Raw genomic sequence first — 57671 nt, 5'->3', positions numbered from 1 at the left:
GCCGTGCAACTGGTGCGTGAAGCGCTGCTGCAAAGTTGTGCCCCGGGCGTGGCCACGGAAGATGTCTTGAACAAGGTCGGTATCGACTCGGCCGTGCTGCAAAGCGCAGAAGGCCGGGTACCCGCTGCGCAATACGCAAAACTCTGGCGCTTGCTGGCCCGGCGTGGCGATGACGAGTTCTTCGGCATGGACCCGCGCCCGCTCAAGTCCGGCAGCCTCGAGTTCCTCTGTCGCAGCGCCATGGCCCAACCGACCCTGGCCGCCGGCCTGGGCATGGGCCTGAGTTTTCTCTCGTTGATGCTGGAAAAAATGCCGGCGCAACTTGTGCATCAGCAAAGCCTGGCGGAAGTGGTGCTGCTCGAAGACGACCCCGAACCGCGCCGCGCCTTCACCTATTTCACCTACTGGATGATCGTCCACGGCGTGGCCTGCTGGCTGGCCGGGCGGCGGATTCCGATTCTGGCGATCGAACTGCGTTGCGCCGAACCGGACTTTTGCGATGACTACCGGGTGATGTTCTCGGAAAACCTGCGGTTCGAGCGTCCGCGCACGCGGATGATCTTCGCCGCCGATTGCCTCGACCTGCCGATCAAGCGTACAGCCGAGGAACTGAAACGCTTTCTGGCCCATGCGCCAGCAAACATCCTGGTGAAGTATCGCGACCCGGAGAGCCTTGCCAGCCGGATCAAGCACAATCTGCGGCAGTTGCCCGCCGAACACTGGCCGGAAACCGAGGCCCTGGCGCAGCAACTGTGCATGTCCGCCTCGACCCTGCGCCGACGCTTGTCGGAAGAAGGCCAGACTTATCAGGGCCTGAAGGACAGCGTGCGCAAGGAACTGGCGATCACCTGGCTGGCGGAGCCGTCGATCAGTTTTGTCGAGATCGCCACGCGGCTGGGGTTTGCCGATGCGAGTTCGTTCTACAAGGCGTTTCGCAAGTGGTCGGGGTCGAATCCGGGGCATTACCGCACCTTGATCCTGAACGAAGCGCTCTGATCCTGCACAGGCATTGATCGCTCTGACCTCATCGCTGGCAAGCCAGCTCCCACAGGTTTTGCGCTAACCCTGTGGGAGCTGGCTTGCCAGCCATAGGGCCGGTCAAGGCAACACATACTTTGATCCTTGGCCAAACCAGTCAGCCAACTTGATGGCTTTGACCATTGCCGCCTCCGCGCCGCAGCGCGACTATCCCTGTGTTGTTTACGGTTCCCAACCTAATAAAAACACCGAGGGATTCTGGCAATGCGCGATTACTTGTCTGCCACCGAACAGTTCAACTATCAGCACACCGTGGACGCTGCGCTCAGCGGTTCGCTGGAGGCGCTCAACGCCTGCGTCGAATGTTGCGACCGTCACGCCTTGCCGGGGCGCATCGCGTTGTTCTGGGAGGGCCGCGACGGCGCCAGTGCGACCTACACCTTCAGTGACCTGCAGGACAAAGCCGCACGGTTCGCCAATTTCCTTCTGGCCCAGGGCGTGCAGAAGGGCGACAAGGTTGCCGGCCTGCTGCCGCGCAATATCGAACTGCTGATCACCGTGTTCGCCACCTGGCGTATCGGTGCGGTGTATCAGCCGCTGTTCACCGCGTTCGGCCCCAAGGCCATCGAACATCGCCTGAACAGCTCCGGCGCCAAAGTGGTGGTCACCGATGCGACCAACCGGCCGAAACTCGCCGAAGTCGGCGATTGCCCGACTGTGGTCACCGTTGGCGGCGCCAAGGGCCAGGGCATTGTCCGTGGCGACTTCAGTTTCTGGGCCGAACTGGCCAACTATTCCAACGTCTGTGAGCCGGTATTGCTGACGGGCGAGGAGCCGTTCCTGCTGATGTTCACCTCGGGCACTACCGGCCCGTCGAAAGCGCTATCAGTGCCGCTCAAGGCGATCGTCGCGTTCCAGAGCTACACCCGCGACGCGGTGGATTTGCGTCCTGAAGACTCATTCTGGAATGTCGCCGATCCGGGCTGGGCCTATGGCATCTATTTCGGCGTCACCGGCCCGATGGCCATGGGGCATCCGATCACCTTCTATGATGGCCCGTTCACTCTCGAAAGCACCTGCCGGGTGATCAACAAGTACAACATCACCAACCTCACCGGTTCGCCGACGGCCTATCGTCTGCTGATCGCCGGCGGCAACGAATTCGCCAAGTCGATCAAGGGCAAGCTGCGCATCGTCAGCAGCGCCGGCGAGCCGCTGAACCCGGAAGTGATCCGCTGGTTCGCCGACAACCTCGGCGTAGTCATTCACGACCATTACGGCCAGACCGAACTGGGCATGGTCCTGTGCAACCACCACGGCCTGGAGCACCCGATCCACCTCGGTGCCGCCGGTTTCGCCTCGCCGGGCCATCGCATCGTGGTGCTCGACGAGCACTGCAACGAACTTGGCGTCGGCCAGCCGGGGATTCTTGCCATCGACCGTCCGCAATCGCCGATGTGCTGGTTCGCCGGCTATGAAGGCGTGCCGACCAAGGCCTTCGTCGGCAACTACTACCTCAGCGGCGACACTGTGGAGTGGAACCCGGACGGCAGCATCAGCTTCGTCGGCCGCAGCGATGACGTAATCACCACATCCGGTTATCGCGTCGGTCCGTTCGATGTCGAAAGTGCGCTGATCGAGCACCCGGCGGTGGTCGAAGCGGCGGTGGTCGGCAAGCCGGATCCGGAGCGCACCGAACTGGTCAAGGCCTTCGTCGTGCTCAACCCGCAATACCGCGCCGAACCGGCGCTGGCCGAAGAGCTGCGGCAACACGTGCGCAAGCGTCTGGCCGCGCATTCATACCCGCGTGAAATCGAATTTGTCAGCGAATTGCCGAAAACCCCAAGCGGCAAATTGCAGCGCTTTATCTTGCGCAACCAGGAAATCGCCAAGGCTCAAGAGGCCGCGGCGCACAACGTTTCAGCTTGAATCAGGAAGTCAGTCATGCAGATCGAGAACAAGGTTTTTATCGTCACCGGCGGCGCGTCCGGCCTGGGTGCCGCCACTGCTGAATTGCTGGTCAACGCCGGCGCCAAAGTGATGCTGGTGGACATGAACGCCGAAGCCGTTGCCGCCCAGGCCCAGCGCCTCGGCGCGCAAAGCGTGGTCGCCGACATCAGCAACGAGGCCGCTGCCGAAGCAGCGGTGCAGGCGACGGTCAAAGCCTTTGGCAGTCTCAATGGTCTGGTCAACTGCGCCGGCATCGTCCGGGGCGAGAAGATCCTCGGCAAGAACGGCCCGCATGCGCTGTCCAGTTTTGCCCAGGTGATCAACGTCAACCTGATCGGCAGCTTCAACATGCTGCGTCTGGCCGCGGCGGCTATCGCCGAAAGCGACGCGAATGCCGACGGCGAACGCGGGGTGATCATCAACACCGCTTCGGTGGCCGCGTTCGACGGCCAGATCGGCCAGGCCGCGTATTCCGCCTCCAAAGGCGCGATTGCCAGCCTGACCCTGCCGGCCGCCCGTGAACTGGCGCGCTTCGGCATCCGCGTGATGACCATCGCCCCGGGCATTTTCGAAACGCCGATGATGGCCGGCATGACCCCGGAAGTCCGCGACTCCCTCGCTGCCGGCGTGCCATTCCCGCCACGCCTGGGCAAACCGGCGGAGTACGCTGCGCTGGTTCGGCATATCATCGAAAACAGCATGCTCAACGGTGAGGTGATCCGTCTCGACGGCGCCTTGCGCATGGCCGCCAAGTAAGGAGGATTTGTCATGACTATTTCCAATGATCCGATTGTTATCGTCAGCGCCGTCCGCACGCCGATGGGCGGTTTCCAGGGCGAACTGAAAAGCCTCAGCGCCCCGCAACTCGGTGCTGCGGCGATCAAAGCCGCCATTGAACGCGCCGGAGTTGCCAGCGACGCGGTCGACGAGGTGCTGTTCGGTTGCGTGTTGCCGGCTGGCCTCGGCCAGGCGCCGGCACGTCAGGCAGCACTCGGTGCCGGGCTGGACAAATCCACCCGCTGCACCACAGTCAACAAGATGTGCGGCTCCGGCATGGAAACCACCATTCTGGCTCACGACATGTTGCTGGCCGGCAGCGCCGACGTGGTGATCGCCGGCGGCATGGAAAGCATGTCCAACTCGCCATACCTGCTGGACCGTGCTCGCGCCGGTTATCGCATGGGCCATGGCCGGGTGCTGGATTCGATGTTCCTCGACGGCCTCGAAGACGCCTACGACAAGGGCCGCCTGATGGGCACCTTCGCCGAAGATTGCGCCGAAACCAACGACTTCAGCCGTGAAGCGCAGGACGCCTTTGCCATTGCCTCGACTACCCGCGCCCAGCAGGCGATCAAGGACGGCAGCTTCAAGGACGAGATCGTGCCGCTGACGGTGACTGTCGGTAAAGAGCAGGTGCTGATCAGCAACGACGAGCAGCCGCCGAAAGCCAAACTGGACAAGGTTGCCTCGCTGAAACCGGCGTTCCGCGAAGGCGGCACGGTGACGGCAGCGAACTCCAGCTCGATCTCTGACGGCGCTGCGGCTCTGGTGCTGATGCGCCAGTCGCAAGCGCAGAAGCTTGGCCTCAAGCCGCTGGCGGTAATTCACGGCCATGCGGCGTTTGCCGACACCCCGGGCCTGTTCCCGGTGGCGCCGATCGGTGCGATCAAGAAGCTGGTGAAGAAGACCGATTGGGCGCTGGATCAGGTCGATCTGTTTGAAATCAACGAAGCGTTCGCCGTGGTGGCGATGGCGGCGATGACCCATCTGGAAATCCCCCACGACAAACTCAACGTGCATGGCGGCGCCTGCGCGCTGGGCCACCCGATTGGCGCCTCGGGCGCGCGGATTCTGGTGACCTTGCTCTCGGCCCTGCGCCAGAAAGGCTTGAAGCGCGGGATTGCGGCGATCTGCATCGGCGGTGGTGAAGCCACGGCCATGGCGCTGGAATGCGTCTATTGAAGTTGACACTCGTCTCTGTGGGAGCGGGCTTGCCCGCGATGGGGCCGTGTCAGTGAACGTATCGGCCACATGACACTCCGTCATCGCGGGCAAGCCCGCTCCCACAGGGTTCTGTGTTGCAACCCTGATTAAGGATTCACCATGATTCCCAACGAAGACCAAACCCAGATCCGCGACATGGCCCGGCAGTTTGCCGAGGAACGCCTGAAACCGTTCGCCGCCGAGTGGGATCGCGAGCACCGTTTCCCCAAGGAAGCCATCGGCGAAATGGCCGGGCTGGGCTTTTTCGGCATGCTCGTGCCGGAGCAGTGGGGCGGCTGTGACACCGGTTACCTGGCTTACGCCATGGCCCTGGAAGAAATCGCTGCCGGCGACGGCGCCTGCTCGACCATCATGAGCGTGCACAACTCGGTGGGGTGCGTGCCGATCCTCAAGTTCGGCAACGATGACCAGCGTGAACGTTTCCTCAAGCCTCTGGCCAGCGGCGCCATGCTCGGCGCTTTCGCCTTGACCGAGCCGCAGGCCGGCTCCGACGCCAGCAGCCTGAAAACCCGCGCACGGCTGGAGGGCGATCACTATGTGCTCAACGGCTGCAAACAGTTCATCACCTCCGGGCAGAACGCCGGGATCGTGATCGTGTTTGCGGTGACCGACCCGAGCGCCGGCAAACGCGGAATCAGCGCGTTTATCGTGCCTACCGATTCGCCGGGCTATAAAGTCGCCCGGGTCGAAGACAAGCTCGGCCAGCACGCGTCCGACACCTGCCAGATTCTTTTCGAAGACGTGAAGGTGCCGGTGGCCAACCGTTTGGGCGAAGAGGGAGAGGGCTACAAGATTGCCCTGGCCAACCTTGAAGGCGGGCGCGTTGGCATCGCTTCGCAAGCGGTGGGCATGGCCCGTGCCGCGTTCGAAGCGGCGCGCGATTACGCCCGTGAACGCGACACCTTTGGCAAGCCGATCATCGAACACCAAGCCGTTGCCTTCCGCTTGGCCGACATGGCCACGCAGATCGCCGTCGCCCGGCAAATGGTGCATTACGCCGCCGCCCTGCGTGACAGCGGCCAGCCAGCACTGGTCGAGGCCTCGATGGCGAAACTGTTCGCCTCGGAAATGGCCGAGAAGGTCTGCTCAATGGCGTTGCAGACGCTGGGCGGTTACGGTTACCTCAACGACTTCCCGCTGGAGCGCATCTACCGCGACGTGCGCGTCTGCCAGATCTACGAAGGCACCAGCGACATTCAGCGCATGGTCATCTCTCGAAACCTTTAAATCCACCCTCTGCAGGAGCTGCCGCAGGCAGTTCCTGCAGTGCAAGCATTCAGGAGTTTTATATGAGCTACGAAACGATTCTGCTGGAAGTCCACGACCGTGTTGGCCTGATCACCCTGAACCGCCCCCAGGCGCTGAATGCACTGAATGCGCAACTGGTCAGCGAAGTGAATCACGCCCTCGATGGCCTGGAAGCGGATGCGAACATCGGCTGCATCGTTATCACCGGTTCGAAAAAAGCCTTCGCCGCCGGTGCCGATATCAAAGAAATGGCCGAGCTGACTTACCCGCAGATCTACATGGATGATCTGTTCAGCGACAGCGATCGCGTCGCCAACCGTCGCAAGCCGATCATTGCGGCAGTCAACGGCTTCGCCCTCGGTGGCGGCTGCGAATTGGCGCTGATGTGCGACTTCATCCTGGCCGGTGACAACGCCAGATTCGGTCAGCCGGAAATCAACCTCGGCGTGCTTCCGGGTATGGGCGGCACCCAGCGCCTGACCCGTGCCGTGGGCAAGGCCAAGGCCATGGAAATGTGCTTGAGCGGGCGCATGATCGACGCGGTGGAAGCCGAGCGTTGCGGCATCGTCGCACGGATCGTGCCGAGTGATGAGTTGCTCGACGAAGCGCTGAAGGTCGCCGCGGTGATTGCCGGCAAGTCGCTGCCGATTGCGATGATGGTCAAGGAAAGCGTCAACCGTGCCTTTGAGGTCAACCTGACCGAAGGCGTGCGCTTCGAGCGCCGAGTGTTCCATGCGGCGTTTGCCACGCAGGATCAGAAGGAAGGGATGGCGGCGTTTGTGGCCAAGCGGGCGCCGGAGTTTCAGGGCAAATAATGCAACCTTTGAGCTGACCTCATCGCGAGCAGGCTCGCTCCTACAGTGGAATTGCGGTTGACACAGGTTCTGTGTACATCCGAAGACCCTGTAGGAGTGAGCCTGCTCGTGATGCTTTTAGAGCTGGTAGTTCTTCAGCTCCCGCGCAATCACCATCCGCTGAATCTCGCTCGAACCTTCATAAATCTGGGTAATCCGTGCATCGCGGTAGTACTTCTCCACCGGATAGTCCTCCAGATACCCATACCCGCCATGAATCTGAATCGCCGAGGAGCAGACCTTCTCGGCCATCTCCGACGCGAACAGCTTGGCCTGCGATGCCTCCGACAAGCACGGCTTGCCCGCCGTCCGCAGTCGCGCCGCATGCAAAATCATCAAGCGCGCGGCGTTGATTTGCATCTGCATGTCGGCCAGCAGGTTGGCAATGCTCTGGTGTTCGTTGATCGGTTTGCCGAACTGGATGCGATCGCGGGAATACACCAGCGCCGCTTCGAACGCGGCGCGAGCAATGCCGAGCGCCTGAGCCGCGATGCCAATGCGGCCGCCCTCAAGGTTGGACAAGGCAATCGCCAGGCCCTTGCCGCGCTCGCCGAGCAGATTGGCCTCGGGAATGCTGCAGCTGTTGAGCGTCACCGCACAGGTGTCGGAGGCACGGATGCCCATTTTGTGTTCGGTGCGATCAACAATGAAACCGGGGGTATCGGTGGGTACGAGGAACGCCGAAATGCCTTTCTTGCCCAAGTCCGGATCGGTCACCGCAAACACGATTGCCAGTTTCGCCCGTTTGCCGTTGCTGACAAATTGCTTGGCGCCGTTGATCACCCACTGGCCGTCGCGCAGTTCGGCGCGGGTGCGCAGGTTGTGCGCTTCGGAGCCGGCCTGTGGTTCGGTCAGGCAGAAACAGCCAATCACCTGACCGCTGGCGAGGTCGGCCAGCCAGGTGTTTTTCTGCGCTTCGCTGCCGTAATTCATGACCGGCCCACAGCCCACCGAGTTGTGGATGCTCATGAAGGCGCCGGTCGCGCCGTCGCCTGCGGAAATCTCTTCCACGGCCAGGGCGTAGGCCACGTAATCGACGTAAGTGCCGCCCCATTCTTCAGGTACGACCATGCCGAGCAAACCCAGCTCACCCATCTTCGCCACCAGCGCGTCATCAATCCAGCCAGCCTTTTCCCAGGCCTGCGCGTGAGGCGCGATCTCGCCACGGGCAAAGTCCCGGGCCATGTCGCGGATCATTACTTGTTCTTCAGTCAGTTCGAGATCGTGCATGGCTCAGCTCCCGCTCTCAGCAAACCCGTGGAAGAAACTCGCGACATGCGCAGCGTCCAGCGCAGCGAGGGTCGGCGGGTTCCAGCGTGGTGTCTTGTCTTTGTCGATCAGCAAGGCGCGCACGCCTTCGATCAGGTCGCCGCGCTCGAACCACTGGCGATCCAGATGCAGTTCGAGGGCGAAGCAGTGTTCCAGGCTCAAGTGCCGGCCACGACGGAGCATCTCCAGCGTCACGGCCATGGCCAGCGGCGAACGGGTTTCCAGAAGGTCCGCGGTGGCGGTTGCCCATTCGTGGCTGTCGGCAACCGTGACTGCACGCAGTTGCTCGACCATGCTCGGCACATCGGGCAAAGCGAAGAAGTGGTCGATGACCGGACGCAGTTTTTGCAGCGGTGCATCGGCCAGGGTCTGCACGCCGTTTTTTGCGAGCAGGCTTTGCAGGTCCTTGAGCGGCGTGTCATGCCATTCCAGGTGATCGAGCTGTTCATCGAGGCTCGCCAGTTTACGGCTGTCGACATACCAGTCGGCCAGCCCGCAATACAGCGCATCGGCCGCGCGGATCTGCACGCCGCTGACACCCAGATAAATTCCCAGCTCACCGGGGATGCGCGGCAGGAAGTAACTGCCGCCGACATCCGGGAAATAACCGATGGCCACTTCCGGCATCGCCAGACGGCTCTTCTCGGTGACCACGCGCAGATCCGCGCCTTGCACCAGGCCCATGCCGCCGCCGAGGACGAAACCGTCCATCAAGGCCAGCACCGGTTTGCGGTAGTGATGAATCGTCAGGTCGAGGGCGTATTCCTCGACGAAGAAATCTTCGTGCAGCGTATCGCCGCTTTTGAAACTGTCGTAAAGGGAACGAATGTCACCGCCAGCGCAGAATGCTTTTTCACCGGCGCCGCGCAGCACCACGGCGCGGACATCGCTGTCGGTTGCCCAGGCGTCGAGCTGCCGTTGCAGTTGGCGAACCATGTCGAGGGTGATGGCGTTGAGGCCGGCGGGGCGGTTGAGGGTCAGGTGACCGATGTGGTTGCGAACCTCGGCCAGCACTTCGTTTTGCGTGGCATCCATGGACGGTGTCCGCGGGGATGAAGCCTGAGCAGTCATCACTAACTCCCTGCTTTTATTGTCTTTATTCGAGAAGCTCGCGCGCGAGCGTTAGCGGATCGTAACAGTGCAAATTTGCCGTGTACAACGGGGATATGTGCAGGGGGAGTTTGCGTTTTTGCAGCAGGCGCAAGATTGTCTTTGTGGCGGGAGCTTGCTCGCGGCGGGCTGCGAAGCGGCCCCATTATTCAACACCATGGGGCTGCCTCTGCTGAGCAGCCGAGCTGGAGCAAGCTCCCTCGCCACAAGGATTCAGGTCGTTATCGAGTGAAGACTTCACCGATGCTACGACGCTTGGCGTGCAGTTCGCTGGCATGAATCAGTTGTTCGAGATCTTCAGGCGTAACGTCGATAAACGCTTCCATATCCGCCAATGCCAGTTTCAAGTCAGCGGCGGTGATGGCCTGGCTATCGACCGGCGTCATTGCCGGTGCTGGTTCGGCCGGGCGTTTCGGGTAGCGGATGCGCGTCAGGTTGTTGTAGGTCAGAGCGCTGAGCAGCATGCACGCGGCGGCGAGCATCACCGGTTCCATGGCCTTCCAGTCCATTGCGATGGTGGCTGGATCGGCCAGCACCAGCGTCAGCGCGAGCGCACCAGCCGGTGGGTGCAGGCAACGCAGCCAGCACATCAGGATCAACGCCATGCCCGCCGCCAGGCAAGCGCTGCCGAGGGTTCGGCCGAGGACGTGGGCCACCAGCAGCGCGACAACGCTGGCGCACAAGTAGCCGCCGATGATCGACCATGGCTGTGCGAGGGCGCCGGAAGACACGGCAAATAGCAACACGGCTGAAGCGCCCAGCGGCCCGATCAGGTGATACGCGACCTCGATGCCGAACACCTGACTGCACGCCCACACACTGAACAAGGTGCCCAGCGCCATGCCGATGGCGGCGCGGCTCCATTCGGTGGGGCGGGTGTTGATGGCAGCGGGCAACCAGCGAGCGAGCATTTAAATCGGGTCCTTTCAGCAAATTCGAGGCAAAAAAAAGGACTGTCCGGCAATCCGGAAAGTCCTCGAAGCGTTCCAACTATTGGGGGAGGAACGCGCACAGTGTGCCGTGCAAACTCGATGCTGACAAATTCATATAAATGCTGCTTCAGTGCATTATTTTTGAGTTAAAGCGACGCGTCTCCCGCTCATGAAGCACAGCAGTCCACCCATTGCGGTCAACGCGCTCAGCGCATAGAACATCGTTGGCGCCGGAGTGTGCATCAGCAGGAATCCGCAGATCACCGGACTCAACGCGCCGCCCAGAGCCGCCAGATTCTGTGCGCCGTAGTAGCTGCCACGCAATTCTTCCGGAGCCAGGGTGTCGACGAACAGGAACTCCGACGGGTAAATGATCATTTCACCCAGGGTGAAGATGAACATCGCGATGCACCAGGTGAGCAGGCTGTTGGCCAGACTGAAACCGATCAACCCAAGAATGAACAGGCTGGTGCCAGCAGCAATCCAGTAGCGCAACTTTTCGCGACTGAGGAAGCGACCGATCTGGTATTGCAGCAGGATCACCGTGATGGCATTGCAGGCGAGCAGGGCGGCCATGGTCTGCAGGGCACTTTTCGAGTCTTCGACCACCAGCAGGTATTGCGACAGGTACAGGGTGAAGCGCCCGTGCACCACGGTGCTGAGCAGGCAACCGCAGGTGAACATGATCAGCGTGCGGTCGTTTTTCAGGGTGAACAGGGTTTTCAGAAAGCTTTGCGGTTGGCCGATGGCGGTAACCGGGCCGGAATCCCTGGGAATCCCGCTCATCAGAAACACACTGGCGAAGGCAATCGCGGCGGCGATCAGGAACGGCGCAACAGGGTAGACCCCGGCAATCACCACGCCGAGCATCGGCCCGGTGGCGTAACCGATGTTGGTCAGCGTATAGCGCAGGGAGAACGCCTTGGCCCGTTGGCTCATAGGCAGGTTTTCACTGAGGATTGCCTTGGAGCCGATCAGGAACAACGCCGAGGCGGTTTCGGTGATGATCAGGGTAACGGTGGTCAGATAAAGGTTTTGGGCGAACGTCAGCAGGACAAAGCCCACGGCGCTGGAAAGCATGGCGAGAATCAGCAACCGGCGCTTTTCCAGGCGGTCGATGATGTAGCCGCCATACAGTGCGAGCAGGGTCGCGATGAACACCGCGATACCCAGGAGCAGACCGACGTCCTGCTGGTTTAGCCCGAGCTTGTTGCTCAGGAACAGTGTGAGCAGCGGACTGGTGATGGCGCGGCTGACCACGATGGTCAGCGAGACGATCATCAGGCGACGGATAACGAGCGAGTAGGTGGCCACGGTGGGGCGAATGTCCTTATTTCAGTTGTTTTTGTGATCGGCTGGGCACCGAGTCGGCTGCATCGCGAGGCGACACACTCATTACATCAGCCACCGATCCAGATCGCCCACAGATTCGAGGCTCTCCAGTCGCCGCACAGCGCCCAGCAACCCGTCAGCCTGCCCGCGCGGTAACACCCGCAACGCCAGGCTGAAAAACTTCTCCTCCAGTGCCGCATCACTCAGCGGATTGCCCGGCGCGCCCAACGGCACCTCGACACACAGGCTGGCCATGCGTCCATCGACGGTTCGAAGTGTCACCCACGGCTCACCATCCTCGGACAGTAGCGGATCGACTTCAAGGTGAATGCGCGCCAGCCACCAGGCGATGTGTGGGTCATGGCGTGGCCCTTCGTCGTAGGCCTCCAGCCGACAGTGGCCATGCACCAGCCGCGACGCAAGCGCATACGGCAGGCTCATTTGCGCTGCAGCCAGACTGCCGACATCGCGCCCGCCACACATGTCTTGCAGGAACGGGCACAAGCGCACCTGTACATCCTCGACCTGATCAGCGCCGACCTGCAGTTGCGCCAGCAACAACCCAAGCGCGTCGATGGCCGAATGCGTTCCGCGACAGGCCGCGTAGGGTTTGATCGAACAACGCGCGAGCTTCCACACCGCGCCCAGATCGGCGTCCAGCGCGTCAGGGCGCGCGTTGTCACCTGCGAAGGTCTTGAGAAAACCACCCCAGACTTCATCGAACAGTAGCGTGGGGCCGCTGATCCCCTCGCGGGCAAACCGCGCCGCCAGCAATCCGCCTTCGGCGGCGCGACCGCTGTGCAGTTTTTTACTCTGTGAGCCGTCGTGGATGAACGCCCACAGACCGCCACTGAAGCTGCCGGCGATGCCCAGCGCGGCCACTGTCTGCTGCACATCCAGGCGCAGAATCCGCGAGCACGCCGCCGCAGCGCCGAACACTCCGCAGGTGGCGGTCGAATGCCAGCCTGCGCCGTTATGCGCCGAATAGCTGCCACAGGCTTCCAGTACACGCCGGCCGATTTCATAGCCGATCACCACGGCCGTGATCAACTCGCGACCACTGATGGTCCTGTCGCTCAACGAAAGCGCAGCCATGATTGCCGGCAACACCACCGCACCGGAGTGATCGCAACCACCGGTGTCGTCCAGTTCCAGCGCATGGGCGGCGATACCATTGAGCAGCGCTGCCTGACCCGCGCCGACCCGAAACGAAGTGCCCCAGACGGGCACCGCACCGGACTCGCTTGCCAGCACGCGCCGCGACTGAAACGCCACGGCGCTGTCCGCCCCGGCCAGCGCTGCGCCAAAGGTGTCGAGGATGTGCCGCTTGGCTTGCTCGACGAGTGCCGGTGGCAAATCGTCGAAGTGTGTCGCGACGCAAAACTGCGCCAGACGCTGCATGCGCTGGGTCATACGAGGTAGTCCCGATAGTGCCGCTCATAGACCGATGCCGGATGATCGGCGCTCACCTGTTGCGCCGATTGCGCCCACCACTGAGCGACCTCGGCGCCGCTGGCGATCCACACGTCGTCATGCTTTTGAATGCCTTGCAGTAATTCGCGCAGCACGCCGATCCGTCCTGGCGTGGCAATGATTTCCGGGTGCAGGCGCAGCACATAGCACAGACCGAACCGGTGGAACCCGGCGAAGTCCATCTGCAGGTTATCCAGCGTATGGCTGTAGGAGGCGATACGCGATTGTGCCGGCGGTACCGCCGGGCTCAGGTTGAAGGCGAAGTACGGCTCGTCTTCCAGTTCGTAATGCAGCGGCAGTTCGATGACATCGGGGGCCGTTGGATGAGCAAACGGCAAGTCGTCGCCACGCCACGATGAGCACCAGCGTATGCCATGACCCTTGAGCGCTTCGATAAACCCTGGCGCGCCGTTGCCGGCGGGAATGCGGAAACCGTTCGGCTGTTCGCCGGTCAATGCGTGGAGCGCGGCACAACCCTTGGCGACCTCGGCACTTTGCGTCGCAAGGTCGAGAAGGTCGTAGTCCAGATGGCGATAGCCGGCGCAGGCAATCTCATGGCCGCCAGCCTTGATCGCCGCAATGTGCTGCGGGTTTTCCTCGGCGACGATACCAGGGACGAACCAACTGCTGGTCACCCCGAGTTCCTCGAACAACCGGAGCAGACGATCGACGCCGCGTTGCGTGCCATAGCGCCACACCGACAGGGTCTTGTCGCGTCCGGCCACTTCCGGGGCCTGAGTCAAAATACCGTGGATGTCGTTGTAATCGACGGTCAGGACCACTGCGCAGCGCTTGCCTTCGGGCCAGACCTGGTTGGGCAAAACAGCGAAGTCAGCCATGGTGATGCTCCTTCAGCCACCAGCGGGCGACGTCGCGGCAAGTGGCAAACCACACGTCATCGCGTTGGCGCATGTGTTCGAAAAGTTGCTCCAGCAACAGGATGCGTCCCGGTTTACCGGTGATTTTCGGGTGAAACAGGGTGGTCAGGCACAGGCCTTCATCCATGGCGCCGTCGTACTCACGCTTCCAGTTATCGAGGGTCAGTGCGTAACTGGCGGTGCGATCCAGTCCCGACGGGAAATTCGGCGCGCGGGTGTAGGCGAGGGAGGCGTAATCGTCCATCTCCCAACGACCGGGGATTTCCACCAGCGGTGTGCTGTGACCGGGGACGTTGACCAGATACGGACGATCATCGCCGCGCATGCTGCTGGAATAGATGACGCCGGCGTCAGCGAGCATCGCCGGGGTTTGTGCGCGCCAGTCGCCGGACGGTGTGCGAAAGCCTTCGGCGCGGATGTGCAGGTGTTGCCAGAACACGTCCCTTGATTTCGCCATCACGGCTTGCTGTTGTTCCAGCGTCAGGGCGTAGAAGGATTCGTGTTTGTAACCGTGGTAGGCCACTTCATGGCCACGTTCGACGATGGCCTGGCACTGCGTTGGCCAGTTCTCCACGACCCAGGCCGGGACGAAGAACGTGGTCGGAATATTAAAGGCGTCGAGCAGATCGAGCAGCCGGGGCAGGGCGCGGTAAGGGCCATAACCACCGAAACCAAAGTATTCGGGCTTGTGCCAGATCGAGCCGTTGAGCATCGCATCGCCGGTCGGGCCGTCGAGGTCGAAGGCCAGGGCGAGGCAGGCTTTGTGCTGCTCGGGCCAGGCCGGTTGAAGCAAGGAGGACATCACAGCGCTCCGTTATTCATGGGTGAACGCCAAATCCTGCAGGAGCTACCGCAGGCTGCGATTTTGATCGTGTTTTCAAGACCAAGATCAAAAGATCGCAGTCCGCGGCAGCTCCTGCAGGGAGCTGCGGCGAAGTGTTACTGGCCGGCGTTGATCGTCACTTCCTTGATCGCGCCCAGCTCCAGGTCCCACTTCTTCAGAATTGCGTTGTAGCTGCCGTCATCGACCATGCTCTGCAACGCGACTTTCACCGCTGCGCTCAGCTCGGGTTTTTTCTTGCTCACGCCAAGGCCAGTGAACTGCACCGAGATCGGCTGGCCGACGGTCTTGTACATGTCCTTTTCCTGGGTCTTGAGGTACGACAGCGTTTCGCTGCCCTGCATCGCCGCATCGATCCGGCTCTGGCGCAGTTGCGCACGGGCGTCGGCCGAGCCTTCGGTGCCGATCACGTTGATCGCCGGTTTGCCGGCCGCCTCACAGTTGGCCTTGCTCCACGCGGCGATTTCCGCCGGGAATGTGGTGCGACGGCTGGTGCCGACTTTCTTGCCGCACAGGTCGATGATCTCGTTGGTCGCGGTGTTCTTCTGCAAGGTGTAGAACTGCGGGCCGCTGGTGAAGTAGTCGACGAAGGTCACACTGGCCTGGCGCTCGGCGGTGTCGGTCATGCCCGACAACACCAGGTCGACGCGGTCGGTGGTCAGCGCATTGATCATTTGCTCGAAGCCGGTTTCCTGCCATTTGATCTTCACCCCCAGACGTTCGGCCAGCGCGTTGCCCAGGTCATAGTCGAGGCCTGTGAGGGTGTTGGTGGCCGGGTCCTTGAAGTCCATCGGCGGATAGTTCGGCATGATTGCCACGACGATCTCGCCTTTTTCCTTGATGCCGGCCGGCAGATCGGCGGCCACGGCAAAACCGCAAGACATGACAGAAGCGAGTGCAGCGGGGATTACGAAATTCTTCATGGTCGTTCTCTTATGAGTGTTGTGGCACCAATCGGTGCTTAGGTTCGAACGGCAGAAATGAAGCTTTGGGTGCGCGGGTTTTGCGGACTTATTAGTATTTCTTCGGGGCTTCCAGCCTCCACGATCTGCCCGCCGTCCATGAACACCATGCGATTGGAAACTTCGCGGGCGAAGCCCAGTTCATGGGTGACGACGATCATGGTCATGCCGGTCTGCGCCAGATCGCGCATCACCGACAGCACCTCACCGACCAGTTCCGGGTCGAGTGCCGAAGTGGGTTCATCGAACAGCATCAGTTTCGGGCGCATGGCCAGGGCCCTGGCGATGGCGACTCGTTGCTGCTGACCACCCGAAAGTTCGATCGGGTAGCTGTTGCGTTTGTCGGCCAGGCCGACGCGGGCCAGCAGTTCCAAGGCTTCTTCGTGGGCTTCCTTGGGCGAACGCTTGAGCACCTGGCACGGGCCTTCGATGATGTTCTGCAGCACAGTCATGTGCGGAAACAGGTTGAAGCGCTGGAACACCATGCCGGTCGCCAGGCGCTGGCGGGCAATCTGCGACTCATTGAGTTCGTGCAGTTTGTTGCCTGCGACCCGATAGCCGACCAGTTCGCCGTCGACCCACAAGCCGCCCTTGTCGATCTTTTCCAACTGGTTGACGCAGCGCAGCAGGGTGCTCTTGCCCGAGCCGGACGGGCCGATGATGCACAGCACTTCGCCTTGCTCGACTTCGATGTTGATGTCCTTGAGCGCGTGGTACTGGTCGTAATACTTGTTCAGGCTGACGGCCTTGACGATGCTTCTCATGTTCGATTCCTCAAGAACGCTTGCCGGCGCCGCGAGCGAAGCGACGCTCCAGACGGCTTTGACCAAAGGACAGCACGGTGACAGTGGCCAGGTACCAGATACCGGCAACGATCAGCAGCTCCATCACTCGGGCGTTGGCGTAGTAAATGTTCTGGGCGTTGTAGAGCAGTTCCGAGTACTGGATCACGCTCGCCAGTGAGGTCATCTTGACCATGCCGATGAATTCGTTGCCGACCGGCGGAATAATGATGCGCATGGCCTGCGGCAGGATGATCCGGCGCAGCGCTTGCAGACGCGGCATGCCGATCGACTTGGCCGCTTCGTACTGTCCGGTGTCCACCGACAGCAGGCCGGCGCGCACCACTTCAGCGGTGTAGGCGCCCTGGTTGATGCTCAAGCCGAGCAGCGCTGCCACGAACGGGGTCATCAGGCTCACGGTGTCGAGTTCGAACAGCCCGGGAATGCCGATGGTGGGGAAAATCAGCGCCAGGTTGAACCACAGCAGCAGTTGCAGAATCAGCGGCGTACCGCGAAACAGCCAGGTGTAGGTCAGCGCCACGTAGCGCAGGATCGGGTTGGCCGACATGCGCATGATCGCCGTGATCACCCCGAACACGATGCCCAGCGCCATCGCCAGGACGGCCATGATGATGGTGTTGAACAGGCCCCACATGATCGCCTGGGAGGTCAGGAACTGGCCGATGTACGACCATTCGATCTTGCCTTCGGCGAAGGCGCGCACCAGGCCGATGATCGCGATGACGATCAGCGTGGCGAAAAAAATCCGCCCGTAGTAGCGCCGTGGCACATGCTGGTACTGGGTGATATCGAACTGGTTTTCCGCCAGTTTACGCTCCGCCTGGAGTCGTTCTGCCTGAGTCTGGCTCATGGTGTTTCTCCGAACTGTACTTTCAAATCCAACACGATCACTGTGGGAGCGAGCTCGCTCGCGAATAGGCCGTGTCAGGCGACATCGAGGTTGAATGACACACCGCATTCGCGAGCAAGCTCGCTCCCACAAGGTTATGTGCCATGGCCGTTAGAGGCGGAAGCCCTGGTAGTTTTCTGTCCACTGCTGTTGCGCGGCGAGGGCGGTTTTCAAGCGGCCGATCTGCTCGCGCACCTGTTGCGGCGCGGTACCGCCCCAACCGCTACGGGCAGCGATGGCGGCCTCCAGCGTCAGGCTGTCGCGTACATCAGCGGTCAGGCGCGGATCGATCTCGGTCAGCAGCGCCGGCGAGGCTTCCCATAATTCGATGCCATGTTTCTCGCAGGCCTGCACCAGCGCGCCGGTGATTTCGTGCGCTTCCTTGAAAGGCACGCCGCGCATCGCCAGCCAGTCGGCGACTTCGGTGGCGAGTGTGAAACCGAGAGGTGCCTGACGCCGCAGTTCTGCCACGTTGACGGTCATGGTCGCGACCATCCCGGCCATCGCCGGGAGCACCAGCAGCAAGGTGTCGACACTGTCGAGCACGCCGTTCTTGTCTTCGCTCAGATCGCGGTTGTACGACAGTGGCAGGGATTTGAGCGTCGAGAGCAAACCGGTGAGATTGCCGATCAAGCGCCCGGCCTTGCCCCGCGCCAGTTCGGCGATGTCCGGGTTTTTCTTCTGCGGCATGATCGAACTGCCGGTGGCGTAGGCATCGTCCAGATCAACCCAGCGGAACTGGCGCGACGACCAAAGGCAAAACTCTTCGGCCAGACGTGAAATGTTGATCCCCAGCATGCTGGCGATGAACAGGAATTCGGCCACGTGATCGCGACTGGCGACGGCGTCGATGGAGTTCTCGCAGACGCCGGCATAGCCCATTTCCTTTGCCGATTGCTGCGGCTGGCGAGCAATGGCGGAACCGGCCATGGCGGCAGCACCGAGTGGCGACAACGAGGTGCGGGCGTCCCAGTCCACCAACCGTTGCACATCACGCAGCATCGACTGTGCGTGGGCCAGCAAATGGTGGGCGAAGACGATCGGCTGCGCCTGCTGCAAGTGCGTAAAACCGGGACAGATGCTTTCGACATGCTGTTCGGCCTGGTCGACCAGCGCCTGTTGCAGAGCGAGGACTTCCACGGCCAGGGTGCGCACATGGTCACGCAGGAACAGACGCAGATCGTTGGCGGTCTGGTCGTTGCGCGAGCGCCCGGCGCGCAGCTTGCCGCCCAAGGCGCCGAGGCGCTCGGTCAGCAGGCGTTCGATGAAGGTGTGAACGTCTTCGTCGTCCAGCGTCGGGGCGATGCTGCCAGCGCGGAAGTCTGCACCGATGGCGTCCAGCGCGGCGAGCATGGTCCGGGTTTCCTGCTCGGTGAGCAGACCGGCACGCTGCAGTTCACCGGCATGCGCCTTGGAACCGGCCAAGTCGTACGGGGTGAGACGGAAATAGCGCTCAGGGCAACGGGACAACGCCGCCAGGGCAGCGGACGGGCCGCTTTTGAATCGGGCGCCCCAGAGACGGTCGGTGGTTTGAGACATTGGTTGTTTTCCTCGTCGGTAACGCGAACTGAAATCGGTGTGCATGACCTGCAAATTCCGGCTGAACAATCAGCGGACGGATTCAGGCCAAAACAGTTTTCAAGAGGGCAGTTGCAATGTCGCGAGAGCTGATCGAAGTGTCAGCTTTTAATGTTTGGCGAACAGTCAGTTGGCACTGATGTTCGGGATTTTCTGGCAGTTGCCAAGCCGTGTTTTCTGTGATCATTATTATTAGTCGGCGATGTTTTTGTTGTTGGACACAGATTGTTGAACATTGCGCCAGAGGTAAATCAGCATTATGGAAACCCCACTTTCCAATTCCGGAAACCCGCCGGTCAAAACGGCTCACCGAGCACCGCTGGCCCTCAGCGGACTGGATTTCAAACTGCTCAAGGTGTTCAAGGCCGTGGTCGAAGCTGGAGGCTTCAGCGCCGCGCAGAACGAGCTGAATGTGGGCCTGGCGGCCATCAGCAAGCAGATCTCCGATCTGGAAATCCGTATTGGTATGCGTTTGTGTACCCGTGGGCGCGAGGGGTTTCACCTCACCGAAGAAGGGCGCCTGGTGTATCAGGCGTCAATTGATCTATTTGCCTCTGTCGACAACTTCCGTGACCGGCTTAGTTCTGCACAAAACGAACTTATTGGTGATCTGGGTGTGGGCGTTATCGACAATACGATCAGCGATCCTGGTTCGCCGTTAGTTGCAGCGCTGAAGAAAATCAATGAAGAGTCGCCAAAAGTAAGATTTCAACTTCAGGCGTCGCAGCTGGATGAGATTGAAAGAGGTGTCGTAGAAGGTCGATTAGTTGCTGGAATTGTTCCGGTTTATCAACGCCGTGAAGAGTTTGATTATTACTCGCTGTATGAGGAACGCTCGCAAGTTTACTGTGCGCTCGGTCATCCGCTGTTCGATATGCCCGAGACGCAAATGAGCGGCAATGTGCTGCAGGATTACGAGTGCATCAACCACCGCTATGCGATCCACCGCGATAAGCTCAACTATGCGCGCTATGACAGTTTTTCCGCCTCTGCCACTCAGGTCGAGGCCGTGGCATTGCTGATCAAGACCGGCCGTTTCGTGGGTTTTCTGCCCGAGCATTACGCTGCAACACTGGTCGCGGCCGGAGAGTTTCGTGCGGTGCTGCCACAGCGCATTCACATCGTTACGCCGTTCAATCTGATCCTGCGTCACAACACGGTGCGCAGTCCGTTGGTCAAGGCGTTTGCCCAAGCGTTGGGGGTCGATCTCAAGGCTGCGGTTTGAGTTCAAGATGCATGGCGCAACGCCGTTCAATCGGCAATCCGTGGGCTGCTTCGCTGTTTAACGCATCGAATAGATGCGCCGGTGTTTCTTGCGGGGTTAACAGGCTAAAGCCGATTTTTTGATAAAACGGTGCGTTCCACGGCAGATCGGAAAATGTTGTCAGGGTGACGGCGCGAAGTTGCTGCTCAGCGGCGTACTCAATGGCCATCAACAGCAACTTGCGACCCATTCCCTGACCCTGAAAGTGTTGGCTGACGGACAGTTCCTCAACGTGCAGTTGGTTGTCGACTTCCACCGCCCGCAGAAAACCGCCAAGTTGCCGATCAGTGTGTTCGGCCACCCATACCAAAACGCTGCGGATTGCCTGTAAGTGCTGTTCGGCATCGGGCACAGGGGCATCGGCCAGCCAGGCGAGGGTAGGGTCTATGCGAAACAATTCGGCGGCCGAACGTTCGATGGCGGGGAGGGCGGCGGCATCACGCTGCTGCGCCCGGCGTACAACAAAATGCATGGTCACTAAATCCCTTCAGATGCTGCCACTGGCGGCGATCTTTTGCTGTTGATGCTTAAACAGCAAAAGATCGCAGCCTTCGGCAATGCCTACAAGGGCTTGAGGAACAACAGGACGTAGTCGTTTTTGTCGAAGCTGCCAGTCAGTACCGGTTTTAACTCACCGATTGGCGTGCCTTGCAGGGCCTGGAAATCGCTGCGATCCATCATCAGCCACGCCGGGCCGTGAACCGCCTCGAGTTGCTGGATGCTGTCGCTGAACTGCGGTTGCAGGTCCTGCTCGAGGTTGACCATGAACTTGATCGCCTTCGCATCCTTGCCCATGCCGTGCAGCACCACCGGCGCGGGATTGCGCTGAATCTGCGCGAAGGCGTCACGGCTGAAGGTTTGCGTGTCGTACAGACGCCGCTCGGCCGGTTCAAATACCGCGACATAAACCGTCCACAATGCCAGGACCGCCGTCAGTGCCAGGACTTCCGGGCGCCAACGCGGCATCAACAGCCGTGACAGCGCCACCAGTTGCAGTGCACCGAGGCCGATCAAAACAAAAGTGACGTCTTGCAACTGCTCGGGAAAGCGCCGGCGCGCCACGAACAACAGCACCATCAGGACACCCGGCGTCAGCAGCCACAGGCCAAGCATCAACCCGCGCAACCCGCGAAACACCCAGCCATTTGCCACTTGGAACGGATACGCCGCAATGATCGCCGCCATCGGCAACATCGGCAGCAGATACCGCGCTTTCTTCGCTTGCGGGATCGACAAACCGACCATCACGATCAACCCGGCCGCCGCGCAATACTGCACCAGACGCAACGCGGGGCCGCGCTGCTGCGGTTTGCCCAGCCATGACGCCGCCAATGCCAATAACGCCAACGGGTAGGCCAGCGCATAGTTGCCGAAGGAACTGGTGAAGTAATACAGCGATCCGCTGACCCCTTCGCTACCGTCCATGCGCCCCATGAACTGCATGCGGATCACGTCCTGCATGAATCCCGGACCGCCGCTGACCCGGGCCAGCCACAACAGCAGACCGACGCACGCCACCAGCAACACCGCTGCCAGCACACCAAACACCAGCAGGCGCGACCACTGTCGATTGAGCAGGTAATAACTGCAGAGCATGCCGGTCGGCACCACCAGGCCGATGGGACCGCGAATGCCGAAACCGAGCAACAGCAAAGCGAAAATCAGCGGCCAACGGCGCCCACCCGCGAAATGGTCGTGGGCATAACCGAGGTAAAACACCGCGAACGCCACCGCCGCCAGCAGCAGATCCTGCGACACCGCGCGCACTTCGGTCACGAAGCCACTGGTCAACATCAGCAACGCGATACTGATCAACGCCCAGCGCCGCGAGTACGGCGCCAGCAAGCGATACATCAACGTGACGATCACGGCGCCGGCCATCGCGCTCGGTGCCCACGCGGTCAAGGCATTCACCGTCCCGAACGGTAGCGACAGCAGCCAGACAAACAGCGTCGACACCGCCGAATAATCCGCGTACGGCTGGCCATACGTCGTGGGAAAGACCGTCGGCCCGTGGCGCAGCATTTCCTTTGCGAACAACACAAACCGCGAATCGAAACCGATAGGGGCCTGCCCGTAGACCCCGGCCATGCACAATAAAAACGCCAACAGCCCTGCGAGCAGGGACTGTCGGCGAATCTCGGGCGACAACGTAATCAAGCGACGTCCGCAGTGGCGGACCACTGCTGCAGCGGGATCGGCAGTTTGCGCGAATCGCCTCGGCCGATCGGGAAGTACTTGAAGCCATTGCGAGCCAGACGGTCGGCGTCGTACAGGTTGCGGCCGTCGAAGATCACCGGGGCTTTCAGGCGTTGCTCGATCAGGTCGAAATCCGGCGCCTTGAACTGTTGCCATTCGGTGCAGATGATCAGCGCATCGGAACCCGCCAGCACTGATTCCGGGGTGCCCATCAGCATCAGTTTTTCTTCGTTCGGGTACAGGTGCTGGGTTTCCTGCATCGCTTCCGGGTCAAACGCGCGAACACTGGCGCCGGCGGCAAACAGCGAGTCGAGCAGGACGCGGCTCGGTGCGTCGCGCATGTCGTCGGTGTTCGGTTTGAACGCCAGGCCCCACAGGGCGAAGGTCTTGCCGCGCAGGTCGCCTTTGTAGAACGCATTGATGCGGTCGAACAGCTTGTGCTTCTGCCGCTCGTTGATCGCCTCGACCGCTTGCAGCAGGTCGCTGGAGCAGTGTGCCTGTTCGGCGCTGTGGATCAGCGCGCGCATGTCTTTGGGGAAGCACGAACCGCCGTAGCCGCAGCCCGGGTAGATGAAGTGATAACCGATGCGGCTATCGGCACCGATGCCCTGACGTACCGACTCGATGTCGGCGCCCAGGTGTTCGGCCAGTTCGGCGATCTGGTTGATGAAGCTGATCTTGGTCGCCAGCATGCAGTTGGCGGCGTACTTGGTCAGCTCGGCGCTGCGCAGGTCCATGAACATGATGCGGTCGTGGTTGCGGTTGAACGGCGAGTACAGGTCGCGCATCACATCGCGTACCTCGTCACCTTCACAGCCGATGACGATGCGGTCGGGACGACGGCAGTCGGACACCGCCGAACCTTCCTTGAGGAATTCCGGGTTGGAGACGATATCGAACTGCAGTTCACGGCCGGCGGCGTCCAGCGCGGCCTGGATGTGCGCACGCAGGGTGTCGCCAGTGCCGACCGGTACGGTGGATTTCTCCACCAGAATCAGCGGCTGCTCACGGTGGCGTGCCACGGCGTCACCCACCGACAGCACGTATTTCAGGTCGGCCGAGCCGTCTTCGCTGGACGGTGTGCCCACGGCGATGAACGCGACGCGACCGTGTTGCACGGCGAGTTTTTCATCGGCGGTGAACGTCAGGCGACCGGAGTCCAGACCTTCACGCACCAGGCTCGACAGACCCGGTTCGAAAATGCTGACGTGGCCTTGGCGCAGCAGTTCGACTTTCTTCTGGTCAATGTCCATGCACACGACGTCGTGACCGACTTCGGCCAACACGGCGGCCTGCACCAGACCCACATAACCGCTACCAAATACTGTGATTTTCATGGAGCACTCCTGAATTCGGGCGCACGAGACGGACGAGAGTTAATAGTGATGACTCCGAGCATGACCAGTGCCACGCCCAGCGATTTAGTGAAACTGAAAGATTCGTTGAACAGCGGCAGACTGGCCGCCAGCAGGTACACCAGCGCGTAGCTGATGCTTAACAGCGAATAGGCCCGCCCCAACGGCAGGTCGCGTAGCGCCGCGAGCCAGCAGAGCATCGACAGGGCGTAGGCGAAAATCGCCGCGATCACCACTGCCAATGCGCTCAGATCAACACTGCCGGCGCTCAGCGCCGTCAGCCATTGTTCCGGTTGCGGCAGGCGCGTCATGCTCCAGCGCATGCCCAACTGGGCACTGCTGACGAGGCCCACACTGGCCAGGGCAAAGCCGATACCGCGTGCCTTGTTCATGACTGTTGCCCCAGCAGCACCACGCCGCCGATCACCAGCGCCACGCCCAGCCAATGCCGGCGGTCGATGGGCTCGCGAAAGACGAAGCGGGCGATCAGGGTGATCAGGACAAAGTTGAGGCTGAGCATCGGGTAAGCGATGCCCACTTCGAGGCGCTGCAACACCAGCAGCCAGACCAGCAGCCCGCTGCCGAGGGCCAACAGCGCCAGCCACAACCATGGCGAACGCAGTTTGTCGGCCCAGGACGACTCGACGCCACGCCAGCTTTCCACGGCGAATTTCTGCGCCACTTGCCCCAGGCACGTCAGTAGACACGCCGTCAGTAACAGCAGCCAACTCATGACGCGACCTTGGGCAGGACCATAATCACCAGATTGCCCGATTCGTAACGGGTGCCGTCCTTGGGCAGCAGGTCGAGCTCTTCCAGCTCGCTCTGACCCTTGACGCGCATCAGTACGCCGACCGATCCGGTGCGGCGGGCTTCGCGGACCCATTGTTGAACGGTTTCTTTGGTGAGCCGGCGTTCGGCGCCTTCAGGATAGGAAAGTCCGTACTTGAGTTCGCCGACCGTGTTGTACAGCGCGACCTGCGGCGTTTTCAGGCGCCAGGCCAAGGCTGCTGCAGCGCCCAGGTCGTTGCTCAGCAAATGCGTGGTGCCGGACAGTTCAGTGACGTGATGCCGGATGAACTGATCCGGGGTTTTGTTGGCCACCACCGACTTGGGCAACGCAGCCGGCAGCACCCCCGCCAGTAACAGGCTGCCCAGTGCCGGTGCCGCCCAGCATTGCAGCGGCAGGAACGCTTGCGCGAGGTTGGCGATGATCCAGCCGATCAGGGCGATGAACACCAGCACCATGCTGTGCAGTTCGTGGTCGTACACCGGTTTTTTCAATTGCAGGTAAACCAGTGCGATCAGCAGGACCACGCCCAGCAGCAGATTCAGCAGGCCATTGATCCCCAGTGCCCGGCCTTGCTCCAGCCGCAAGCGATCAGCCAGCGCATTGCCCAGCAGCAACGCCATCGGCAACAGGCACGGCAGGATATAGGTCGGCAGCTTGCCATTGCTCAGGCTGAAAAAGCCCAGTGGCAGCAACAGCCACAACAGCAGAAAGACCATCTTCGGCTGGGCCCGGGTTTGCCAGGCTTGCCGGAAAGCGCTTGGCAGCAGGCCGACCCACGGCAGACTGAAGGCCACCAGCAGCGGCAAGTAGAACCACCACGGCGCATCGTGCTGCGCATCGTCGCCGGCAAAGCGGCGAATGTGTTCGTGCCAGAAGAAGAACCGCCAGTAATCCGGTTCCTGCGCATGCACCGCCAGTGCCCACGGCAAGCTGACGACGATCGCGATGGCGATGGCCACCGGACCGAACACCAGCAGTTGGCGCCAGCGTTTCTGCCAGAGCATCCACGGCAACGCGATCAGCACCGGTAACAACCAGGCGAGAAAACCCTTGGTCATGAACCCCATGCCGCAGGCCAGTCCCAGCACAGCCCAGGCCCCCAGACGTTGGCCGGTGCTTTTGCTGTCGAGCGCAAACCACAGCGCCACCAGACTCAGGTTGACCCAGAAGGTGAACTGCGGATCGAGGTTGGCGTACCCGGCCTGACCGGCAACGACGGTGAAGCTCATGTAGAGCAGGGCGCAGACGAAACTCTTGCGCGGATCGTTCCACATCCGGCGCGCGATCAGGTAGGCCAGCAGCATACTCAAGGCCGTGCTCAGGGCCGACGCGAAACGCACGCCGAACAGATTCTGCCCGAACAATTCCTGGCCGATGGCGATCATCCAGTAACCGGCAATCGGTTTCTCGAAATAACGCAGCCCCATGAAATGCGGCGAGACCCAGTTGCCGCTCAGCAGCATGTCCTGGCTGATCTGTGCGTAACGGGTTTCGTCGGGGATCCACAGGCCATGTGTGCTCAACGGCAACAGATAGGCCAGCAGACAGAGCCCGATCAACAGCGGCAGTGCCCAGCGTCTGGTCATGCGCCTTGCACTCCCAGCCAGCCTTCACGGCCTTCGAGCGCACCGCGTTGCACGCGACCCACGGGCAAGGAGTTGAAATACTCGGGCAACAGGTTGCCCAAGGGTTGGAAGTCAATACTGCGCTGGCGAGCATCGACCAGCAATTGACGAAAGTCCTGAGCCATCAGAATCCCTTCTACTTCGGCATGAATGGTATAGACGTTGAGTGCCTGCGGCCGGAACCGGTCGAGGATGAAGGCGTTGAAGTCCTTCGCCGCCACGTGCGGGCCGACCACTTCATCGAAGGTCGGCAAGTCCACCGGAACCTGCGGCGTGCCCGGTGTGCCGTCCGCCAGCAGCGGACGGAACAGGCTTTGCCCGCGGCAATCGCTGTTGTAGCGAAAGCCGAAGGCCTGCTTGGCTTCGATCACCCGTTCGTCCGCACGCCAGCCGGCGGAGGCCGAACACTCGATCTTCGCCCCGAGGATATCGCTCAACGTGTCGACGCCCTGACGAATCTGCTCGATCAGTTGCGCCTGGCTCCAGCGCCCGGCATTGGCTTGCCAGCCGTGGTGATCCCAGGCGTGCAGGCCGACCTCATGACCGGCGTCCCGGGCCTGACGCATCAGGTGCCCGAGATCCCGGCCAATCGGTTTGCCCGGCCAGGCAGTGCCGGCCAGCAGAATGTCCCAGCCGTACAGGCCGGCGGCGTTGGAGCGCAGCATTTTCCAGAGGAACTGCGGGCGGATCAGGCGCCACAGATGCCGGCCCATGTTGTCCGGGCCGACACTGAAGAAAAACGTTGCCTTGACCTGAGCCTCGTCGAGCATCTCCAACAGTCGCGGCACACCTTCACGGGTGCCGCGGTAGGTGTCGACATCGATACGAAGTCCTGCCTGCATTACTTCTTGTCCGCGATTTCGAGCATGGCTTCACGCAGGAAGAAGTCCAGGGTGTTGCCGATGGTTTCGCTCATCTCCACGGTCGGTTCCCAGTTCAGCAGGCGCTTGGCGTTGGCGATGCTTGGCTTGCGGTGTTCCACGTCCTGATAGCCGGCACCGTAGAACGCCTTGCTTTCCACGTCGCGGAAACCGGCGAACGGAGGGAAGTTGTGGCGCAGCGGGTGCGCTTCGAACTGACGCAGCAGCTCTTCGCCCAACTGACGGATGCTGGCTTCGTTGTCCGGGTTGCCGATGTTGATGATCTGGCCGTTGCAGGCATCGTTTTCGTTATCGACGATGCGGGCCAGAGCTTCGATGCCGTCAGCGATGTCGGTGAAGCAGCGCTTCTGCTCGCCACCGTCGAACAGACGGATCGGCGTGCCTTCCACCAGGTTGAGGATCAGCTGGGTGATGGCGCGGGAGCTGCCGATACGGGCCGAATCCAGACGGTCCAGACGCGGGCCCATCCAGTTGAACGGACGGAACAGGGTGAAGTTCAGGCCTTTGGCGCCGTAAGCCCAGATCACGCGGTCCAGCAGTTGCTTGGATACGGAGTAGATCCAGCGCTGCTTGTTGATCGGGCCAACGATCAGGTTCGAGGTGTCTTCGTCGAAGTTCTTGTCCTGGCACATGCCATAGACTTCGGAGGTCGACGGGAAGATCACGCGCTTGTTGTACTTGACGCAGTAGCGAACCAGTTTCAGGTTCTCTTCGAAGTCCAGTTCGAATACGCGCAACGGGTTGCGGGTGTATTCGATCGGAGTGGCGATGGCCACCAGCGGCAGAACCACGTCGCACTTCTTGATGTGGTATTCGATCCACTCGGAGTGAATGCTGATGTCGCCTTCGACGAAGTGGAAGTTCGGGTGGCTGCGCAGACGCTCGATGGCGTTGGAGCCGATGTCCAGACCGTAGACATCGTAACGGTCGTCACGCAGCAGGCGCTCAGACAGGTGGTTACCGATGAAACCGTTGACGCCGAGGATCAGTACGCGGGTGCGACGTGGCGCACGACCGGACTCGGCACCGCGCAACAGCGAGCCGTCAACCAGACCCAGTTCGTTGGCCAGTTGCGGGCCACTCAGGTACAGACCGTTGTCGTTGCGCTGACCGGCAGTGACTACCAGCGAGTCTTCACCGCAGGCAATGCGCAGTGGATCGACGCTGATCACACGGCCAGGGGCCTGACCTTCGTTGCCCTTGACGACTTCGGCGCTCCAGACGATCAGCTTGTGCTCGCCCACGGCGCAGAAGGCGCCCGGGTACGGACGGGTCACGGCACGCACCAGGTTGAACAGCTCTTCAGCCGGTTTGGCCCAGACCAGTTTGCCGTCCGCCGGAGTGCGACGACCGAACACGGTCGCTTTGGACTCGTCCTGCGGAGTTTCGGTGATCTTGCCTTGCAGCATGTTCGGCAGGGTGTCGCGCAGCAGATCGCTGGCGGCAGTGCGCAGTTTGGCGTGCAGGGTCAGACCGGTGTCGCTGCGCTCGATGGCTACGCGTTGCTGGGCCACAATGGCGCCGGCATCAGCGCGTTTGACCATGCGGTGCAGGGTAACGCCGGTTTCGGTTTCACCGTTGACCAGCACCCAGTTCGCCGGTGCGCGACCGCGGTAGCGTGGCAGCAGCGAGCCGTGCAGGTTGAACGCGCCTTTTTTGGCGGTGGCCAGCAGTGCTTCGCTCAGCAGGTTGCGATAGTAGAAGGAGAAAATGTATTCCGGGTTCAGCTTGGCAATACGTTCGATCCACAGTGGGTGGTTGGCGTCTTCCGGGGCGTGCACCGGGATGCCTTTGCTGGCGCACAGTTGCGCCACCGACGCGTAGAACGCGTTTTCTTTCGGGTCATCGGCGTGAGTGAACACTGCTGCAATGTCATAGCCGCTGTCGAGCAGGGCTTCAATGCCGGCGCAGCCAATATCGTGGTAGGCGAAGACAACAGTTTTTGCACTCATGAGAGAACCTGATCGGAAGAAGTAGGGGAAGAAGAGAGACCATCAACGGTGACCGCAGGGGCCGGATCGGCGGGCTGACTGCGCAGCACCTTTTCAATGAAGAAGCGTGGGCGGGCGCGCACGTCGCTGTACATGCGACCCAGGTATTCACCCAGCAGGCCCATGCCGATGAACTGGCCACCGGTAAACACGAACAGTACGGCGAACAGGACGAACGTGCCGTCACCCGCCCAGCCGGCGCCGAACGCCAGGCGCAGCACGATCAGCGCAATGGCGAACAGCACGCCCAACCCTGCCATCCCGAAGCCGACGATGCTCAGCAGACGCAGCGGTGTGGTGGTCATGCACGTCACCAAATCGAACATCAGGTTGATCAGGCGCATCGGGCTGTATTTCGAATCGCCGTGTTCACGCTCGGCGTGGGCGACAACGATTTCGGTGGTGTGGCGGGCGAAGCTGTTGGCGAGGATCGGGATGAACGTGCTGCGTTCACGGCAAGCGAGCATCGCGTCGATGATCGTGCGGCGATAGGCGCGCAGCATGCAGCCGTAGTCGCTCATGGCGACGCCGGTGGAGCGTTGCACGGCGAGGTTGATCAGCTTCGACGGGTAGCGGCGCAGCGCCGAGTCCTGGCGATTGCCACGCACGGTGCCGACCACGTCGTAGCCTTTTTCGGCCTCGGCGACCAGGCGCGGGATTTCTTCCGGCGGGTTCTGCAGGTCGGCGTCGATCGTGATCACGACATCGCCCTTGCACTGCTCGAAGCCGGCCATGATCGCCGCGTGCTGGCCATAGTTGCGGTTGAGAATGACCGCCACGAACGGGCTGTCTACGCGGGTCGCCGCTTCTTCAAGCATCTGGGCGGAGTCGTCGCGACTGCCGTCGTCCACCAGGACGATTTCAAATTCATGATGCAGCATCCGGCACGCCGCTTCGGTGCGGCGCAGCAGTTCCGGCAGGCTGTCCTGTTCGTTGTAGACCGGGATAACGATCGACACACATCGGATTGGATAGGGTTTCACGGGCGTTTGTCCAAAAGGGTGGCGATGGCACCGACGACACGGTCAAGGTCTTGATCGGTCATGTCAGGGAACAACGGAATCGAGCAGAGTCGCGCCGAGTTCCATTCGGTGTTAGGCAGATACAGGTCGGGGTCACGCTGGCGGTACCAGGTGTGCAGGTGGGTGGCAATGAAGTGAATACCGGTGCCGATGCCCTGATCCTGCAAGCCTTTCATGAAGGTTTCGCGGTCCATGCCGCAGCGCTCGCTGTCGATGCGCAGGATGAACAGGTGCCAGGCGTGTTGCTGGGCATAGCCGGGCAGGGCCAATGGCTGTACCGGCAGGCCCTCGAATTTTTGCAGATAGGCGCTGGCCAGTTCGGTACGGCGGGCGTTGATTTCGTCCAGACGTTGCAATTGCACCAGGGCAATCGCGGCATTGATGTCGGCCAGGTTGTACTTGAAGCCCGGCTCCATCACTTGTGCCTGCGGCTTGCGGCCACCGGTCAGGCGGTCATAGGCATCGACGCCCAGGCCGTGGAATTTGAGCATGCGCACGCGGCTGGCCAGGGCTTCGTCGTCGGTGACGAACATTGCGCCTTCGGCACAGGTCATGTTCTTGATCGCGTGGAAGGAGAAAATCGCCGTGCCTCGCGAACCGACGTGACGCCCCTTGTAGCGGGTGCCGGCGGCATGCGCAGTGTCTTCGATGACTGCGATGCCGTGCTTGTCGGCCAAGGCATACAGCGGATCCAGATCGAACGCGGCGCCGGCGTAATGCACCGGGATGATTGCCTTGGTCCGCGGGGTGATGGCCGCTTCGATGCGCGCAGCGTCGGTCATCAGCGTGTCGCGGTCGACATCGACGAACACCGGTTTGGCGCCGAGCAGGGAAATCATGTTGGCGGTCGAGACCCAGGTCTGCGACGGGGTGATGACTTCGTCGCCCGGCCCAATGCCCAGCGCCAGCAGGGCAATGTGCATCCCGCCAGTTGCCGAAGACAGGGCCACCGCATGGCGGCAACCGACGTACTGCGCAAATTGCTCTTCGAGTGCCTGGTTTTTCGGCCCTGTCGTGATCCAGCCCGAGCGCAACACCTGCTCTACAGCGGCTATTTCCTCATCGCCGATACTCGGACGAGAGAAGGGGAGAAACGCCTGACTCATGGGCACCTCATTGAAAAAAAATAAAGGATGGACTCACAGACACGTTGGATCCAACCTCAGCGTAGACACAGAAAATCGTTCCTGCATCAATGACTTGGCAAAAAAAGCATGACGTCGGGGATAGATTGACTTTTCACCATTTGCCCGGCAGGTTGGGCAAGGCCAGCACTGAACCGATAGGAATTAAGGTTATGCCGGTTTTTGTGAAAGGAACATGAAAAACCGGTTGGCGAATCGTTTATCTGTCACTTATACAGCCGCTGTTCAGGCTTGTGCCGTCCATCGCAGTTTTTGTCCGGCAGTGCGGCCAAGTACCTTCTTTACTTCAAGTACATTGCAGTTGTTAGTTGTTGTTGTGTCGTACACTTTTTACTCAAGGTTTAACGTTTGATTGATTTAGTTGCTGCAACCCCGGTCGCTTCGAAACCCAACCCGATGAGCCTGTACCTCGCGCGTTTGGCGCCTTCCAGCCAACTCACCATGCGCTACGTACTACAAGACGCAGCTGATCGCCTGGGTTTTGAAGACATGAATGTCGAAGAGATTCCCTGGCACGCCCTGCAGCCCGAAGATGTTGTAGCACTGGTGGCGGCATTGCGCGCAGACAACTACGCGCCGAACACTTCTTCGCTGTATGTCAATGCCGTGCGCGGGGTCATGAATGAAGCCTGGCGTATGAGTCTGATCAGCCAGGAGCATCTTTTAAAGATGCGCTCGGTCAAGGGCATCGCCGGTACGCGACTGTCCCAGGGACGTAATCTCAAGCGCACGCTGATTCACGAATTGATGGAAGTCTGTGCCGCCGACCCGCGCCCGCAAGGCCTGCGCGACGCTGCAATCATTGCGTTGCTGTACGGCACCGGCATGCGCAAATCGGAATCGGTGGATCTGGATCTGAATCAGGTCGACTTCACTGAACGCAGCCTGACGGTTACCGGCAAGGGCAACAAACAACTGATCAAGTACGCCCCGGCGTGGGCGTTCGCCAAACTCGATGCGTGGCTCGAATTGCGCCGTTCACACCTCAACGAGGGCGAGAGCGACGATGGGTTCCTGTTCAACCGCATTCGCCGTGGCAGCCACATCACCCGCGAGCGCATTACCAAGCACGCGATCTATTACATCGCCCGGCAGCGGGGCACCCAGGTCGGGGTGAAAATCATGCCCCACGATTTCCGTCGTTCATTCATCACCCGGGTGATCGAGGAACACGACCTGTCGATCGCACAGAAACTGGCGCATCACAGCAATATCCAGACCACCGCCAACTACGATGTGCGCGATGACAACGAGCGGCGGCGGGCGGTGGATCGCTTCGATCTCTGATCAGCCCAGGCCAAACACATGCGCCGCACCGAGCACTGACAGGTACACCGAACTGCCGGCGGACGGGGCGTGCATGCCGGTGCTGCGCACCAGGATCGAACGGGCCGATGCTTGCGTGGTAGAGGCGCTCAGCTCGACCGTCAAGGTACAGGTGTTGCCGGCAAAGTCGCGCTCAGTGACGGTCGCATGGCATCCCTGACGGTCACTCGCCACTTCGGCGATCTGCAATTGTTCGGGGCGAAGCATGATGTGCGCGGCGCCGGTAAAGCTGTTGCTGTTGACCGGCACCTGACCCAGATCGCAGTGCGCCCAACCGGCCTCGATTCGTGCGGGCAAGACCACGGCTTCACCGAGGAAGTGCGCGGTCTGTTCATCGTCCGGATAACGGTAAAGGTCCATCGGATGCCCGGATTGCACCAGCCGTCCGGCGCGCATGACCGCCAATTGATCGGCGAATGACAACGCTTCGCTCTGGTCGTGGGTCACCAGAATGGTGGTGACGCCGGCGTCTTCGAGCAGGCGCGCGACCATTTTGCGCATGGCGCTGCGCAACCCGGTGTCGAGTGCGGAGAACGGTTCGTCGAGCAGCATCAGGCGTGGCTGCTGCGCCAGCGCACGGGCCAGTGAGACCCGCTGTTGCTGGCCGCCGGACAGCTCGTGGGGCCAACGGCTGGCCATGTTCGCGTCCAACGCGACACTGTCCATCAACTCGAGGATCCGCTGGTTGCGGGCCGCGCCAGTCAGGGCCAGGCCGAAGCCGATATTGGCGGCCACGGTCATGTGCGGGAACAGGGCGCCGTCCTGCGGCACGTAGCCGATCTGCCGTTGATAGGCCGGCACGGCGTGAGTGCGATCAACCAGCGTCTGGCCGTTGAGGGTCAGGCTGCCGGTGTCGGGAAATTCGAACCCGGCGATCATCCGCAGCAGGGTGGTCTTGCCGGAGCCGGAGGGGCCGACGATCACCGTACGGCTGCCGGTCGGCACATTGAGGCTGACGTCGTCGAGCGCCTTTTGCGCGCCGAAGGTTTTACTGAGGTTGAGCAGTTCGAGAGCGTTCATCGGCCAGCGGTACGCCTGGATTGGTGATAGAGAATGGCCGTCAGCGGCAGTGAAAGCAGGATCATCAGCAACGCGTAAGGCGCGGCAGCGGCGTAGTCGATTTCACTGGTCATCGCCCAGAAGCCCGTGGCGAGGGTGCGCGTGCCATTGGGCGCGAGCAGCAGGGTCGCGGTCAGTTCGTTGGTGATCGCCAGAAACACCAGCGCCGCACCGGCGGCAGCACCCGGTGCTGCCAGCCGGACGGTGATCAGCCACAACGCCCGTATTGGCGAGCGCCCCAGGCTTTGCGCGATGTTTTCCAGCTCCACCGGCGCTTGCGCGAAACCGGCTCGCAGGCTGACCAGTGCGCGCGGCAGAAACATCAACAGATACGCGAGCAGCACGGTAATGGTTGTCTGGTAGATCGGCCGGGCGAAATGGATAGTCACGGTCACCAACGCCAGTGCCACGACGATGCCCGGCAGCGAGCTGGTGATGTAGTTGCAACCTTCCAGCAAACGTTGCAGTTTGCCGGGCGAGCGGATCGACAACCAGGCAATCGGAATGGCCGCAACGCTGGTCAGCAAGGCGCCGGCCACCCCATACGACAGGGTCTGCAGCAACGCAGGCAGCAATTCGTCGCCTTGCCAGACTTGCACGCCACCGGCCAGCAGCCAGCGACCCAGTGTCAGTAAGGGCACACCCAAGGCCAACAGGCAGGTCAGGGCTTGCAGCAATAACGCAAAGGTTGTTGCGCCTCGACCCAGTTGCACGTTGCGTTGATCCCGGGCGCTGCCGGAGCCGACTCGGGCATAACGCGCCTGGCCACGGGCAGCGGATTCAGCTGTGAGCATCGCCAGGCAGCACAACGCCAGAACCCCGGCGAGCATATTGGCGGCCGGGCCGTTGAAGGTCGATTTGAACTGGTCGAAGATCGCCGTGGTGAAGGTGTCGAAACGGATCATCGCGTACAGACCGTATTCGGCCAGCAGGTGCAGGCCGACCAGCAACGCGCCACCGCAAATCGCCAGCCGCAATTGCGGCAACACCACGCGAAAAAACACCGCCCACGGCTTGAGCCCCAGCGACTCGGCGACGTCTTCAATAGCCGGGTCGAGACGGCGCAGGGTCGCGGCTACCGGCAGGTACAAAAACGGAAAATAGGCAATCACCGACACCAGTACGCCGGCCGGCAACCCATGAATCGACGGAATCAGACTGACCCAGGCGTAACTGTGAACGAACGCCGGCACCGCCAGTGGTGCCACTGCCAGCAATGACCACAGGCGTCGGCCGGGCAGGTTGCTGCGCTCGGTCAGCCAGGCCAGCGCGGTGCCCAGCAGGATGCACAACGGCAGGGTGATCAGCACCAGCAGCACGGTGTTGATCAGCAGTTCGGCCACGCGCGGGCGGAACACCATGGCTTCGATGGTTGGCCATCCGGTGTACCACGACACGCCCAGCACAAAGCCGATCGGCAGCAACGACAGCACCGATATGAAAACAGCCAGAGCGACCATCGACGACCGCCCGCGACCTTTGAGTGCGCGGGCGCCACGCGAGCGCTGGGCGGGGGCTGTCAAAACAGCCTTTGCCGGCAAGGTTTCCGGCATCACTTACAGCAGTCCGGCCTGGGTCATCAGTTCGACGGCCTTTTTGCTGTCGAGCTTCGAAGCGTCAACCTTTGGCGCATCGAGCTCTTTGAGCGGGACCAGTTTCGGGTTGGACGGGGCACCCTGGCCTACGGCGTATTCAAACGAACTGCCGGTGTGAAGAATCTCCTGCCCCTGTTTGCCGGTGATGTATTTGAGGAACTGCTGGGCTTCATCCTGATGCTTGCTCGACGCCAGGACGCCGGCGCCGGAAATGCTCACGAAGGCGCCCGGGTCCTGGTGCTTGAAGTAGTGCAGGCGAGTGTTCTTGCTGTTTTCGCCGGTCTTGGACTGATCGACGAAGCTGTAATAGTGGTAGATCACGCCGCTGTCGATTTGCCCGGCGTTCACGGCTTTGAGCACGGCGCTGTTGCCACGGTAAATGGTTGCGTTGGTTTTCATCGCTTTGAGCCAGTCCAGCGTGGCGGCTTCGCCTTTTTGCTCAAGCACGGCGGCGACAATCGCCTGGAAGTCGGCACCGGCGGGCGAGGCGGCCCAGCGGCCTTTCCAGGTCGGGGCGGCGAGGTCAAGCAGGGATTTGGGCAGGTCTTTCTCGCTCAACTTGTCCGGGTTGTAGACGAACACCGTGGAGCGTGCGGCGATACCGACCCATTGGCCGTGGGCCGGGCGGTAGGCGGAATCCACTTGTGCCAGGGTGGTCGCCGCCACCGGCGCAAACAGTTTGGCGTTATCGACCAGCACCATGGCCGGGGAGTTTTCGGTCAGGAACACATCCGCCGGTGAGGCCGCACCTTCCTGAACCAGCTGGTTGCCCATTTCCGTGTCGTCACCGTTGCGAATAGTCACCGGGATCCCGGTTTCTTCGGTGAATCCGGCCACCCAGGCTTTGGTCAGGGTTTCGTGTTGCGCGTTGTAGACCACCAGTCCTACTGAGTCGGCGGCGAAGGCGTGCCCGGCGCCGAACAACGCGGTGGCCAGCAGCGCACGTTTCAAAAAGGATGGAAAGCGTGGGTACATTCAGGCAACTCCTGTTTTTAGACGTTATGAGCGAAACCTTCGCAGGCAACAATGCGAACGATTTGCAAGTATCGGGTCGCGGCAATGTAGGGTGGCAAATGAGAAAAAAACGTCAAAGAAACCTTTAATCCTTGTCATTGCCATTCAAATTGTCGCGACCCGCCCCTTGTTGCTGTCTACGGCATCAATCAGGAACGGGGAATGTAGGCCACGCTCTGGTCTTCGCGTCCGTGGAATACCTGCTCGCCACGGGTGGGGGTGGTGATGATGACCTGGTGGTCCGTTTTCAGGTAGTCGAGCGGCATTGCATCACCGTTGCGGTACTGCGCAACGACAATCGTGCGTTGCGGATCCCACTGTTCGCCACTGGTACGTTCAAGCCAGGTCATTAATGCTGCGGTATCGCCACTGCGCGGAAAGTCCTGGGTTTCTGCCACGTAATAGAACGGCGCGCCGCCGGTTTGCAGGTACATCGGGACTTTGTTGTCCACCTCGACCATGACCATGTGCCACTGATTCAGCGGTGCCTGTTCGCTGGCCTGCTGGCGAACCTGCTCGCCGAAACGGATAACGCCACCGCCGCTGTTGGTCCACGGGTAGAGCACACCCAGTATTGCGACCAGCAGCGCCGTGGCAACAGCAAAGCCGATTTTCAGCCCACGGCCTTCACTGTTGCGTTCGGCCAGGCGCCGGGTGACCCACCAGGCGCCAAGCAGTTGCGCGAACGGCACCAGCGGCAAGACGTAATAACTGCGACGACTGCCGCTGGCGGTGAAAAACAGCATCAACAACGCAAGCCCCTGAATCAGCCAGCGGGTATCCGGTTCGATGTGCTTCCAGTTTCGCGCGGCGACCCATAGTGCGATCAGCCAGCACGGAGCCCAGGGCAGGGTGTAGACCGGCAGGTAGATCAGGTAGGTGTAAATCGGCCCGAACTGGTCGAATGGCTGGAAAAACCGCACGACGTTCTCGCGCAACACCAGCCCCAGACCGCTTTGCTCGTAGGTGGGCGCGCCGTAGAAGTGCGACAGCACGAACGGCGTCATGTAAAACGCCCCGGCGATCACCAGCGCCGCGAGCAACCGCAGATTGAGGTGGCGTTTCCAGCGGTGCTCACTGAGCAGGTGCGGCAGCAGCACCAGGCCCGGCAGAATGAAGCCGATCAAGCCCTTGAACAGCGAGGTCAGCGACAGCAAGCCGAAGAACACCACGTAGCGCCAGAATCGGCTGTCATCCGGCCCGCGCCAGTACCACCAGACCGCGGCTAGCACACCGCACACCGTGAGAATGTCGGCGGTGGCGACCCGCGCCCAGAACACGAAGTAGAAGGTGGTCGCCAGCATCCAGCCAGCGATCAGCCCGGTGCCTTTGCGAAACAGCTGTTCACCGAGCAGGTACACCAGCCACACGCTGAACCACGCGGAAATGACCGAGGACAGGCGTAACGACCAGTGCCCCAGGCCGCCGGTGAACCATGAGGTGGCGGTGATCAGCCAGTACGACAGTAGCGGCTTGTCGTAATACGGACTGCCCTTGAGGTACGGGTCGAAATAGTCGCCACTTTGCAGCATCTGCAGGGCGATGTTGGCCCAGCGGGTTTCAGCGCCCCAGAGTTCGCGACTGCCCAGGCCGAGCAGCAACAGCAAGGCAGTCGCCGCCAGCAGGAGCAGCAACGGCCCCCGTTCAGACTTGGTCTGGATCATGGCTGGCTCTGGTTAAAAATAAGGATTTCCAGTTGGCCACGACGGTAATGCTTGCCGTCGATGGGCAGCAGTTCGAGTTGCTGAGCGTCCGAAGTGCTGTTGACCCGCATCACCACGCCGACCGAGCCTTTTTTGCGGGCGTCGGCCATCCACTGCGCAACACCGTCCAGACTGACCTTGCGCGAGGCCATGGCCGGATCATCGAGGCCGTACTTGAGCTCGCCAACGGTGTTGAACAGATCCACCTGCGGGCGTCCCAGGCGCCACGACAAGGCCGACGCAGCACCCAGATCGTTACTCAGCAACGAGGTGGTTGCGCTCAGTTCCTGCTGGTGTTCGGCAATGAACTGATCCGGCATCTTGCTGTTGACGACGGTCGCCGGCATGGCGGCCGGCAACAGCGCGACGAGCAGGCCGATGCCCAGCGCCGGCATGGCCCACAGCGCCAGTGGCCGCAAGGTTTGCAGCGAGCCGGCAATCAGCCAGCCGAGCAGCACGATGTAAGTCAGCGACAGGCTGAACATTTCGGTGTGTTCGTATACTTCGCGGGTTGCTTGCAAATAGATCAGCGCAATCAGTGCAGCAACAGCCAGCACCACGTTGACCGCGCCGTTGGTGCGCAAGACGCGAGCGTCCTGGCGATCGAGCCAGCCCATCAGTGTGTGGCCCATCAACAAGGCCAATGGCAGCAGACACGGCATGATGTAGGTCGGCAGTTTGCCGCTGCTGGCGCTGAAAAATGCCAGCGGCAGCACGAACCACAAGGCCAGGAAGCCGATTTTCGGGTCGCGCTTTTCGCGCCAGGCGCGCAGCAGTGTCGACGGCAACAGCAGTGCCCACGGCAAGGTGGAGGCAAACAGCAGCGGCAGGTAGAACCACCATGGGCGTGCATGCTGGGCGTCTTCACCGGCGGCAAAGCGGCGGATGTGTTCGTGCCAGAAGAAGAAACGCCAGAAGTCCGGTTCACGGGCATGCACGGCCAGTGCCCAGGGGACGCTGACCAGAGCGGCCACCACAACAGCGACCAGGCCATAACGCACCAACTCGCCGAAACGCCGTTGCCAGATCATGTAGGGCAGGGCGATCAGCACCGGCAGCATCAGGGCGAGGAAACCTTTGGTCATCAAGCCCATGCCACAAGCCAATCCCAACAATGCCCAGCCGCCAATCCGCGCGCGCGGGGTGTTGCTGTCGATGGCAAACCAGATCGCCACCAGACTGAGGTTGACCCACAAAGTGAACTGCGGATCGAGGTTGGCATAACCGGCTTGCCCTGCGATCAGGCCAAAGCTCATATAAAGGAGGGCGCAGGCGGCGCTGAGACGCGGGTTGTTCCACAGGCGTCGGGCCAGCAGATAGGCCAGCCACACGCTCACGCCGGTGCTGAGCGCCGAGGCGATGCGCACGCCGAACAGGTTTTCACCGAAGATGGCCTGGCCGATGGCGATCATCCAGTAGCCGGCAATCGGTTTTTCAAAGTAGCGAATGCCCATGAAGTGCGGCGCCACCCAGTTGCCGCTCTGCAGCATTTCCTGGCTGATCTGGCCATAACGGGTTTCATCGGGAATCCACAAGCCGTGGGTCATCAATGGCAGCAGATAAAACACCACGAAGGCCAGCACCAGCCCGGGGATCGCAAAACGCTCGATCAGGGTGCTCTGGTGGAGGCGCGGCAAATTCAACGCTGCATGGTGCAGCGGCTTGTTAATAGACGTCATGACTGGACCTTGGTGCAGTACAAAGTGTGCGTTTCAGTGACGGCCTGGCGATGTCCGTTGCAGGCGCGGCACTGGGTTGAATGAATGCAGAGGCGAGCACGTCCGATGGGCGTGTCCTGTATTCAGAGAACGGGTCTGCTTCCAGCTTTAAGTTCTCCTCGCGAAGACAAGCTCGAAAATGAAATATTTCGAGTTTTCGAAACTAAAAAACATTTCTTATTACAAATGAGCAAATGCCAAGGCTCCAAATAGAGCCTTGCTTGCGAAATACCGGAAAGTTACGCAAAAAAATGCCCGCTTATTATTTGTTCAATTGTGGCCAGCCGTCCGGGTTCATGATGCCAATGACGTTGAGTTGACCCTTGGGATCAATTCGCACCAGCACTGCGCTGCCATATTCCGCAGCGACGGCACGGGGGTAGCCGGTCTGTTTCTCAAAGTCGCTGATGCAACCGCTGTGGGTCACCAGGATCATGTTCTGCCCGGGCGTCTTGTGCGCCACGACGTCATTGCGCAAGGTCGGGCCGCACACTTCCAGCCATTCCTGGGCTACGGCGTCGTGACCGAACATGTAATGGGCGGTCTGCATGGTGCGCGTCAGCGGGCTGCTGAAGACCTGAGTGTTCTGCAGCCCCAGTTGCGTGAAGGCCCGGCCGATGCCGGTTGCAGCAGTGCTGCCGATCTGGGTGATACCGTCTGCCGGCCCCAGGCACGTATTGGTCGAACGGTCGCAACGTTCGGTATGGCGCACCAGCGCGACCACCTCGCCGGCCTGCCAGGCTTTCACCCATTCCTGAGTGGCCGAGGCGCTGGCATAACGCAGGTTGGCGGGCGAGCGTTGCATCCAGGCGAAGCCGCAAATCAGTGCACTCAGCAGCAAGCCGACAGCGATCACCGCCCAGGTGCGCGGGCGAGACAGATCCCATCGTTTGGATGCCGATTGTATTTGTACTAATTCAACCACGACGTTGCCTCTTGTCATTCCCGAGTTCCATTCAGTTCACACGTAAAGTGCAACGTAAGCCCCAGGAGGAAGTTACTTTACGGAGATTTACTTGAATGGCTGCTGAACACTACGTCCACAGTCGTGGCAGAGCAGTGAAGAACATGTGAAAAATTTGCGAGGGCCACGGAGTTTTAACTAAAACGACTATTTGATAAATAAACTCAAATACTCATTTTGTTTATCGGTGCTACTTAACAACAGCGACGCTGGAGGCGAAGCTGCGCCCTTTGAGCAACGGCATCGTGCGCAAGCTGGCGTGTTGTTCTGATATCAGTACTGGAGTCATTGAAGCGGATGGACCTCAAGCAAAGCCTCGCCAACCGGATTGTGATCGTGTTCGCCTTGATGAGCGCTCTGGTTGCCGGTGTGTTCGCCATGGGCATTGTCGCCACCGTACATGTGGTTGAACACAAGCTGACCATGACGGCCCTGAGCGGCGGTTTGCGCCGGTTGCTGGCGATGGACGACATCAGTCAATGGCGGCATGAGCCGGAAAAGAGCGAATTGTTTTTTTTCGAGAACGGCCCCGGTCCCATGGCGCTGACGGAACCCCTGGCCAGTCTGCCCCTGGGATTCCAGGAAATCAGCTTCAACGGTGATGACTTCTACGCCATGGTCGACGCTGTCGGCGGTCGCAAATATGTGCTGCTGCGCAATCAGGAAAGCTTCGAGCAGCGTGAGCACCTGTTGTTCGTCGTGGTGATCGTCGGTTTCATCCTCAGTGTCATGCTGGCCGTCGCCCTCGGCAGGCTGTTGGCGCGCCAGGTCATGGCGCCGGTGATTCGCCTGGCGCGTCAGGTTCGTCATCGCGATCAGTTGATCTCAATGGCCCCGGCACTGCAGCCCGACTACGCCGATGACGAAGTCGGGGCGCTGGCACTGTCCTTCGATCAGACTCTGGGCCGGTTGAGAGCCACCCTGAATCGGGAAAAGCTCTTCACCAGTGACGTGAGCCATGAACTGCGCACGCCGTTGATGGTGCTGGCCAGCTCCTGCGAGCTGTTGTTGGCCAATCCGTCGCTTGAACCACGTTCCACCGAGCAAGTCAGGCGCATAGCCCGGGCCAGCAGTGAAATGCGACAACTGGTCGAGACCTTTTTGATGCTCGCGCGCAAACCCGAAGAACTCGGAACTGCCGCCACGTGCACGCTCAAGGAAATCGCCGATGCCCAGGTGGAAGTCTGGGGACGATTGATCGGTGAAAAAGGCCTGGAGTTTGTCTATGAGCCGAAGCTGGCCGGTAACGGGCGCTATGACCTGACGCTCCTGCAGTCGGTGATGGGCAATCTGTTGCGCAATGCCTGGCATTACACCGATCAGGGTTTTGTGCGATTGACCCTGCTCAATGACAGCTTCGTCGTCGAAGACAGTGGCATCGGTATCCCCGAAGAGAAACGCCATGCCATGTTTCAACCGTTCGTGCGCGGTGATGAGCAGCGCGGTGAAGGCCTTGGGTTGGGGCTGTCCCTGGTGCAGCGAATCTGCAGCCATCAACAGTGGCAGGTGCAACTGGTGACCCGCGAGCCTAATGGCTGCCGCTTCACAGTCACGCTATCGCCGGCGATTCAAGAGACTGGCGGGCAGGCGCGGGAGTTGCCTGCCGCCTGACTGATCAAGGCCGCCAGGCGTCTGACATTGTTCTGCTGCGCGACCACCAGATCGTCAATCCCCGGACCTGACGGCGTTTGCAACGTGGAGCGACACGTCAGCAAGCTGTTGTCCGCCGCACCGCTGGGGCGCAGGCGCCATTTGACGTCGATCAGCCCGTACTGGCCAGGGATTGAATCGAACCGCTGCACGTCGATGCGCACCGAGACATTACCGTGACTGCCGGTATTGCTCAGTTGATCGCTGAGCGCGCTGCGCAACTCATCCGCCAGACTCGCGCCCCACCATTGGGTTTCCAGAATCGCCAGGCCGCTGTTGCCCTGGCGGATGACGATTTGCGGCCGGTCGACCTGCGGCGGCACCGTGATTCCCTCGATGGGGATCTGCGCGCCGGCCCGGGTGTTGGGCAATTGCACCGGGGTCAGGGTGTGAAAACTGATGGGGTCGCTGCGACACGCGCCGAGTAGCAGGCACGCGGCGAGCACGGTGATCTTCAACGGTGCAGCCATGGTCTGACTCCTGTGCTCAATTGCGCGGTGGCCCTTTCAGATCCAGCGGTGCGGCGTTGTCGGGACGACCACGGATCAACGATTCCGGATGCCGGCCGAGATAGTCCGACAGCTCCCGCAGCGAGCGCGACATGCGCCCGAGTTCATCGAGGGTTTCGGTGAGTTTTTCACGCTGTGGCGAATCTTCGGCCAGGGTCGAACTGGCGGACTGCAAGGTTTTGCTCACGTCGGCCAGGGTGTTCTGCACGCCCGGCAGGGTTTTTGCGTTGAACTGCGTCAGGCTTTTGCGCAGCTCGACCAGATTGCTGTCGAGGTTACCGGCAATGCGTTCAACCGGCAGTTTGTTGAGCTTGTCGACCATCGCTTCGAGCTTTTCCTGCAGTTGTTCGAGACTGCCGGGAACGGTCGGCAAAACGACCGGGCGAGCGCTCGGATCGAACGCGACTTTCTCCGCTTTCGGGAAGAAGTCCAGCGCGATGTACAACTGGCCGGTCAGCAGGTTGCCACTGCGGGCCTGGGCGCGCAGGCCATTATCGACGAAGGTGCCCAGTAGACGAATGCCGGCGGCTTCGTCGTTGGGGTCATGCTTGAATTCGCTGAGCATCTTTTTATAGGCCTGACCGAGACGCTGCGGATAAATGACGATGCCGACGTTGAGGGGGAACGTGCGTTTTTTCGCATCGAAATCCAGGTTGATGCCCACGACCCGGCCGATTTCCATACCGAGGAACTCAACCGGCGCATCGACCTTGAGTCCGCGCAACGACTGGTCGAAACGCAACACCATGTATTGCGCCTTGCCGTTCGGCGGGGCGAGGGCGGTCTGCTGGTCGGCGAACAGTTCGAAATCTCTGTCGTCGGTGGCGGCCACATCGTTGGGGCTGTAATCCGGGGCACGGAAGGCAATACCGCCCACCAGCAGGGTCGACAGCGATTCGGTCTTCACGGCGAAGCCGTTGGCACCGACATTGATGTCGATGCCGCTGGCATTCCAGAAACGGGTGTTTTCGGTGACGAACGCGTCGTTCGGCGAGTGAATGAACACCTCGATATCGACCCCTTTGCCTTCGGGGTTGAGGGCGTAGGTGACCACTTGGCCGACCGGAATCTTGCGGTAGTAAACCGGAGAGCCGATGTCCAGTGAACCGAGGTCCGGTGCATGCAGCATGAAGCGCTTGCCGGGTTCGCCATAGGTGATCGGCGGCGGATTCTCCAGACCTTTGAAGTGCTTTGAATGGCTATCGGACTGGCCGATGTCGGCACCGATATAGTCACCGGAAAGCAGGGTGTCGATGCCTGAAACACCGCCGGCGCCAATGCGTGGGCGCACCACCCAGAACTGTGAATCTTCGCGAGTGAAAGTTTGCGCCTGTTTGGCCAATTTGATGGTGGCGTCGACGCTTTTCTGGTCGCCACTCAACTCGACGTCCGTCACCTGACCGATGACCACGTTGCGGTATTTGACCTCGGTCTTGTTGGCCGTCAGGCCGCTGCCGGTCTTGAAGTTGACGATGATCGTCGGGCCTTCCTGCATCAGGTTGTGCACCACCAACGAAATGCCCACCAACACTGCTACGATCGGGACGATCCACACCAGCGAAATGCTGAAGCGTCGGGTTTTGATCGGGGCCTGGCCCGGTGCTCGCGGCTCATCGACGGCTGACGACTTCATCCAGGTCCTCCTTGGTTTATTGGGCACACTGAGCGTCAGGAACGCAAAAGCACTTCATCAATATAGAAGTGCTTGGCGATAGAGCAAATGTGTATAGCTCGCGAGCTGCGGAACAGCGTGAGGGGGCAGTGATTTGTGGCGAGGGAGCGAGCTCCCTCGCCACAAGTACGACATTGCGTCAGCCGAGGATTTCCCGCAGGCGATACCAGAACATACCCAGTGCCAGCAGCGGCGAACGCAGGGCCGGGCCGCCGGGGAACGTCATATGTGGCACGCCGCTGAACACATCCATGCCCTGGCTGTGCCCGGCATGAATGGCTTCGCCGAGCAGCTTCGCGCACCAGTGCGTCACGTTCAGGCCATGCCCGGAATAACCTTGGGCATAGAACACGTTCGGATGCTGTTTGAGCCGGCCGACCTGCGGGAAGCGGTTGGCGGTGATGCCGATCTTGCCGCCCCACTGGTAGTCGATGCGCACGTCCGCCAGTTGCGGGAAGACCTTGAGCATTTTCGGTCGCATATACGCGGCGATGTCCGCCGGATCGCGTCCGGAATAATGACAGGCGCCGCCGAACAACAAGCGCCGATCAGCCGAGAGCCGATAGTAATCGAGGCCGACTTTCTGGTCGCACAGCGCGAGGTTATGCGGAATCAGTTGCCGCGCACGTGCTTCGGACAGCGGTTCAGTGGCGATGATGTAGCTGCCGGCGGGCAGCACTTTACCGCTGAGTTGCTGTTCGAGGTCGTCCAGGTGCGCATTGCAACCGAGCACCAGACTGCCGGCGCGCACGCTGCCGCCCGCGCAGCGCACTTGCACGGTTTGGCCGTGGATGATTTCCAGCACCGGGCTCTGCTCGAAGATGCGCACGCCGAGTGAAGCCGCCAGGCGGGCCTCGCCCTGGACCAGATCTAGCGGATGCAAGTGACCCGAGCCCATGTCGACCAGACCACCGGCATACCCATCGGCATTGACCACCTGCTGACGGATCTGCTCGGGGCCAACCAGGCGGGTTTCGTGGGCATAGCCAAGTTCGGCCAGATCGACTTGCTCTTGCTCGAAGGCTGCGAACTGCGCGGGCGTGTTGGCCAGCTCGCAGAAGCCCCAACGCAGGTCGCATTCGATAACGTTATCGGCGATGCGCTGGCGCACCAGCTCCACCGAGTCGATCCCGGCACGGTGCAAATAGCGCACGCCCTCCTGACCGACATATTTTGCGAAGCCGTCCACTGCATGGCCGATGCCGCGGATCAACTGGCCGCCATTGCGACCGCTGGCCCCCCAACCGATCCGCCGGGCTTCGATCAACACCACCGACAGCCCGCGCTGAGCCAGTTCAATGGCGGTGTTGACCCCGGTGAAGCCGCCGCCGATCACGCAGACATCGGCACTCACATCGCCGTCCAGCCTGAGATAAGGCGTGCTCGCCCGAGCCGATGCAGCGTAATAGGAGCGCGCGTGTTCTTCGGTGTACTGATTCATTTGTTCGACTTCACTTTGCTCCAGGAGCGGGTCATCAAACGCATGATGGCCTGGGGCGGGGTAGAGGAGATGTAGAGCTTGTCGAGCACCGCTTGCGACGGATAAACCTCAGGGTTATTGACCAGCTCCTGATCCATGTACTGCTTGGCGGCCGGGTTCGGGTTGGCGTAACCGACCGAGGCGCTGACCTTGGCGATCACTTGTGGATCGAGCAGGTAATTAATGAAGGCGTGGGCCTCTTTGGCATTGCTCGCGTCGGAGGGAATGGCCAGCAAGTCGAACCAGAGGTTGGCACCTTCTTTCGGGATCGCGTAGGCGATATTCACGCCGTTCCTGGCTTCCTTGGCGCGGTTGGCGGCCTGGAACACGTCGCCGGAATAACCGAACGCCACACAGATATCGCCGTTGGCCAGGTCGGACACGTATTTGGAGGAGTGGAAATAGGTGATGTACGGGCGAATGCTCAGTAGTTTGGCTTCGGCCTTTTTATAGTCTTCCGGGTTTTCGCTGCGCGGGTCCAGGCCCATGTAGTTAAGGATCGCCGGGAACACTTCATCGGCGGAATCCATCATCGACACGCCACACTGTGTCAGTTTCTTCAGGTTTTCCGGCTCGAACAGCACGGCCCAGGAATCAATGTGGTCGATGCCCAGCACCTCCTTGACCTTGTCGACGTTGTAGCCGATGCCGTTGGTGCCCCAAAGGTACGGCACCGAGTGCGCGTTACCCGGATCGTTTTTTTCCAGCAGTGCCAGCAGTTTCGGGTCGAGGTTCTTCCAGTTCGGCAACTGCGAGCGATCCAGTTTGAGGAAGGCGCCGGCCTTCACCTGACGCGCGAGGAAGTGATTGGACGGCACCACCACGTCGTAGCCGGTACGGCCGGCGAGGAGCTTGCCTTCCAGGGTTTCGTTGGAGTCGAAAACGTCGTAGATCACCTTGATGCCGGTCTTGGCCTGGAAGTCGGCGAGGGTGGTTTCACCGATGTAATCGGTCCAGTTGTAGACGCTGACCTGGGGCTGGGCCAGTGCGGCGGCACTGCACAACAGCGCCAGTGCAGCGGGGACCATGGATTTCAACAGACGCATATCGACACCTCTTTGAATTATTGGATTTTTCAGGCGTTTCACTCTCCTGTGGGAGCGGGTGTGTCCGCGATGAGAACGGCAGCCTCGACCTCATTTTTGAATGTGCCGCCGCCATCGCGGGCAGCCAGCTCCCACAAGGATTTGTGCAGATCTGGTTTAAACGCTCAGCATCAGGAACTCACGCTCCCACGAGCTGATCACGCGCTTGAAGTTTTCATGCTCGGCACGCTTCACCGCGACGTAGCCGCGCACGAATTTGTCGCCCAGGTATTGCGCAACGGTTTCGCACTCTTCCATTTGCGTCAGCGCGTCTTCGATGGTGATTGGCAGGCGCAGGTTGCGGCGTTCGTAAGCGCGCCCTTGTACCGCAGCGCTCGGCTCGATGCCTTCGACCATGCCGATGTAACCGCAGAGCAGGCTCGCGGCAATCGCCAGATACGGGTTGGCATCAGCGCCCGGCAAGCGGTTTTCCACGCGCATCGCTTCAGGGCTGGAGGTCGGCACACGCAGGCCGACGGTACGGTTTTCTTCACCCCATTCAACGTTGACCGGCGCCGAGGTGTCCGGCAGGAAGCGGCGGAACGAATTGACGTTTGGCGCGAACATCGGCAGCACTTTCGGGATGTACTTCTGCAGACCACCGATGTAGTGCAAGAACAGCTCGCTCATCTGCCCGTCGGCGTTGGCGAACACCGGTTTGCCGGTGGCGATGTCCACCACGCTCTGGTGAATGTGCATGGCGCTGCCCGGCTCGTCGCCGATCGGCTTGGCCATGAATGTGGCGGCGACGTTGTGCTTGAGCGCAGCCTCACGCATGGTGCGTTTGAACACGGTGATCTGGTCGGCCAGGTCCAGGGCGTCGCCATGACGGAAGTTGATTTCCATCTGCGCCGGGCCGTCTTCGTGGATCAGCGTGTCGAGGTCCAGGCCTTGCAGTTCGCACCAGTCGTAGACGTCTTCGAACAACGGGTCGAATTCGTTGGCGGCGTCGATCGAGAACGACTGCCGGCCACTTTCCGCACGGCCCGAGCGCCCCAGCGGCGCCTTGAGCGGCAAGTCCGGGTCTTCGCAACGCTGGGTCAGGTAGAACTCCATTTCCGGGGCAACAATCGGCTTCCAGCCTTTGTCGGTGTAGAGCTGCAGAACTTTCTTCAAGACGTTGCGCGGCGACAGTTCGATCGGGTTGCCGAACTTGTCGAAGGTGTCATGGATGACGATTGCGGTCGGCTCAATCGCCCATGGAATCACGTAGACCGCATCGGCGACGGGCTTGCAGACCATGTCGATATCGGCCGGATCGAGCAGGTCGTAGTAAATGTCGTCGTCGACAAAATCCCCGGTTACCGTTTGCAGCAGCACACTTTCCGGCAGGCGCATGCCTCGCTCATGCAGGAACTTGTTGGTCGGTGCGATCTTGCCGCGGGCAATGCCGGTCAGGTCGCTGACCACACATTCGACTTCGGTAATCTTGTGATCTTTCAGCCACGTGAACAGCTGATCGAAAGGGGCATTCATAAAGACCTCGTTATTGGTTTTATAGACGCCGGGGAGGGCGGGTTTCATCTTCCGCCCCTTCCCCTGTGGCGCGTTGACGACTATCTTGGGCGAGCCTTGCAGTTCCATCTATCCACTTTAAGCAGCACCAAAGCGCACCAAAAGAGTGCGCAAGGTCACCTCATGACAACGTGCAATCCGCTCCAGGTTCAAGCGTTCAACACCGCCGATGTAGCCGAACAAATCCGTGCCACACCGGGCTGGGTTCAGCATTACCAACAGATGTCGCCAGGCCATTTCGCCGGGCAGATCCGCTACTTGGATCTGCAAGGTGTGGAGGTCTACGAGGAACAGATGAACACCCGCGTCGAGCAGAATTTCAGTGCGCCGTCGGGAGCCCTGGCGTTCTGTTTCGATCGCAGCGACAACGCGCTGTATCTGCTCAATGAGGAGAGCCGCAACATCTGGATCACCCCGGAGAACTACCAGGAAATCGCGGTGGTGTTCGGCCCGGAATTCGTCCGCCAGCACGGCCTGGACGTGACGAAACTCGAAGGTTTGTTCATGGCGCCGCTCAACTGTGGGCAGAACGCTTTGTTCAGTCGCTGGTTAAGCTCGATTCTCACGAAGTTGACACAAGTTATTGATTCTCCTAGCAAAGAGTCGCTGACTCAGCAGTTGCTCGAGGATTGCCTGTTTATTCTCGACAACGCTCAGGTGTGCCTGGATCGCGGAGGATTGCAGCGGCGTACCGAAGAGCGAACCATCATGAAACGCGTTGGCGACTGGGCCGCCGATTCACCGGAGGAGACGGTGAATCTGCTGGAACTGGCAAACGTTGCGGGCGTTTCACTGCGCCAGTTGCAGCAAGCATTCAAGGCTTACACCGGGATGACGCCGAGCCATTGGCTGCGCCTGCGCCGGCTGAACAGTGCGCGCCGCGAACTGCTCAAGCGCCGGCCAACGGAAACCACGGTGGCCGAGGTGGCGATGCAGTGGTCGTTCTGGCATTTGGGGCGCTTTTCCAGCAGCTATCGCGCTCTGTTCAACGAACTTCCCAGCGAAACCCTCAAGCGTGCCCACCGATAAACAGCCTTGTCATTTCGCCGGAAGTTGGGGTGGGAACAGGGTTTGCAGGACCGCGCCGTGCGCTGGGTCCCATACCCATGGGGTGATACTTAAGAAATCACTTTAAGTGTTGTTCAATTCCTTTTATATCAATGAGTTATCAGATGTTTGTGATGTTGATTGGATCATTTGAGCCGTAGCGGCGGGGCATCCAGCGTTCTGCTGGCCGATGCAATGGTGTGTCGGCTTCAAGCATTGAGGCTATCGAGATCGAGCCTCGGTAAACGCCCACTGTCCGCCAGCAGACCAGCGCTGCGAGCAAAGCCCCACTCGAGATCCTGCAATCCAACATTCATAAAAACTTAACGAAATTGCTGCAGTGTTAAGGGGCCCCTATAAGGAGTTTCCTTGATGAAACGTTTGATCAAGTCTGCTGCGTTCGTTGTGACTGCATCTCTGTTGGCTACCTCGATGTCCTTCGCGGCGGAAAACGTCCGTCTGACAGGCTCCGGCGCCAGTTTTCCGGCTCCGATCTACCTCACCTGGTTCAAGGATTTCAGCAAGAAGTCCGAAGGTGTCACTGTGGATTACCAATCCAAGGGCAGTGGCGCCGGCGTACAGGACTTCTTGAACAAGACCGTTGATTTCGCCGCCAGCGACTCGGCTATGAAAGATGAAGACATTGCCAAGGTGGCCGAAGGCGTGCAGTTGCTGCCGATGACCGCGGGTGAAATCGTGCTGGCGTATAACCTGCCGGGCAATCCCAAGGGGCTGAAACTGCCACGCGACGTCTACTCCAATATCTTTTTGGGCAAGATCACGCGCTGGAACGATTCGCAGATCGCCGCAGCGAACCCGGGCCTGAAACTGGCCGATACGCCGATCACGGTTGTGGTGCGCGCTGACTCCAGCGGTACGACTGCGGTGTTCACCAAACACTTGGCGGCGATCAATACCGAGTTCAAGCAGGCGCTGGGTGAGGGCAACACGGTCAACTGGCCGGCCAGCGACAAATTCATCAAATCGCCGAAGAATGACGGTGTGACCGCGACCGTGCGCCAGACCCCGGGGGCCATTGGCTACATCGAATACGGCTTCGCCAAACTCGCCAAGGTTGATTTTGCGCAGTTGCAGAACAAGGCCGGTCAGTACGTCGTACCGAACGCGGAAAGCGGTGCCGAGGCACTGGCTGCGGTGAAAATGCCCGAAAGCCTGGTGGCCTGGCTGCCTGATCCTGACGGCGCCAAATCCTACCCGATCACGTCCTACACCTGGATGATCTTCCGCAAGGACAACGGCAACCCGGCCAAGGCCAAAGCCATGCGCGAGATGGTCGAGTACAGCTTGACCGAAGGGCAGAAGATCGCCGACTCGATGGGTTATATCCCTTTGCCGCAATCGGTCGTCGATCAGGTTCGTAAAGCGTCTGCCAACATCCAGTAAGCGCTCGTGAGGTCTCTCTCGGCGTGGGCTTTGCGCCTGGCCGGGAGAGTTTTCCCCCATTGCGGAATCAGCCAATGAACCCACCTTTTGTCGTACCGGTCAATCCGGCTTCCGCGTGCCAACCACCGTCCGCCAAGGACTTTCTGGTCGACCGCATCTTCCGTGCGCTTGCGCAAATAGGCGTGGTGCTGATTCTGGCGTTGGTCTTCGCGCTTATCTTTGAAGTAGGGCGCAAGGCCATTCCCGGCATGGAGAAGCACGGTCTGGATGTGTTGTTGGGGTCCGTCTGGGATGTCAATCAAGGCAAGTACGGCATTCTGCCGGCGATTTGGGGCACGCTCTACAGCGCTTTCATCGCGCTGCTGATCGCCGGTTTTTTCGGCGTCAGCATGGCGATTTTTCTGACCCAGGATTTCCTTCCCGCGCAACTCGCCGCGGTGTTTCGCACCATCGTTGAATTACTCGCTGCCATCCCGAGTGTGGTGTATGGCCTGTGGGGGATCTACGTGGTGATTCCGGCGATTCGGCCGCTGGCAGAGTCGCTGAACAGCGAACTCAGCTGGATACCCTTTTTTGGCACATCGTTGAGCGGGCCCGGGCTGCTGCCGGCGGCGCTGGTGCTGGCGATCATGATTCTGCCGACCATTGCTGCCGTCTCGCAGGACGCCCTCACCGGCGTCCCGATGAAAACCAAGCAGGCCGCCTATGGCATGGGAACCACCCATTGGGAAGCGATTCTCAAGGTCATGGTGCCCTCGGCCGCCACCGGTATCTTCGGTTCCCTGGTGTTGGGGCTGGGCCGCGCGCTCGGTGAAACCATGGCGCTGGCCATGCTGGTGGGCAACGCGAACAACATCTCGCTTTCGCTCTTTGCCCCGGCCAATACCCTGGCCGCCTTGCTGGCATTGAACTTTCCCGAGGCAGGGCCGAACGAGATCGAAGTATTGATGTACGCCGCTCTGGTCCTGATGTTTATCACGCTGCTGGTGAACATCATCGGTTCCATGATCATGGTCTATGCCCAACGGGGTACTAAATAATGACGGACATCACGCCCTCAACCGCTGCATTTCCAAGCCTGCAGCGCAAGTTCGAAGGTCGCGCGCTGCGCAGCCTGGTGTTGACCACACTGGTCTGGGCTGGCGCTCTGTTAGCCAGCGTGCCGTTGATTTCCGTGCTCTACATGCTGATCACACGTGGAGGCGCACGCCTGAACCTGGAAGTGTTCACCGAGCTGCCGCCAACCGGTTTCGAAACCGGTGGTGGCTTCGGCAACGCGATGGCGGGCACGTTCCTTATGGTCGGTATCGCCGCAGCGATCGCGGTGCCGGTCGGTATCATGGCGGCTATCTTTCTGGCTGAACTGGGCCCTGACAGCAAGCTGGCAAACGCCGCGCGCTTTGCCGCCAAGATGCTCACGGGGCTGCCCTCCATTCTGGCCGGGGTGTTCGCCTACGCGCTGGTCGTGATGACCACCGGCACCTACTCGGCACCTGCCGGGGGCGTGGCCCTGGCGGTGCTGATGTTGCCCATCGTCGTGCTGACGGCTGAAGAGTCGATGCGCATGGTGCCGAAAATCATGAAGGATGCCGCCTACGGCATGGGCTGCACCCGCTCGCAGGTCATCTGGAAAATCGTCTTGCCCACCGGCATGCCGGCGATCCTCACCGGGGTCATGCTGGCCGTGGCCCGTGCGGCGGGCGAAACCGCGCCCTTGTTGTTCACGGCGCTGTTCAGCAACTACTGGATCTACCACGACGGCAGCCTGGCGGTCATGAATCCGACGGCCTCGCTCGCCGTGCTGATTTACAACTTCTCCGGCATGCCCTTCGACAACCAGCTCGAACTGGCATGGGCGGCCTCGCTGGTGTTGGTGATGATCGTACTGGTCGTCAATATCGTCAGCCGTATTTTCGGCAAGCCCAAGTACTGAGAACGGAGCATCTGAATCTTGAACGCATCAAATCTGCAAATCGCGGCTCCGTTTGTCACTCAGGCGCCAGTGGTCATGGACTGCAAGCTGGACAAGATTTTCTACGGTAACTTCCTGGCCGTGCGTGACAGCCATGTCCCGATCGAAAAAAACAAGATCACCGGTTTCATCGGACCGTCGGGTTGCGGCAAAAGCACCGTGCTGCGCAGCCTCAATCGGATGAACGATCTGGTCAAAGGTTTTCGCTTTGAAGGGCACGTGCATTTCCTCGGGCAAGACGTTTATGGAAAGGGTGTCGATCCAGTGGTCGTGCGTCGTTATATCGGCATGGTGTTTCAACAGCCGAACCCGTTCTCGATGAGCATTTTCGACAACGTTGCATTCGGCCTGCGCCTCAATCGCTACAAGGGCGACCTGGGCGACCGCGTGAAACACGCCTTGCAGGGCGCCGCGCTGTGGGATGAGGTCAAGGACAAGCTCAAGGTCAGCGGCCTGTCGCTGTCCGGCGGCCAGCAGCAACGGCTGTGCATCGCCCGCGCCATCGCCACCGAACCGGAAGTGTTGTTGCTCGACGAACCGTGCTCGGCGCTTGACCCGATCGCGACCCGACGGGTCGAGGAATTGATGATCGAGTTGAAGAAGGACTACACCATCGCCCTGGTGACCCACAACATGCAGCAGGCCATCCGCGTCGCCGACACCACGGCCTTTTTCTCGGTGGATATTTCCCAGGGGACGCGCACCGGCTATCTGGTCGAGATGGGCCCGACCACGCAAATTTTCGATAGCCCTCGGGAGAAAATGACCGAGGACTACATCAGCGGCAAGTTCAGCTAGACCAAGGATCTTTCTGCACAGACCGCATCCGCCGGCGGGCAGAGTGTCCGCGCGTTGGTTCGGTCGTTTGACCTTTTTGTTCAGCGTTTCTCAGGATTGCCAATGTCTGCAACGCCTCGTCTTGATTTGCCAGCGATTGAACGGGTACTGCGAGAGGTGCAGGGCCGTTTTGCCGAGCTCAGCAGGCACTTTACCGAGCCGCGCGATCCCTTCACCGACGAAGTGCTACACAATGTGCTTGAAGGCTATGCGCTGATTGACGACTATGTGGCTCGCGGTGTCGACCTGTTCGACCTTCAGCAACTGAACCTGATGCTGGAGATCAATGCCACCGTCCTTTGTGGCCGGGACCCGGTACGCCGACTGGAGTACGCCCAACATCTGGCGGCTACCGAAGCGCACTTCTTCAACAACGTTGAGGGCGGCATCAAGGACTTGTTCAATTGGTACTGCGCCTATCGCAGTGAATCCGTCTGGAAGCGTGCGGCCGGTGTTTATGTGCGCATCCTCAGCAAGCCGCAATTGTTTATCGAGGGCAATAATCGTAGTGGTTCGCTCATCGTCAGCTATTTGCTCATGCGGGCGGGGTTACCCCCATTCGTGCTGACGCTGGAAAACGCCGAGGGTTACTTCAATCCGTCCTCGGTCATCCGCAACTCCGCCAAGCATGGGATCAAGGCGTTGTATGAATTGCCGAAAATCAAGAAAAAGTATGCAGCCTTCCTCGAAGGTCAGGCGCCTGAGTCGATGAACTTTCTACTCAAGAACAAGGCCTTGCCCGTCTTTCAGGGTGGGCAGTGATGAACGGTCAGCCACTCTCCGCCAGGTACCGGGCTTCCGCCAGCCGGGTCTGGCAGGCCATCGCCGGCGCGATGCCGATGCACCTGTTCAGCCGCCCGCGCATCCGGGTTTCGTTCGATATCGACGACACGCTGGCCTGCCAGCTCCATCACTGCGCAGTCGAGCACAGCTGGTTGCCGGCCTGTGTGCACCGTTGGCTGGGCGAACCGCTGCGAACCGGCACGCGCTCATTGACCCGCGAGTTGCGCCGCCAGGGCTGCAGTATCTGGGTTTATACGTCGTCCGGGCGGACACCGGCCTATATCAGGCGTTGGCTGTTGCTGTATGGCATCCGCGTCGACGGGGTCGTCAACAGTGTGCTGCATAACCAGGCGTTGACGACCAAGGGGCTGTCAAACGGTCCGTCGAAATTTCCCCCGGCCTTCGATATCGACTTGCACGTCGATGACTCCGAGGGCGTGCGCACGGAAGGCCATGCTCACGGTTTTCGCGTGGTTGTCGTGCACCCGGAGGATGAGCACTGGGCACAGCGAGTGCTGGAGGCCGTCGCTGATGTGCAGGCACTGCTCACCCGGCAACAACAGGTCAGGCGCAAGAGCCCCGTGCGGCAATGTTCAGAGGCCGTGTCCTGATTTTTCAGTGCCTGCAAAAACGCCGCTCAATGAGCGGCGTTTTTTGTAGCGGACCTTAAAGCGTCGCTGGACGTTGCGAGCCTCAGGCTACGCCGTTCCAGGGACGATCTCCGTGCTCATCCTTGATGCGGGTCGGCAGGCCCATGACATCCAGCGCGTTGAGGAACGGCTCAGCCGGCAGTTCTTCGACGTTGACCATGCGCTGCACATCCCACTCGCCGCGAGCGACCAGCAGGGCGGCGGCAACCGGCGGTACGCCAGCGGTGTAGGAAATGCCCTGGCTGTCGGTTTCGGCAAAGGCTTCCTCGTGGTCGGCCACGTTGTAGATGAACACTTCGCGCGACTGACCATCCTTGGTGCCTTTGACCAGATCACCGATGCAGGTCTTGCCGGTGTAGCCGGGCGCCAGCGAACTCGGGTCAGGCAGCACGGCCTTGACCACTTTCAGCGGCACGACTTCCAGGCCTTCGGCGGTCTTGACCGGTTGTTCGGACAGCAGGCCGAGGTTCTTGAGGACCGTGAACACGTTGATGTAGTGCTCGCCGAAGCTCATCCAGAAACGCACGTTGGGCACGTTCAGATTCTTCGACAGCGAGTGCACTTCGTCGTGACCGGTCAGGTACAGGTTCTGCGACCCTACGACCGGCAGGTCGTCGGTACGTTTGACTTCGAACATGGTGTTGCTGGTCCACTGGCTGTTCTGCCAGCTCCACACCTGCCCGGTGAATTCACGGAAATTGATTTCCGGATCGAAATTGGTGGCGAAATATTTGCCATGGGAACCGGCATTGACGTCGAGAATGTCGATCGAATCAATGCGGTCGAAATACTGTTGTTGCGCCAGTGCTGCATAGGCATTGACCACACCCGGGTCGAAGCCCACACCGAGAATGGCGGTGATGTTCTTCTCTTGGCACTCTGCGAGGTGGTTCCACTCATAGTTGCCATACCAAGGCGGGGTTTCGCAGATTTTGCCCGGTTCTTCATGAATGGCAGTGTCGAGATAAGCGACGCCGGTATCGATGCAGGCACGCAGCACCGACATGTTGAGGAACGCGGAGCCGACGTTGATGACGATCTGGGATCCGGTTTCGCGGATCAGCGCCTTGGTCGCCTCGACATCCAGGGCATTGAGCGAGAAAGCTTTGATGTCGGCGGGTTGTTTGAGGCTACCCTTGGCCTTGACGCTGTCGATGATGGCCTGGCATTTGGAGATGTTGCGCGACGCGATAGCGATACGACCGAGTTCATCGTTATGCTGCGCGCACTTGTGGGCCACCACCTTAGCGACACCTCCTGCACCAATGATAAGAACGTTCTTTTTCAATTGCTTTTTCTCTCCTTTATCTGTCCGTTTCAAGAAAGGCTGGACAGGTAGTCTTCGTAACCGAATTGGCGAACCACTTCGACGGTACCATCGAGTTGTTTCACAACGATGGATGGCATTTTCAGGCCGTTGAACCAGTTCTTTTTGACCATGGTGTAGCCGGCGGTATCAATAAATGACAGTCGATCGCCAATGGCCAGCGGACGGTCAAATTGGTACTCGCCGAAGATGTCTCCGGCCAGGCACGATTTGCCGCACACCATGTAGGTATGTTCACCCTCGCTCGGTGCCAGCTTGGCGTTGAGGCGATAGATCAACAGGTCGAGCAAGTGGGCTTCAATGGAGCTGTCCACCACCGCCAGGTGCTTGCCGTTGTAGAGGGTGTCGAGCACGGTGACTTCGAGCGAGGCACTGTTAGTGATCGCCGCTTCGCCAGGTTCCAGGTAGACCTGCACGCCGTACTTTTGCGAGAACGCCTTGAGACGTGCGCAGAACGCGTCCAGCGCATAGCCTTCACCGGTGAAGTGAATGCCGCCGCCCAGGCTGACCCAGCTGACTTTGTGCAGCAGCTCACCGAAGCGCTCTTCGATGGTGCAGAGCATTTGGTCGAACAGGCCAAAGTCGCCGTTCTCGCAGTTGTTGTGAAACATGAAACCGGAGATCTGGTCGATGACGCCTTCGATCTTCTGCGGGTCCCACTCGCCGAGACGGCTGAACGGACGCGCCGGGTCGGCCAGCAGATAATCGGAGCTGCTGACTTGAGGGTTGACCCGCAGGCCGCGGACTTTGCCTTCGGAGCGCTCGGCAAAGCGTTGCAGCTGGCTGATGGAATTGAAGATGATCTTGTCGCAGTTGGCGAGCATCTCCTCGATCTCATCGTCGGCCCATGCCACGCTGTAAGCATGGGTTTCGCCTTCAAACTTCTGGCGGCCGAGCTTGAGTTCGTACAGCGACGACGACGTGGTGCCGTCCATGTATTGCTGCATCAGGTCGAACACCGACCAGGTTGCGAAGCACTTGAGCG

The 57671-nt window shown here is 60.5% G+C and carries 50 protein-coding genes (2 of these 50 only partly in view); 16 read left to right on the top strand and 34 right to left on the bottom strand.

The window, feature by feature from the left end:
* The 6 genes from ACXX9E_RS20180 to ACXX9E_RS20155 form a co-directional block, all read left to right on the top strand.
* Nucleotides 1–996: the 3' portion of an AraC family transcriptional regulator gene (locus ACXX9E_RS20180; protein WP_267794657.1), read on the top strand. Its footprint begins 21 nt before the window's first position; only the last 996 of its 1017 coding nucleotides appear in the window; its start codon lies off the left edge, out of view; its stop codon occupies nucleotides 994–996.
* Between the two features lie 246 nt (nucleotides 997–1242).
* Nucleotides 1243–2907, top strand: a complete 1665-nt coding sequence (locus ACXX9E_RS20175) for an AMP-binding protein (protein ID WP_267794658.1) — start codon at nucleotides 1243–1245, stop codon at nucleotides 2905–2907.
* A gap of 15 nt (nucleotides 2908–2922) precedes the next feature.
* Entirely contained in the window at nucleotides 2923–3684 is a 762-nt protein-coding gene (locus tag ACXX9E_RS20170; protein ID WP_108562077.1) for an SDR family NAD(P)-dependent oxidoreductase, read from the top strand.
* 12 nt (nucleotides 3685–3696) lie between these two features.
* Nucleotides 3697–4890 carry an acetyl-CoA C-acyltransferase gene (locus ACXX9E_RS20165; RefSeq protein ID WP_458556055.1) on the top strand — a complete coding sequence of 398 codons (1194 nt, stop codon included), beginning with the start codon at nucleotides 3697–3699 and terminating at the stop codon, nucleotides 4888–4890.
* Between the two features lie 141 nt (nucleotides 4891–5031).
* The gene (locus ACXX9E_RS20160; RefSeq protein WP_123468892.1) at nucleotides 5032–6159 is read left to right on the top strand and encodes an acyl-CoA dehydrogenase; all 1128 of its coding nucleotides are present in this window, start codon (nucleotides 5032–5034) and stop codon (nucleotides 6157–6159) included.
* A 62-nt stretch (nucleotides 6160–6221) separates the two neighbouring features.
* Complete coding sequence (locus tag ACXX9E_RS20155; protein ID WP_123468890.1) at nucleotides 6222–6995, top strand: enoyl-CoA hydratase; 774 nt, start codon at nucleotides 6222–6224, stop codon at nucleotides 6993–6995.
* Between the two features lie 117 nt (nucleotides 6996–7112).
* On the opposite strand, the gene ACXX9E_RS20150 is transcribed toward ACXX9E_RS20155, so the two are convergent.
* The 11 genes from ACXX9E_RS20150 to argH form a co-directional block, all read right to left on the bottom strand.
* A complete protein-coding gene (locus ACXX9E_RS20150; RefSeq protein ID WP_123468888.1) occupies nucleotides 7113–8264 on the bottom strand; it encodes an acyl-CoA dehydrogenase family protein in 1152 nt (383 codons plus the stop codon).
* A gap of 3 nt (nucleotides 8265–8267) precedes the next feature.
* Entirely contained in the window at nucleotides 8268–9374 is a 1107-nt protein-coding gene (locus ACXX9E_RS20145) for an enoyl-CoA hydratase/isomerase family protein (RefSeq protein WP_123468886.1), read from the bottom strand.
* Nucleotides 9375–9634: 260 nt separating this feature from the next.
* On the bottom strand, nucleotides 9635–10324 hold the full coding sequence (locus ACXX9E_RS20140; RefSeq protein WP_458556054.1) for an HPP family protein: 690 nt from the start codon (nucleotides 10322–10324) through the stop codon (nucleotides 9635–9637).
* Nucleotides 10325–10480: 156 nt separating this feature from the next.
* Complete coding sequence (locus ACXX9E_RS20135) at nucleotides 10481–11659, bottom strand: MFS transporter (protein ID WP_123468882.1); 1179 nt, start codon at nucleotides 11657–11659, stop codon at nucleotides 10481–10483.
* An 81-nt stretch (nucleotides 11660–11740) separates the two neighbouring features.
* A complete protein-coding gene (locus ACXX9E_RS20130; RefSeq protein WP_458556053.1) occupies nucleotides 11741–13090 on the bottom strand; it encodes an MmgE/PrpD family protein in 1350 nt (449 codons plus the stop codon).
* Nucleotides 13087–13989 (bottom strand): polysaccharide deacetylase family protein, encoded by a 903-nt coding sequence (locus ACXX9E_RS20125; RefSeq protein ID WP_336346652.1) that lies wholly within the window; start codon nucleotides 13987–13989, stop codon nucleotides 13087–13089. Before ACXX9E_RS20125 ends, ACXX9E_RS20130 begins: the two co-directional genes overlap by 4 nt.
* Nucleotides 13982–14830 (bottom strand): polysaccharide deacetylase family protein, encoded by an 849-nt coding sequence (locus ACXX9E_RS20120; protein ID WP_447807469.1) that lies wholly within the window; start codon nucleotides 14828–14830, stop codon nucleotides 13982–13984. The genes ACXX9E_RS20125 and ACXX9E_RS20120 overlap by 8 nt, the downstream gene beginning before the upstream one ends.
* Nucleotides 14831–14967: 137 nt before the next feature.
* The gene (locus tag ACXX9E_RS20115; protein ID WP_458556052.1) at nucleotides 14968–15792 is read right to left on the bottom strand and encodes an ABC transporter substrate-binding protein; all 825 of its coding nucleotides are present in this window, start codon (nucleotides 15790–15792) and stop codon (nucleotides 14968–14970) included.
* Nucleotides 15793–15830: 38 nt separating this feature from the next.
* On the bottom strand, nucleotides 15831–16595 hold the full coding sequence (locus ACXX9E_RS20110) for an amino acid ABC transporter ATP-binding protein (protein WP_123468872.1): 765 nt from the start codon (nucleotides 16593–16595) through the stop codon (nucleotides 15831–15833).
* Nucleotides 16596–16605: 10 nt separating this feature from the next.
* Nucleotides 16606–17484: an amino acid ABC transporter permease gene (locus tag ACXX9E_RS20105; protein ID WP_123468870.1), complete on the bottom strand. Its 879-nt coding sequence runs from the start codon at nucleotides 17482–17484 to the stop codon at nucleotides 16606–16608.
* A gap of 150 nt (nucleotides 17485–17634) precedes the next feature.
* Nucleotides 17635–19062 (bottom strand): argininosuccinate lyase, encoded by a 1428-nt coding sequence (argH, locus tag ACXX9E_RS20100; RefSeq protein WP_186745420.1) that lies wholly within the window; start codon nucleotides 19060–19062, stop codon nucleotides 17635–17637.
* A 298-nt stretch (nucleotides 19063–19360) separates the two neighbouring features.
* Between argH and ACXX9E_RS20095 the strand changes: the two genes are divergently transcribed.
* The gene (locus tag ACXX9E_RS20095) at nucleotides 19361–20326 is read left to right on the top strand and encodes a LysR family transcriptional regulator (protein ID WP_123468866.1); all 966 of its coding nucleotides are present in this window, start codon (nucleotides 19361–19363) and stop codon (nucleotides 20324–20326) included.
* Here the strand turns inward: ACXX9E_RS20095 and ACXX9E_RS20090 are convergent.
* The 10 genes from ACXX9E_RS20090 to arnB form a co-directional block, all read right to left on the bottom strand.
* Nucleotides 20310–20837, bottom strand: a complete 528-nt coding sequence (locus tag ACXX9E_RS20090) for a GNAT family N-acetyltransferase (RefSeq protein ID WP_458556051.1) — start codon at nucleotides 20835–20837, stop codon at nucleotides 20310–20312. The genes ACXX9E_RS20095 and ACXX9E_RS20090 overlap by 17 nt on opposite strands.
* A gap of 89 nt (nucleotides 20838–20926) precedes the next feature.
* Nucleotides 20927–22525 (bottom strand): ArnT family glycosyltransferase, encoded by a 1599-nt coding sequence (locus ACXX9E_RS20085; RefSeq protein WP_458556050.1) that lies wholly within the window; start codon nucleotides 22523–22525, stop codon nucleotides 20927–20929.
* Complete coding sequence (locus ACXX9E_RS20080) at nucleotides 22522–23901, bottom strand: UDP-glucose dehydrogenase family protein (RefSeq protein ID WP_458556049.1); 1380 nt, start codon at nucleotides 23899–23901, stop codon at nucleotides 22522–22524. The genes ACXX9E_RS20085 and ACXX9E_RS20080 overlap by 4 nt, the downstream gene beginning before the upstream one ends.
* Nucleotides 23898–24311 (bottom strand): 4-amino-4-deoxy-L-arabinose-phosphoundecaprenol flippase subunit ArnF, encoded by a 414-nt coding sequence (arnF, locus tag ACXX9E_RS20075; RefSeq protein WP_458556048.1) that lies wholly within the window; start codon nucleotides 24309–24311, stop codon nucleotides 23898–23900. The genes ACXX9E_RS20080 and arnF overlap by 4 nt, the downstream gene beginning before the upstream one ends.
* Nucleotides 24308–24652 (bottom strand): 4-amino-4-deoxy-L-arabinose-phosphoundecaprenol flippase subunit ArnE, encoded by a 345-nt coding sequence (gene arnE, locus ACXX9E_RS20070; RefSeq protein WP_186745412.1) that lies wholly within the window; start codon nucleotides 24650–24652, stop codon nucleotides 24308–24310. Before arnE ends, arnF begins: the two co-directional genes overlap by 4 nt.
* Nucleotides 24649–26298, bottom strand: a complete 1650-nt coding sequence (gene arnT / locus ACXX9E_RS20065) for a lipid IV(A) 4-amino-4-deoxy-L-arabinosyltransferase (protein WP_422495802.1) — start codon at nucleotides 26296–26298, stop codon at nucleotides 24649–24651. Before arnT (ACXX9E_RS20065) ends, arnE begins: the two co-directional genes overlap by 4 nt.
* Nucleotides 26295–27179 carry a 4-deoxy-4-formamido-L-arabinose-phosphoundecaprenol deformylase gene (gene arnD, locus ACXX9E_RS20060; protein ID WP_128616459.1) on the bottom strand — a complete coding sequence of 295 codons (885 nt, stop codon included), beginning with the start codon at nucleotides 27177–27179 and terminating at the stop codon, nucleotides 26295–26297. Before arnD ends, arnT (ACXX9E_RS20065) begins: the two co-directional genes overlap by 4 nt.
* A complete protein-coding gene (arnA, locus tag ACXX9E_RS20055; RefSeq protein WP_458556047.1) occupies nucleotides 27179–29170 on the bottom strand; it encodes a bifunctional UDP-4-amino-4-deoxy-L-arabinose formyltransferase/UDP-glucuronic acid oxidase ArnA in 1992 nt (663 codons plus the stop codon). The genes arnD and arnA overlap by 1 nt, the downstream gene beginning before the upstream one ends.
* On the bottom strand, nucleotides 29167–30192 hold the full coding sequence (gene arnC / locus ACXX9E_RS20050; protein ID WP_422495800.1) for an undecaprenyl-phosphate 4-deoxy-4-formamido-L-arabinose transferase: 1026 nt from the start codon (nucleotides 30190–30192) through the stop codon (nucleotides 29167–29169). The genes arnA and arnC overlap by 4 nt, the downstream gene beginning before the upstream one ends.
* A complete protein-coding gene (gene arnB / locus ACXX9E_RS20045) occupies nucleotides 30189–31337 on the bottom strand; it encodes a UDP-4-amino-4-deoxy-L-arabinose aminotransferase (protein WP_458556046.1) in 1149 nt (382 codons plus the stop codon). Before arnB ends, arnC begins: the two co-directional genes overlap by 4 nt.
* 435 nt (nucleotides 31338–31772) lie before the next feature.
* Between arnB and ACXX9E_RS20040 the strand changes: the two genes are divergently transcribed.
* Nucleotides 31773–32663 (top strand): site-specific integrase, encoded by an 891-nt coding sequence (locus ACXX9E_RS20040; protein ID WP_128616442.1) that lies wholly within the window; start codon nucleotides 31773–31775, stop codon nucleotides 32661–32663.
* Here ACXX9E_RS20040 and ACXX9E_RS20035 read toward each other — a convergent pair whose 3' ends face one another.
* The 6 genes from ACXX9E_RS20035 to pmrG all read right to left on the bottom strand — a co-directional run bounded on the left by ACXX9E_RS20035 (nucleotide 32664) and on the right by pmrG (nucleotide 40596).
* Nucleotides 32664–33722 (bottom strand): ABC transporter ATP-binding protein, encoded by a 1059-nt coding sequence (locus ACXX9E_RS20035; protein WP_458556045.1) that lies wholly within the window; start codon nucleotides 33720–33722, stop codon nucleotides 32664–32666.
* Nucleotides 33719–35314, bottom strand: a complete 1596-nt coding sequence (locus ACXX9E_RS20030) for an ABC transporter permease (protein WP_458556044.1) — start codon at nucleotides 35312–35314, stop codon at nucleotides 33719–33721. Before ACXX9E_RS20030 ends, ACXX9E_RS20035 begins: the two co-directional genes overlap by 4 nt.
* A gap of 3 nt (nucleotides 35315–35317) precedes the next feature.
* On the bottom strand, nucleotides 35318–36331 hold the full coding sequence (locus ACXX9E_RS20025) for an iron ABC transporter substrate-binding protein (RefSeq protein WP_267794675.1): 1014 nt from the start codon (nucleotides 36329–36331) through the stop codon (nucleotides 35318–35320).
* A 188-nt stretch (nucleotides 36332–36519) separates the two neighbouring features.
* Entirely contained in the window at nucleotides 36520–38034 is a 1515-nt protein-coding gene (locus ACXX9E_RS20020; protein ID WP_458556043.1) for an ArnT family glycosyltransferase, read from the bottom strand.
* Nucleotides 38031–39752, bottom strand: coding sequence for a lipid IV(A) 4-amino-4-deoxy-L-arabinosyltransferase (arnT, locus tag ACXX9E_RS20015; RefSeq protein WP_458556042.1), 1722 nt, complete (start codon nucleotides 39750–39752; stop codon nucleotides 38031–38033). The genes ACXX9E_RS20020 and arnT (ACXX9E_RS20015) overlap by 4 nt, the downstream gene beginning before the upstream one ends.
* Before the next feature lie 301 nt (nucleotides 39753–40053).
* On the bottom strand, nucleotides 40054–40596 hold the full coding sequence (pmrG, locus tag ACXX9E_RS20010) for a lipopolysaccharide core heptose(II)-phosphate phosphatase PmrG (RefSeq protein WP_458556041.1): 543 nt from the start codon (nucleotides 40594–40596) through the stop codon (nucleotides 40054–40056).
* A 456-nt stretch (nucleotides 40597–41052) separates the two neighbouring features.
* Between pmrG and ACXX9E_RS20005 the strand changes: the two genes are divergently transcribed.
* The gene (locus ACXX9E_RS20005; RefSeq protein WP_458556040.1) at nucleotides 41053–42366 is read left to right on the top strand and encodes a sensor histidine kinase; all 1314 of its coding nucleotides are present in this window, start codon (nucleotides 41053–41055) and stop codon (nucleotides 42364–42366) included.
* Here the strand turns inward: ACXX9E_RS20005 and ACXX9E_RS20000 are convergent.
* From ACXX9E_RS20000 to ACXX9E_RS19980, 5 genes are all read right to left on the bottom strand, one after another.
* Entirely contained in the window at nucleotides 42324–42875 is a 552-nt protein-coding gene (locus tag ACXX9E_RS20000) for a PqiC family protein (RefSeq protein ID WP_123468836.1), read from the bottom strand. The genes ACXX9E_RS20005 and ACXX9E_RS20000 overlap by 43 nt on opposite strands.
* 16 nt (nucleotides 42876–42891) lie before the next feature.
* Nucleotides 42892–44547, bottom strand: coding sequence for a PqiB family protein (locus ACXX9E_RS19995; RefSeq protein WP_458556039.1), 1656 nt, complete (start codon nucleotides 44545–44547; stop codon nucleotides 42892–42894).
* Nucleotides 44548–44725: 178 nt separating this feature from the next.
* A complete protein-coding gene (locus ACXX9E_RS19990; RefSeq protein WP_458556038.1) occupies nucleotides 44726–46027 on the bottom strand; it encodes an NAD(P)/FAD-dependent oxidoreductase in 1302 nt (433 codons plus the stop codon).
* A complete protein-coding gene (locus tag ACXX9E_RS19985) occupies nucleotides 46024–47112 on the bottom strand; it encodes a polyamine ABC transporter substrate-binding protein (protein WP_128615389.1) in 1089 nt (362 codons plus the stop codon). Before ACXX9E_RS19985 ends, ACXX9E_RS19990 begins: the two co-directional genes overlap by 4 nt.
* A gap of 156 nt (nucleotides 47113–47268) precedes the next feature.
* Complete coding sequence (locus ACXX9E_RS19980; protein WP_123468828.1) at nucleotides 47269–48627, bottom strand: glutamine synthetase family protein; 1359 nt, start codon at nucleotides 48625–48627, stop codon at nucleotides 47269–47271.
* A gap of 162 nt (nucleotides 48628–48789) precedes the next feature.
* Between ACXX9E_RS19980 and ACXX9E_RS19975 the strand changes: the two genes are divergently transcribed.
* The 7 genes from ACXX9E_RS19975 (at nucleotide 48790) to ACXX9E_RS19945 (ending at nucleotide 55320) form a co-directional block, all read left to right on the top strand.
* Complete coding sequence (locus tag ACXX9E_RS19975; RefSeq protein ID WP_128615388.1) at nucleotides 48790–49695, top strand: helix-turn-helix domain-containing protein; 906 nt, start codon at nucleotides 48790–48792, stop codon at nucleotides 49693–49695.
* A 390-nt stretch (nucleotides 49696–50085) separates the two neighbouring features.
* Nucleotides 50086–51117 (top strand): phosphate ABC transporter substrate-binding protein PstS, encoded by a 1032-nt coding sequence (gene pstS / locus ACXX9E_RS19970; protein ID WP_458556037.1) that lies wholly within the window; start codon nucleotides 50086–50088, stop codon nucleotides 51115–51117.
* Between the two features lie 74 nt (nucleotides 51118–51191).
* Complete coding sequence (gene pstC, locus ACXX9E_RS19965) at nucleotides 51192–52157, top strand: phosphate ABC transporter permease subunit PstC (protein ID WP_123468822.1); 966 nt, start codon at nucleotides 51192–51194, stop codon at nucleotides 52155–52157.
* On the top strand, nucleotides 52157–53050 hold the full coding sequence (pstA, locus tag ACXX9E_RS19960; protein WP_458556036.1) for a phosphate ABC transporter permease PstA: 894 nt from the start codon (nucleotides 52157–52159) through the stop codon (nucleotides 53048–53050). Before pstC ends, pstA begins: the two co-directional genes overlap by 1 nt.
* Nucleotides 53051–53125: 75 nt before the next feature.
* Nucleotides 53126–53887, top strand: a complete 762-nt coding sequence (pstB, locus tag ACXX9E_RS19955; protein ID WP_217890363.1) for a phosphate ABC transporter ATP-binding protein PstB — start codon at nucleotides 53126–53128, stop codon at nucleotides 53885–53887.
* Nucleotides 53888–53989: 102 nt separating this feature from the next.
* Complete coding sequence (locus tag ACXX9E_RS19950) at nucleotides 53990–54688, top strand: hypothetical protein (RefSeq protein ID WP_123468816.1); 699 nt, start codon at nucleotides 53990–53992, stop codon at nucleotides 54686–54688.
* 71 nt (nucleotides 54689–54759) lie between these two features.
* Nucleotides 54760–55320 (top strand): hypothetical protein, encoded by a 561-nt coding sequence (locus ACXX9E_RS19945; protein ID WP_186745457.1) that lies wholly within the window; start codon nucleotides 54760–54762, stop codon nucleotides 55318–55320.
* 82 nt (nucleotides 55321–55402) lie between these two features.
* Here the strand turns inward: ACXX9E_RS19945 and ACXX9E_RS19940 are convergent, their stop codons facing one another.
* Nucleotides 55403–56647 carry a saccharopine dehydrogenase family protein gene (locus ACXX9E_RS19940; protein WP_123468813.1) on the bottom strand — a complete coding sequence of 415 codons (1245 nt, stop codon included), beginning with the start codon at nucleotides 56645–56647 and terminating at the stop codon, nucleotides 55403–55405.
* Nucleotides 56648–56676: 29 nt separating this feature from the next.
* Nucleotides 56677–57671, bottom strand: the 3' portion of a protein-coding gene (locus ACXX9E_RS19935; protein WP_123468812.1) for a carboxynorspermidine decarboxylase. 103 nt of this gene lie beyond the right edge of the window; the window shows 995 of its 1098 coding nt (coding positions 104–1098); the start codon falls outside the window, past its right edge — the gene reads right to left on this strand; the stop codon is at nucleotides 56677–56679.

Source organism: Pseudomonas sp. GNP014 (assembly GCF_054344005.1).
Note: the sequence above shows the minus strand (reverse complement) of the source record. Positions and strands in the feature narration are given on the sequence as shown.

Excerpts from the sequence above, each read along its gene's own strand:
- ACXX9E_RS20175 (WP_267794658.1), top strand. The coding sequence starts at position 1,243 with ATGCGCGATTACTTGTCTGCCACCGAACAGTTCAACTATCAGCACACC.
- ACXX9E_RS20170 (WP_108562077.1), top strand. The coding sequence starts at position 2,923 with ATGCAGATCGAGAACAAGGTTTTTATCGTCACCGGCGGCGCGTCCGGC.
- ACXX9E_RS20165 (WP_458556055.1), top strand. The coding sequence starts at position 3,697 with ATGACTATTTCCAATGATCCGATTGTTATCGTCAGCGCCGTCCGCACG.
- ACXX9E_RS20160 (WP_123468892.1), top strand. The coding sequence starts at position 5,032 with ATGATTCCCAACGAAGACCAAACCCAGATCCGCGACATGGCCCGGCAG.
- ACXX9E_RS20155 (WP_123468890.1), top strand. The coding sequence starts at position 6,222 with ATGAGCTACGAAACGATTCTGCTGGAAGTCCACGACCGTGTTGGCCTG.
- ACXX9E_RS20150 (WP_123468888.1), bottom strand. The coding sequence starts at position 8,264 with ATGCACGATCTCGAACTGACTGAAGAACAAGTAATGATCCGCGACATG.
- ACXX9E_RS20145 (WP_123468886.1), bottom strand. The coding sequence starts at position 9,374 with ATGACTGCTCAGGCTTCATCCCCGCGGACACCGTCCATGGATGCCACG.
- ACXX9E_RS20140 (WP_458556054.1), bottom strand. The coding sequence starts at position 10,324 with ATGCTCGCTCGCTGGTTGCCCGCTGCCATCAACACCCGCCCCACCGAA.
- ACXX9E_RS20130 (WP_458556053.1), bottom strand. The coding sequence starts at position 13,090 with ATGACCCAGCGCATGCAGCGTCTGGCGCAGTTTTGCGTCGCGACACAC.
- ACXX9E_RS20125 (WP_336346652.1), bottom strand. The coding sequence starts at position 13,989 with ATGGCTGACTTCGCTGTTTTGCCCAACCAGGTCTGGCCCGAAGGCAAG.
- ACXX9E_RS20120 (WP_447807469.1), bottom strand. The coding sequence starts at position 14,830 with ATGTCCTCCTTGCTTCAACCGGCCTGGCCCGAGCAGCACAAAGCCTGC.
- ACXX9E_RS20115 (WP_458556052.1), bottom strand. The coding sequence starts at position 15,792 with ATGAAGAATTTCGTAATCCCCGCTGCACTCGCTTCTGTCATGTCTTGC.
- ACXX9E_RS20110 (WP_123468872.1), bottom strand. The coding sequence starts at position 16,595 with ATGAGAAGCATCGTCAAGGCCGTCAGCCTGAACAAGTATTACGACCAG.
- ACXX9E_RS20105 (WP_123468870.1), bottom strand. The coding sequence starts at position 17,484 with ATGAGCCAGACTCAGGCAGAACGACTCCAGGCGGAGCGTAAACTGGCG.
- argH (WP_186745420.1), bottom strand. The coding sequence starts at position 19,062 with ATGTCTCAAACCACCGACCGTCTCTGGGGCGCCCGATTCAAAAGCGGC.
- ACXX9E_RS20095 (WP_123468866.1), top strand. The coding sequence starts at position 19,361 with ATGGAAACCCCACTTTCCAATTCCGGAAACCCGCCGGTCAAAACGGCT.
- ACXX9E_RS20090 (WP_458556051.1), bottom strand. The coding sequence starts at position 20,837 with ATGCATTTTGTTGTACGCCGGGCGCAGCAGCGTGATGCCGCCGCCCTC.
- ACXX9E_RS20080 (WP_458556049.1), bottom strand. The coding sequence starts at position 23,901 with ATGAAAATCACAGTATTTGGTAGCGGTTATGTGGGTCTGGTGCAGGCC.
- arnF (WP_458556048.1), bottom strand. The coding sequence starts at position 24,311 with ATGAACAAGGCACGCGGTATCGGCTTTGCCCTGGCCAGTGTGGGCCTC.
- arnE (WP_186745412.1), bottom strand. The coding sequence starts at position 24,652 with ATGAGTTGGCTGCTGTTACTGACGGCGTGTCTACTGACGTGCCTGGGG.
- arnT (WP_422495802.1), bottom strand. The coding sequence starts at position 26,298 with ATGACCAGACGCTGGGCACTGCCGCTGTTGATCGGGCTCTGTCTGCTG.
- arnD (WP_128616459.1), bottom strand. The coding sequence starts at position 27,179 with ATGCAGGCAGGACTTCGTATCGATGTCGACACCTACCGCGGCACCCGT.
- arnA (WP_458556047.1), bottom strand. The coding sequence starts at position 29,170 with ATGAGTGCAAAAACTGTTGTCTTCGCCTACCACGATATTGGCTGCGCC.
- arnB (WP_458556046.1), bottom strand. The coding sequence starts at position 31,337 with ATGAGTCAGGCGTTTCTCCCCTTCTCTCGTCCGAGTATCGGCGATGAG.
- ACXX9E_RS20040 (WP_128616442.1), top strand. The coding sequence starts at position 31,773 with ATGAGCCTGTACCTCGCGCGTTTGGCGCCTTCCAGCCAACTCACCATG.
- ACXX9E_RS20035 (WP_458556045.1), bottom strand. The coding sequence starts at position 33,722 with ATGAACGCTCTCGAACTGCTCAACCTCAGTAAAACCTTCGGCGCGCAA.
- ACXX9E_RS20030 (WP_458556044.1), bottom strand. The coding sequence starts at position 35,314 with ATGCCGGAAACCTTGCCGGCAAAGGCTGTTTTGACAGCCCCCGCCCAG.
- ACXX9E_RS20025 (WP_267794675.1), bottom strand. The coding sequence starts at position 36,331 with ATGTACCCACGCTTTCCATCCTTTTTGAAACGTGCGCTGCTGGCCACC.
- ACXX9E_RS20020 (WP_458556043.1), bottom strand. The coding sequence starts at position 38,034 with ATGATCCAGACCAAGTCTGAACGGGGGCCGTTGCTGCTCCTGCTGGCG.
- arnT (WP_458556042.1), bottom strand. The coding sequence starts at position 39,752 with ATGACGTCTATTAACAAGCCGCTGCACCATGCAGCGTTGAATTTGCCG.
- pmrG (WP_458556041.1), bottom strand. The coding sequence starts at position 40,596 with ATGCAACGCTCGCCCGCCAACCTGCGTTATGCCAGCGCCTCGGCCACT.
- ACXX9E_RS20005 (WP_458556040.1), top strand. The coding sequence starts at position 41,053 with ATGGACCTCAAGCAAAGCCTCGCCAACCGGATTGTGATCGTGTTCGCC.
- ACXX9E_RS20000 (WP_123468836.1), bottom strand. The coding sequence starts at position 42,875 with ATGGCTGCACCGTTGAAGATCACCGTGCTCGCCGCGTGCCTGCTACTC.
- ACXX9E_RS19995 (WP_458556039.1), bottom strand. The coding sequence starts at position 44,547 with ATGAAGTCGTCAGCCGTCGATGAGCCGCGAGCACCGGGCCAGGCCCCG.
- ACXX9E_RS19990 (WP_458556038.1), bottom strand. The coding sequence starts at position 46,027 with ATGAATCAGTACACCGAAGAACACGCGCGCTCCTATTACGCTGCATCG.
- ACXX9E_RS19985 (WP_128615389.1), bottom strand. The coding sequence starts at position 47,112 with ATGCGTCTGTTGAAATCCATGGTCCCCGCTGCACTGGCGCTGTTGTGC.
- ACXX9E_RS19980 (WP_123468828.1), bottom strand. The coding sequence starts at position 48,627 with ATGAATGCCCCTTTCGATCAGCTGTTCACGTGGCTGAAAGATCACAAG.
- ACXX9E_RS19975 (WP_128615388.1), top strand. The coding sequence starts at position 48,790 with ATGACAACGTGCAATCCGCTCCAGGTTCAAGCGTTCAACACCGCCGAT.
- pstS (WP_458556037.1), top strand. The coding sequence starts at position 50,086 with ATGAAACGTTTGATCAAGTCTGCTGCGTTCGTTGTGACTGCATCTCTG.
- pstC (WP_123468822.1), top strand. The coding sequence starts at position 51,192 with ATGAACCCACCTTTTGTCGTACCGGTCAATCCGGCTTCCGCGTGCCAA.
- pstA (WP_458556036.1), top strand. The coding sequence starts at position 52,157 with ATGACGGACATCACGCCCTCAACCGCTGCATTTCCAAGCCTGCAGCGC.
- pstB (WP_217890363.1), top strand. The coding sequence starts at position 53,126 with ATGGACTGCAAGCTGGACAAGATTTTCTACGGTAACTTCCTGGCCGTG.
- ACXX9E_RS19950 (WP_123468816.1), top strand. The coding sequence starts at position 53,990 with ATGTCTGCAACGCCTCGTCTTGATTTGCCAGCGATTGAACGGGTACTG.
- ACXX9E_RS19945 (WP_186745457.1), top strand. The coding sequence starts at position 54,760 with ATGCCGATGCACCTGTTCAGCCGCCCGCGCATCCGGGTTTCGTTCGAT.